Raw genomic sequence first — 57,671 nt, 5'->3', positions numbered from 1 at the left:
AAATTACAGTTAGAAAGCTGGCAGAAGTTTCAGAGATGAATCTCAAAACCGTAACGAAGTATTACCCTGAATTTAAAACTGGTATTGCTCAATTAAACGCTGGTTATAAAAAATAACAGTGAATTAGTTAGTGTCATTAAAAAATGACAAATTATTTTAGCAACATGATTTAACCATATAATGAAGCAAAAAGTGCCTTGAATATAGTTTTAAGGCACTATTAGTTTTTTCTTTCTAATCTGCAAATAACCACTATATCAGGATTTTGAAAGCTGAAAATAGATTAATACACTTGCAAAATAATAATAAAAACAACATGGAAACATTACAATTACCGCAACATAAAGTAGCAGCGTTTAAGGGGAATAGATTTGCCATTTATTTAGCTGGAAAAGTCGTAGATGATGCACAAGGTTATGGTTATAAAACTGCACCAGCCGCCTATAAAATTTTAAATTTTAGATTCAATGGAGGCAGAGAAAAACAAGCTTATTATAAAAAATCATTTATGGAGTGGAAAAAACATGATTTGCATAGACAACTAGTTACGGCTTACACTAAATACTTAAATAACTTCTTTTTTGATATGGTTAAAGATGGTGAGACTTCCTCGGATGTACTTCAGGAATTTGAAATAAAATACGGTGTAACTATTCCAAAAGATATTTTTAATTATATCATTAAGACCTGTTAAATGAAAGAACTTATACTAATGGTTTTCCAAGATGCTTTAACGTTACTGGAACAATGCGAAGAATATGAACTATGCGAGAAAGTAAACAATTACCTATTAGCCATTAAATAATGAAGAACATCAAAACTCTAAAACAACAGGGCGTTTCACTGATAGAACAGACCAGTACAATCCTAAGTGGTAAGTACAATTATATCATTCAACCAGATAACAATGTGTGCCAAGCCAAATTATTAAGCAATGATGAAACAATTTCAGTCATCCTTTTTGAAAAGAAAGATGGTACAGTTTCGCACTTCATTGAATGTAATTCACGGGAGCGAGAAGAAAAAGTAATAAAACTGGTGATGGATATTTATGACATCGTTAACCTGCTGAATTAAATTCCCGCCAACAACTGAGAAGGGGGGATTTTTAATGCCCTAGCAATGATAACAATCATTGAGACTGTAGTGTTAACTAACCCCCTTTCTATTTTACTTATGGTGGTGTATTCAACCTCACAAAGTTCAGCTAACTGAACCATAGTTAATCCTTTTTCAATACGTATTGCACGTATTGTTGCACCAAGTTTTTCTATAGCTTTTTGATCTTTAGGGTTATGGGAAGCCATCCCGACAAAGCTTAAGAAAAAACATTTTTTATTATATAGCACTTGTGCTATATTTGCAAATTATACTTAATAAAATGAAAAGAAAATTAACACCTCTATTTTGCGCTGGCATTTTTTTAATGGGATGCACACAACCGACACCAGAAAAACTTGCTGAAGATGTTTGCCAGTGTTACACTGAAATGAAAGCCATTGACAACACAACAGCCAAACTTGAAAAAGTGGATGAATGCTTTCAAGTCACTCAATCAAAGCTGGAGAAGATTGAAGATATGGCGAAGAGCAATGACTGGAGTGATGATAAGAAAGCAGCCGAGAGAACTAAATTTGAGTCAGCAGTAAATAAATGTAATAAATCTAACTAGACCCTCTCAATCATGAACACCATTTTCCCAGACGAAAAAGTCAACTCAACTACACTCTTTGAAGGAGAAAAATTCACCATAACAGATAGAAGGCTTCTTTACGAATCTAAAGAGGCAAATGCATTTATTGGTAATCATGAGTTAAGATCAGCAAGCCTCACAGAAATTGATGTTACTTACGAAAAGTTTAATCTGCCAGAGATCCCTGATATGATGAAGCTTAGTTATGTAGCTTCTTTTCTCGTTGTAGCTATTGTTCAAGCCTGTTTAGGAGAGGAAACAGGAGTAATATTCATTTCCTCTTTTATGTATGGTTTTCTTGGAATGATAGGACTTACTATACTACTTAAGGTAACACAAGCAATTATGCGTTATAATGTGAAACAGGTTAGGTTTAATATTGAAAAGACTGACAACTCAAGCTTCTTAATCCACCTGTATGGCATGGAAAGAAAAAATGATCTTATCACACTCTCTAACAAAATTAACGCAGCTATTTACAAAGGCTAAAAACAATGAAATATACGGTAACTAACATTAGTAAACGTTGGAAGATCAGCAAGACAAAGCTGCAGGTGTTATTGGATGATAATAATGTTGCACCTGTTGAAGAAAAGCCAGTTGAGATTAATTCAATGGTATATCTTCAAAGATTCACTGTTACTGCCAAGTACTATGAATCTGCAGTTGTTGAGGATTTAATGAAAGTTTTTCCGAAGCGTACCTAATCTATAACCCTTGGGAATATCTTTGTTGAGCATCAGCCAACAGTTTTTCAAGGTGGCTACCAAAGCCATGTGATTCAGGAAAGTTTATGTATCTACCTTCATATAAATCATAAGTTGCCACGTAAATGCCAGCAAAGGTTTCTGAATCATCTTTAGCTTTTTCCAATTCTGCTTCAGATTCAAATGTTCTATAGCTGAATGAATTTAAGTTTCTTTTGAATAATGCGTATCTATTAACCATGATCTAAATATATAAAATAAAAGTTGCTACCAACCCCCCTGCATTAAGTTGTTGGGGGTTTTCTGGTTTATTGTCATTTTTATGTCATAGTGAGATATTTTCAGTCACTTTGAAAAGTAGTAATCTATTTATAGGAAAGACACAACCAACAATGGAACACAAAGACAACTTTCAACATTTTGATAAACTTGGTACAGGGTTACTATTAAGCATGTTTAATCTGCACACATTCTATGATAACAAAGCTGATAGATATAGCTGGTTTGATGCTTCGGGAACTACAGTTTCAAATGGCATCAGTAAGGATGTAATCTTTGAAGTAAAGTGTAATAATAGCAGCATCACCAACTACGAATGCAGCATCATAACCAAAGCAGATTTTGATTCTTTACTTAGACTGTCACCAGCAGATGTTGAGCCAATGTATGTAACATTCACCAACAACATTACCTACGTTTTCAACTTGCGCAAAGTGTTAGCAGATCCATCAGTATGGTATGTAAGGGAAGTGACAAACAAAGCAGCTGAGATGCGTAATAATGAGGTTTACATTCAAGAAGACTGGGTTTACTTTAGAAGAAAAGAATGTAAAACGAAAGGTTACATGAGGGAAATTGCTAAGGGTTCAATGAACTATGGAATCAACATCAACGATGAATTAAGAAAAGCAAAATGGAAATATTAAATGCAATTATCATTATCCTTTCAATTGGTGCTTGGATAGTTTATAGCGAAGATTTTAAAAAAGATGACAGCAAGAAAAGTTAATGAATTGAATGGTGTGCTTGATATGATTTACACCAAGATGTTTGAAGCTGGCTTTCCTTCACAATATCTGAATCAGCTTTACCTAACAATTAACCTAATAAGTTTTACCAATGAAAGAGCTGCTTTTCTGCACTCATTCATCAAACTCAGGTCAATCAATGAGAAGGTTGAAAATTATGAAATATGTGCTTACATACATAAGTATGAAGAGCAATTAAAAGAGATTAAAAATTAAAGATTAATATAAAAATGGAAAATAAAACAACTACCCAAAAACCAACTGATTTTTTCTTAAATGCTGGTCAACGTATCAGTGAGATATTTGAGATATCATATTCATATGTTAACAACAAATTTCATTACAAAACCAACGTTGAAGATGAAGATATTACAAAAGATGAAATTATTCGTGAACGTATTAAAAAGCGTAAAACTGCTTTTATTATGCCTCTATTGGAAGAACTTGTAAAGGTTGATGAAGGTAATGCAAACCAAGAACTATTGTTTGAATATTTCAAAAGTAACTTGGTGAAAGCGCTTGGTCACTCAATTGAATACGGTGAAACACACATTAAAGTTGAGGTTATTTTAGATACCAACTACATTAAGTTAAGCTTAATGTAAAACTAAATATGAAAAATAATACATACATCATTGAGATTGAAAACAAATTCTTTCTTGTGATTAACGGCAACAAAACGGTGCTTGACCTATACCCACAACCAGCACATCAGGTTTCAATCACGAATAACACAGCCATTGATTTGGCTTATGAAGAACACTACAGTGTTCAATAAAATATTAAAAACAATGATTAATAAACTGTTTACAACCTCATTGAAATCATTAGGCATTGGTTTAGTTGTAGCTGCTTATGCTTACTTTAAAGCATGGAGAGAGGATAAAGCCAATGTTGATTAATTCAATCCTCTTAGCCTTTTCAATTAACTGGCTATTGATGAACCCCATTTACTTATGGTTGGTTCAAAAGCTACCAAGCAAGCCATTTAAATGTATTTATTGTCTTTCATTCCATTGTGGATGGTTGACAGCAGGAATACAACAAGATTACCATCTATTGGTATTAGCGGTCACAGCACCAGTTTTAGCGCTTGTGATTGATAAAGTGCTAAAGGCACTCCCGACACCATTAAAATAATTGCAAAAATATAATGGCTACGAAGGTTTAACCAAGGAGCAGATCAAAAACAAAGTCCTAACAGGATTTTACAACACGGGTAGGGTGAATGGCTACTACATGACGAAGTTTAGTAGTAGCAAAGAGAACCCACTTAAGTACTACATATCTGGTTGGCTAAGCAATAACAATACCATGTGTGTTCCCAACACCAAGGATCAGTACATTGAAGATTTTTATCAGATGCTTTTTCTCCACCTATTTAAAATTACGGATGAGAAATTTTGTGATGGTGGTTACAACAAAAAGGGTAAATGGGTGGTAGGTTTTTTTAAAGCTAATGGTGATCTAAATGTACGTAAGCTTTGTGCAACAGCATGTTTGATTATTCAACGTCAAGGATTTTACAAGGATAAAATCAAAGGGTACTCAAATCAAAGTTTAATAACAAGTCTAATGCATGCCTCTAGCTTCAATGCTTCTAATTCAGTGGTTAACCAGATAGAGAATTTTGATGAAGCAAACATAGATGAAAAGATACTGAGGGAAGAATTAAGCATTGATGACTTTGTTCACGATTTTTCATCAACACCAGATGAGATTACATCACAATTAAGTGATGAAGATTTTGACTTGTTCCAAAGATGTGTGGGGAAAAAGTTCAATACAAAATCACCAATAATGAGAAACCTGGCTTACAAGATAAAAGAAATAATGAAACGATGACAGAACAAGAATTATATGCGCAGATGAGGCCAATGGAAGCAGCATTTGAAAAATACAAGAACAAACAGTTATCAGCATTAAGTGCTGATGAAGTTGCCCACATGGGAATTATCTTCAATGGTGTCAGACTGGTTTACCCAACATCAGGATTACCAAGACTATTTACAAGTTCCTGCAGCAGTTGTGTTCTTTCAACGTTGGAAAAGTTTATTTCAATTTTTGATAGAATCAAAGGCTTGTATCAGGTTGAAGAAACACCGCTGGCAACAAAAGTGATAAAGAATAAAAGAGTAAAGAAAAATGGAAAGTGAGTTCAATTCAGAAGGTAATATTATCTTCGACGTTGATGTTGGTGAAGCTTAAACAAAATTATACCAATAACATTTACAATAGTTGAAAGTAGCCCTATCTTAGTTTTAGTGAAGCTGATGAGAGTTAGAGTATTCATTGTTTAATTATTTGTTTTAACACCCTTATGGCTGGATAACGTAAGGGTTTTATTATGTGGTGTAATTTTTCTTTTCTACGTATTCAACAATATCAAGTTCACTACTAATAGTGCCAATAGTTTTAATGCAGTCTTGGCATCGCCACATATAAACCCCAAATTCTTCACTTACACCTTCGCTAATCATTGGCAAGAGTGAGCATTCATCATCGGGGCATACGGGTGCAGCATTCTTGACTTCGTAACGTTTAATAAGTTGATTGTATTTCCATTCCCATCTCCAGGTGATATGTTCAAATTTGTCAGCGGTATACCTAAGTCTTTCATTGCTATTCTTTCGCTCTTTAAGATAACGCCATGTTAATGAGATGACTACAATAGCAATCAATACCATGTAAACTGGAATTTGAAGAGCAAGCACACCACCAATGTACTTTATACCTTTCATGGTAGTAGCAAGTATTGGCAGCTTAAAGATAACTTCTGTAAAAAACAGCAAAATTAGACCAGCTATAACTGAGTATGAGACGTTCTTAACCCATTCATGGTTAAAGAACTGTTTAATTGTGTGCATGGGCGTTTAAATAAAAATGTGAAGATAATACTATTGTTAGACATGGGGGTTCATCCATTGAGAAATCCACCTGTACCAACTGATTGTTCAAATACGGGTTAAAATTTGCTAATCTTCTGAATCTTTCCATTCTCATAGTACTCGTGTATTTCGGTTGGATTGTGTCGCATACTATAAACTAAGCCTGCTGCAATTAGAGCTAACGCAATTATTACGTGTTTCCATGTTTTTAGTTTGCCTATTGCCTGAATAATTCCTTTAATTTCTGACATGATATTGTATTCTAATCTAAATATTATGTAATGCCTTCGTATTTGCATTACTACGATCACTAAAACTTCTTTCTCATACTACAAATTTACCCATTATAACTGATGATATTTGATGGGGGTTCTTTGCTTAATCCGCACTTTTATCAACCCCATTTACTCTTTCACCAGCGAGAAAAAAGAAACTTTCCGACCAAGTATGACTAATTTTTATTGTAATTAAAAATAAAACTTTAATTATTTATAAACCTGTAAATCAGTTAATTGATTAAAGTATTTGCATTATTCAATTTTAAATTGAAGCGCCTATGAATCTTAGTTTTAGGGTGGTGGATCTCCAGAATGAAATCCACCTGACCCAAAGTGTTAAAACAATGACCTGAATGTTGTTTTCGTTTTCAATACCATTCCGTTAGGGAACAGTTTAGACACTTCTTTTTCTTTTGGTTCTTTCCTCATCAAGTAAAGCCAGATGAAAAAGAAAAGCACTAAGACTACAATAGTCTGCGGCCACGACGTGATTGAGCCCAACGCCTCAATGATTTTTTCAAGGTTTAAATTCATAATGTTCAAGATTTAGTAGTTACTGTTAATGATATAATACTAGATAATTATAGAATGTTGCAGTTTATTTTGAGAACTGGGTTCTATCAATAGTATTTTACCTAAAATTTGAGGTTTGTTACAAATTTTAATAATAAAGTTAAGTAGCAAAAGTGTGAACAGATGATTTATCTGTTTTAAGGAATATAACTAGCAGAATTATAACAGAAAATACATCCGTTATGTTAATAGTGATACAAATGTACATCTAAAACTTTAACAATTATTGAAGGGGTTCTATTTTCAGGCAATTTTCACAGTTTTATAGCCTTTGTATTAGACTATTATATATACTGCTACAAGTTGATCACTATGCCTTTCATCATATCAAGCACCATATAATATTTATACTAAAAAAGCACGAATTAGTATATGGCATTTAAAAAAGGTGGTGCAAAACCTGAAAACTCAGGTAGGCAAAAAGGTTCAAAAAACAAGCGTACAGTTGAAATGGATGAGATCATGAACAGATGTATGCTTGAGTTGTCTGGAACATTAGAGACAGATATTAGCACTGTTAATAGCAGCAGAAGATTGCTATTGTTAACAGACATTATCAACTACTTCAAACCCAAACTTTCTTCAACCAAGAATGAAAATGATAACAAACTTAGCGGTGGTTTTGATGTGAACATCAGCTTTGATTTGAATAACCTAAATGATGGAACTGATGATAAGTGAGAAAGATAGTAAAGGTTCGTTTACCGCAACCACACAGAGGTCAGCGAGAGGTTTTAAAGGCACTTGAAACTAAAAGATACATAACGCTTAACAATGGCAGAAGATGGGGTAAATCACTTCTTTGTCAGATAATAAGCGTGGTTTATATGTTCCAAGGTAAAAGTGTTGGTTACATAACGCCAACCTATAATTTGGGCAAGAAGTTCTTTGATGATATACTCAAATTCATTCCCGAACAAACGATAAAGAAAGCAAACATTAGTGACTTAACCATTGAATTATTGAATGGCGGTAAGCTTGAATTTTACACTGGTGAAAAGCTTGATAACGTACGTGGTTCAAAGTTCCACTTACTCATTGTAGATGAAGCAGCTTATATAAAGAACTTAAAGGATGGTTGGGAAGGTGCAATGAGTAATGCACTGATTGACTATGACCCTGAATCAAAAGCAATCTTTGTTTCAACGCCACGTGGTAAAGATTACTTCTATGCTTTAACAAGAACAGAACACCCCGACTGGCAACACTTTCATTTTAGTAGCTATGATAACCCACACCTATCAAAAGCAGCATTAGATGATAAGAAGTTAACCTTACCTGAAAGTATCTTCAATCAGGAAATACTTGCAATAGCAGGTGAGAATAGTTCTGCAGTGGTTGCTTTGAAATACATCACTGAAAACACCATCAAAGATCTGTCAACCAAGCCAACAGTGGTATATGGTATTGACGTTGCGAAGTACACAGATTGGACTGTAATAACTGGTTTAGATGAAAATGGTAACATGAGCTACTTTGACCGCTTTCAAACTCCAAATGAGATTACCAAGCAAAGAATCAAAACATTACCAGCAAGCACATTGAAAGTGATGGATAGTACGCATGGTTCACTTGGTGATGGTATATATGAATCATTAATCAATGATGGTGTGGCGAACTTACAAGGCTTTGAATTTACTGGTGCATCCAAACCAAAGCTGATAATGGAAATGGTACTGGCAATTGAAAAAGGTGAATTAAAATTCAATGAAAAAACTGCTGATGAATTATCAACTTTTGAATACACGTATAGTTCAACTGGTCATATAAAGTACAGTGCCATTAATGGGTGTCATGATGATTGCGTTGCTGCCATTGCAATAGCAAATAAATATAGAAAGCAGGTAGCAGTTAATGATACCTACCTATCAAGGATTGCTTTCTTCTAATCCAGAATATTTATCAATAAAAAGAAGATGAAGTATTTAAAAATGTTACCAAGCAATTGGTCACAAGTAACGGTAAAGGATTATTTAAGGTTTATTGAGCTATTGGAGTTTGAAGAAACAGATGGTATGCTGATAGTTGAAGCAGCTTTCTTTACGTTCACTGGTTTTAATCTAAGTGATGTTAATGTTAAGCCTGATGAAGTAGATGCAATTGTTAAAAGGTTAACATTCATTGGTGAGTTTCCCAAAGAACCTGAAACAGCTTTGAAGTTTAAGAGCATGAATGAATTAAGCTATCAGGAATATATCACCTTTCAAAAGCTCATTCAAGGTAATTATGTTGCGAACCTGCACCACATAGCAAAGATATTTGTTAAAGGTGAAATCAATGAAGATACCATATCAGTTAATGATGCAATGGCTTGTTTTTTTTTGCTCAATCAGAAAATGAACAAACGGTTGAAGTATTCAGCGCTTTCTTTGAACCTCAAACTAATGAAATGGAAGCTGGTAACCTACTTGCAGAAGATGCTGCAATGGTTCGGGATGAAAGACAAAACAAATGGGGTTGGCTTTTGATAGCTAAGAATGTTGCAGACTGGCAGAACACAAATATTAAAGATGTATTGAAATCAAACTGTTACGAGGTGTTGACTTATGCGACGCTGGTAAAAGATGAAGTTGATTTCATTCAATCACAACACACGAAGTAATGGCAGATAATTTAGCGGGTGCAAGCAGAGCATCACAGTTTCAAAATCAGATTGATCAGTTAGGATCATTGGGTACATCAGTTGATGAGTTTGAATTTAACCTTACAGCCCTTGAATCAATCGTCGGTAAGTTTATTGAAGAAACCAAAGAGCGTATTGAATCTGCAGATATGATTGTGACTGGTGCAATTGAAGATTTAAGAATGGCATTTGAAGGTGACCACATTTACATCTACGGTAACGAGCATTTAATTTACCAAGATAAGGGTGTAAGGGGTGCAGAATCATCAGCATTAGCACCAGATTCACCACATGCTTATTCTGATAAGATGCCACCAGTGGAGGTTTTCAGGGAATATATAAAACGTTCCAATATGAATCTTCGCAACAATGAATTTCTGTATGGTGAACCATCCAAATTTGAAGAACTAACAGATGACCAGCTCATTGATAAGGTTGCTTGGGGTATGGCTAAGAACATTCAGAAGAATGGTTTCAAACCACGTAACCTGTTTACTAAGTTCATTCCTGATTTGATAGATGAATTGAAGGTGGCAACTGCAAGCAATGTTAAAGCAACGTTGGTTTCACTCATAAGAAACAAGCATGGTCATGATGTAATGAATAAACCAAAATAGTTTACCTTTGGGTTTTAACGTAACTCAAATGAACAAAGAACACATTGAACATGCTTTGCATGTAATTAAAAACATCAAGGTTAACACCTCAAACTTCTATCAAATACAAGAATCAGCAGCAACTACACTTCATAATCAGCTTGATAACGTCCGTGAAGAAATATGTAGATGTATTTGTTTCAATTTGTATCAGGCGGCAATTGCATTAACCAACCATTTGTCAGAAGCTTTTTTAAGATTAAATATTGCTATAAAGGAAAGTGGTGCAACAGACTTCAATGATGAAGCACTTGAAAAAATACATGAAAAATTCACCGAACGTGATGGGCACGAATTAGGTAAGATGATTAATAGCGCAAAACGATTAGGTATTATCACAAAGGATCAAGCAAAGAAGTTAGGTGAATATAGGGAACAATGGAGAAATCCATTTAGTCATGGTTCGCCACACCAGTTATTGAAAGATGCTGGTGATATAACAATGGTTACAATTGATTTAAAAGCAGATGCACCATTTCCTGGGGTTGATATTAAAGAGGTTAAGATGCAAAGTCAATTCCATCTTCACGGACTGTTTCAAGGCGCAAAAGCATCAAATGATGCAATACCATATTTCAGGTATGTTGACGAACTAATAATTGCCTATTACGATAAGATAAACAATATTTAAATGATACCTATTCCAACCCTACCATCAGATTCATTGTATAAGTTTTTATTCATTGGTGGCTTGCTACTTTTTGGTTTGTCAATTTGGCTCATAGCTGATGAAAGAAAACGTGAGTTTGAAATGGAAGTTGAATATGATACGAAGCTATTACCTCAAGCCCAAAATGCAATCTATATGGATTCTTTATATGCGGAAAGGATTAGGAACTATTACAAGGGATTGGAAAAGGTGACCACCAAGGAGGATAAAAGATTTTATTGGCAGAGGATTGACGACCTTGATGATAAAGTTGGTCAGTTAGGAACCACAGTTGAGTATGCAAAACAACTTGAAAAACTTCATCAAAATTCACATTCCAATACAACATGGAATATGAACGTTCTGGTTGCTATAGGATCATTAGGTTTAATGGGTGCTTTATTAGGTTGGACTAGGTGGTCAAAACAACAGAACGTACAAGATGATTTTATACTTCAACAATTTGCCTTACAAAAACTTGAGGTTCAAATTAAAACGTTAGAGCTTCAACAAAATCTAGATAGACTTGAGATGTCAAATATGAATGAAGGTAGGGATGTAAGCAGCGATTTGAATTAGCAATAATATTTATGCTAAAAAGCATAAATGATAACCATAGTTAAAACACCATCAGAGTACACACCCGCTGGCAACCCAATAATATTTCAAATTACTAGTGATAATCCTAGCATCATTTACTTCAACGTTCAATTACTAGAAGTACCATCAGGTAATACCATTAACTTTTTTAACTTTCATGTCAGACCTGATTACTTGAATGGGGTTTCATTTAATCTATCAAGTATTCTTTCAAACCTCGTTGATACCAAAATAAATAATTCATCCCAAGCAATTGCAGCAGCTATTTCAGATGCTACGGTATCATATCGTTTGATTATAACGGAAAAGTTAAACAGCAATGGAAGTATCGTGAATGGTGATACTTATAACAACGGGAATGATAAGTTTACTATATGGGATGCAGAGTTATCAACGCCATTAATCACTAACTACAATCAAGATAATTGGGTTGCTAATTCCAATGGTAGAGCTAAATTTTTATCTCTTAAAGATAACGTTTCAAAGCAATCAAGTACATCAACTGAACACCTATATTTTTTAAATAAAAACAACCTAGCTAAGCAATGCAGGATTAGAACCTTCAATTCTGCGGGTGTGCAAAATCAACTCTATCTACCTGCTTTACCAGGTGGTGATATGCTTCGCCTTAACGTTGCACCAAAGGTTATAAATAAGTTGTTCAACACTGATTTTGCTTCAGTAGATCACTACAGAATTGATTTACTTGATGGTAATGGTAACGTAGTAAGCGAAGAAAAGGTTTATAAATATGTTAACAACAAATGCACATTACAGCCTATTAATATTCTTTTCACAAACTCATTAGGCGGGGTTGAAAGCTTTACTTTTTTCAATCCTATAGAAACTGTTAACGTCACCAAAACCAATCTTAAAACTCATGTATTGCAAATGAATAATGGTGTTTACGGTGATAGTAGAGATGGTATAATTAACCCAAGTCAAAGAACTATTAATGTAACCAGCACATCAAGCTTCAAAGTTTTTAGTGATGTATTAACCGACCATGAAACCATTATGCTTCAGGAATTAATAACCTCTAAGAATGTGTATATTGAATTAAGTGATAACCAAACCTTGATGCCAATTAGCATTATTAATAATAACTATCAAGTTCTATTGAGGCGTACCAATGGGTTTAAACTAAATAGATTAGAAATAACCTACACGACCTGATAATATTTATGGGTAAAAATGGTTAACAAACAAATTTATCTCTTATCAGAAAATGGTACGTATGGGAAACTAGAGCTTGAAGATTTCTCATTTGCTGAGACTTCATTTTCAATTGCAGACATTGCTGATATCACTACAAGAAAAGATACTACTACCAAGAACATTCAAATAAAAGGTACTAAAGCAAACAACAGATTGCTTGGTAGTTTATTTAATCTGAATAGAACGCACAATGGTAATTACGGTGAATCTTTGATGTTCAATTACAACATGAACAAGGAATGTGATTGCTTGTACTATGAGAATGATTCTCTTATCAGTAAAGGCTTTTTCAAGATAATTGATGTGACAGTAGATTCATCTGGTAACGTTGTTTACAGTGCGGTAATTACTGGCTATACAGTTAATTTCTTCGGTAAAATAAAGGATCTGTTATTGTCGGATTTAGATTTTTCTGAGTACAACCATACGTATTCAATGAACAATATTCTTGATAGTTGGACTAACACAAGTGGGTACATCTATGGTGTTGCTGACTACGGTCAATCCGTTTTTGGAGATGAAGAAACTGTCAATAAGATTGATTATAAAGACTTCAGACCATCATTTTTTGTTAAAGAATATTTCAATAAGATATTTCAACAACCTGTATTGAGTAGTTACACTTATGCAATTGAAGGTAATGAAGATTTTAAGGATAAGTTTAACCATCTGGTTGTACCAAATAACGCAGATGTGCTAACTAACTCATTAAGTGGTGGAGTGGTTCTTTATGGTACAAAAGACAATGTTCAAAATTATTTCGGCGGTGACAATCAAAAGGGCAATCAGGGTAATGGTGTGAATACCTACAAAACGCAAATTGCATGGGCAAATTTTACTGATGATAAAGGTTTCTTCATGCCTAATAGCCAACCATATTTTGACTACACCAATAACATTTTTACCTGTACCAAGAGCGTAAACACCACGCTTGAAGTAAACATAAATGTAATTTACAACACTAATTTTTTGATTAACGCTCCACAGCAATATTTAAACTATGATTCTAAGATTCTTATTTTAATACGTGCAAGTGGTAGCCAAGCGTGGAATGTAGCATCACAGTCACAAGTAACACGTATTAATTTAAATGGTACAAACAACACTACTACCAAATTATTAAAGTTCAAAAGTGCATTAAACGTTACCGCAGGAAGTCAAGTTTCGGTATGTGTTTATAATGATAACTATTCTTACCCAAATGGTACACCACCAGTATCACCTGCTATGGGCGTGTTCGTTTATTCCACTCAAAATTCTTTTATTCAATTTGGTGACAGCATCAGTACTACAAAATATGAACTGGAGTTAAATGATATGATTGATTTCAAAAAACAGACATCATTCAACACTTACAAACAAGGTGATTTTGTGAAGAGCATTTTGAACATGTTTAACCTTTATATATACTCAAATATTGAAAATCCTAAACATATTGTGTTCACTCCATACAATGATTTCTATGATGATTTTACACCATTAAAACTAGTTGGAGCTGCAAATAATTGGAGTGATAAAATTGATTTTGCTAAGTTGAAAATCAATAGTTTTCAACAGATTTTCAAATCATATAAATTTCAATTCAAAGAAGATACTGATTACTTGAATGCAGCATACAAAGAAAAGTATGGTTTGGCTTATGGTAATTACACATATAATAACACAACTTCAATAACAACTGATTCTGCTATACAGGTAATCTTTTCACCTACACCCGTAGCTACGTTTGGCAATAGGAACTATCCAATGTTTTTTGCTTATGACTCAACCAGTAACAAGGTTGCGAAGCAAACAAACATTAGGCTAATGTTCCATACTGGCACAAAGAGTTGTGATGACTATGAGATTGGAAATTGGTTTAAGAATGCTGAAACTGGTGAATATCAATTTCAAACTTACAACATGGTTTCAGGTTTTTACCCTGAACTCCATACAATTTATAATGGTTTAGATCTGAACTTTGGTGAACCCAATGAGATTTATTATCAAGATATTCAAAGTTCAAATACTGTATTCCAAGACTTTTACCAAAACCAAATTGAAGAGTATAATGATGGGAACACTGCAACAATTGAAGTATCTGGTTACCTGAATGAAATTGATATCTCAAATTTGAATTTCAAGAAGCCAGTCTTCATTGATGCACCGAATGGATCAGGATATTACAAACTACTAAGTGTTGACTACGGTAACAATGCACAACCAACCGACATTATCCTTCAGAAAATCTACATGAAGGATAATTAAGATAAGGGCAATCATGAGTGGTTGCCTTTTTTAATGCAATAATATTTATCTCCAAAAAGTAATGGCAGATAATAACAATCAAAATGAAAGAATAATATTAGATGTACAGGTTAATTCAGGTGATGCAGTTGCAGGTTACGCTCAAATCAACGATGCAATTGATGATGTAAACAAGAACAATTCAAAAATAACCAATAGTGTAAAATCCTTCAAGCAACAACTAAAAGAAGCTAAAGATGCAGCCCTTGCACTTGCACAAGCTGGTCAAGAAAATTCAGCTGCTTATGCAGCAGCAGCACAAAGGATTGCCGAATTAAGAGACCAACAAGATGTATTGAACAGGGCAGTTACAGCATTTGACCCAGGTAAACTGGCAGGGTTTTCTAAGATTGCAGGTTTAGCAGCATCAAGTGTTGCAGGTTTGCAGGGGGGTATGGTTTTACTTGGAGCTTCAACTGATACGGCTTCTGAATCAGTTGCAAAATTACAATCTATTGCCGCATTATTAACATTGAAAGATAATTTTGATGATGCTTTAGAATATATTAAACCACTCTTAGCAGGGTTGAAAGGTACAGCAGTGGCAACCGAAGCGGTTGCAGCAGCCACCGAAGTATCAACTGCAGCGACCGAAGCGCAAACAATAGCAACAGAGGGTGCAACCGTAGCTACCAATGGAATGGGTTTAGCTTTTAAAGCATTAGGTATTGGTTTAGTGGTTGCAGCAATTGCATACTTAGTTGCCAATTTCAAAGACATTAAGAAAGCGGTACTTGAATTTATCCCTGATTTAAAAGGTGCTGGTGATACTTTCAATAATGTGAAGAACATCATCATTGGTGTTGGTTCAGTTATCGTTAACTACCTGATTGCACCTATCAAGTCAGCCATCAAATTATTGAAAGGTGATTTCAAAGGAGCTATTCAGGAAATGAAAAATGGCTTAGATGTAGTTAACAATTTCAAAAAAGGAGTTGCTAAGGGTGAAGCCAATGATGCCGAAGCAGCGAGGAAAGAACTACTTGAAAAACAAATCAAAGCTACTGATGATCAAATTGAAGTTCTTAAAGCAAGGGGTAAAGCAACTGAAAAACTTGAAAGGGAACAATTCAAAAGAAAGCTTGAACTGGCAAAAGAAGATGAAGATGAGACCAAGAAGATAGTTCAATCAAAAGCGGTGTTTGAAGCTGGTGTTCAAAAGAAATCAGAAGATGAAGCGAAGGCAGCGAGGGATAAAAGAATCCAAGCAGCCAAAGCAGCAAGTGATAAGTTACTTGCGTTAGCCAAAGCAGAAGCAGGTGAATTGAAGAAATACAATGATGAAGCTTCAAAGATTATCAATAAATCAACTAAAACAGAGCGTGAAAAGGAACTTGCAGATATTGATAGCAAGTATAAGCAACAAATTGAACTGGCTAAGAAACTTCATAAGTCAACAGCCGACATTGAAGAGGCTAAAGGAGCAGAAAAAGCAGCCATTTCAAAGAAGTATGATGACATTGTCAGCGCTTATACCGCTGCTTCAACGGATAAAACCCTTAATGAGTTTCAAAAAAGACGGGATGAAATCAATAAACAAGCAGATGAACTGCTTAAAAACGCTACTCCTGAACAAATAACAGCCATAAATGCAACAAGAAATGGACTTCAACAGCAAAATACAGGCTTAGAATTTGCCACAAATGGTTCAAAAACAGCTGGAAATGACCTAAAAGATGCTGAACTAACTAATGCACCTGATGAAAAAGACAGTGCAGAAGTTGCAGCAGCGAAGATTGCAGCCATTTCACAGGCAAAGCTTGATGCTGAAAACGCTGCTTTTGCCCTTAAAATGGTTCAACTACGTGGTCAGCAATCAGAAATTGAGGCTGCTACTAAGGAGCATGAAATAAATAAAACTGCTATTGAGAAAGATGCAACTGAAAAGAAAATTGCATTGGCAAAAGCGGAGAAAGAAGCAAAGCTTGCCAACATGGAAACAGTCAGTGGTGCAGTTGGTGCAATAGGTGCTTTAATAGGTGAACAAACAGTTGCTGGTAAGATTGCAGCGATAGCAACCGCAACCATTGACACCTATGTGGGCGCAAACAAAGCACTGGCGCAAGGAGGCTTGTGGGGTTTTGTTGGGGCTGCTGGTGTGATTGCATCAGGTTTGGCAAACATCAAGAAAATCTTATCAGTAAAGGTTGAAGGTGCAAAAGGTAGTGCAGGATCTGCACCAAGCATAACACCACCTTCAATTAATGCTACAGTTTTAAAACAAGCTGAATCAGGTTCAGGAGAAATTACCAATGCTATCAATAATCAAAAGACTGATACAACGGTGAAGGCTTATATAGTAAGTAAGGATTTGGAAACACAAACCCAGAAAGATTCATTCTTCAAAACAGTATCAACATTTTAACTTTTGGGGGTTGCAGTAATGCAACCCTTTTTCTTTGGGTACATAATATTTATTGGAAAATTCCAATGACCAAAAAATTACCCTTAATTGAGCTGCAAATTAATCCTGATGATGATTCTTTTGTAAGTGCTATTTCACTTGTGAATGCACCAGCAGTTGAATCAAGCTTCATAGCCTTTTCATCAAACACAAAAAACTATCAGTTTGCTGATGATGAGAAACGTGAGTTGATAGGTATTGCAATGAAAGCAAACACCGCCATCTATCGCAACGATCCACAAATTGGTGAATACACAGTTGCTTTTTCTGCTGATACTATTAGACTTATAGCACAAACATTCTTTCAAAAGAACCTTTCCAAATCAATGAACCTTGAACATTCAACAACCAATGCTGAATCATTCATCTTTCAATCCTACATCGTTGATTCAAGTAAGGGAATGTTTGCGCCAAAAGGTATTGATGATGCTGGGGATGGTGACTGGATAGTGGGAACTAAGGTTACGTCAGATAAAGTTTGGGATGATGTAAAGAGCGGAAAGTTTACAGGGTACAGCGTTGAAGGTTTCTTCATACCGAAAGACCTGAATGAATTTATTGATGTACAGATGAAGAAAGCTGATGCAGATATGTTGGAGTTCGCCAAAGAATTTGAAGCAGAACTTGATGCAATCATTGCAAAATATGGGCTTTAATATCAATTCCAAGGCACAATAATATTTATTGGAAAATATTTTAAAATATGTTCAAAAACATCTTAGACAAATTTAACAAGGTAATGAATTTCAAATCTGAAACTTTCGTTACTCAAAAAATCAAGGATAGCGAACAATCACTTGAATATTCAGAATTAGTAGTTGATGCAGAAGTTTTCATTTCAACAGCCAGTGGTTCAGAAGTAGCACCTAATGGTGATTACATCTTAGCTGATGGTAGTGAAATCAAAGTTGCAGATGGTAAGATTTCAGAAGTTGTGAAACAAGCAGCCGAAGAAATTGATGTAGAACCAGCACAAGAATTAGCAACTGAAGAAGAAGATAAAAAAGAAGAAGATGCACCAGTTGCTGATGAATCAAAAGAAGCTGAATTACAAGCTAAAATTGATGAATTAACAGCTGAGTTGGAAAAGTTAAAAGCAGGTTTTTCTGCTTTTCCAACCAAGGCTGATTTAGAAAAGTTTCAAAGTGATTTAACCGCAGAGTTGAAAAAATTAGAAAATATACCTGCTGAATTTAGCAAGGTAGATAACCGTGTTGAACTACAGGATTCAACAGAGGATAGGTTTAAAGTCCTTGCAAGGGCTTTAAGCAAGTAGTACAAAACAAAAAATGGCATTTAACATTTCAGGTTTACCAGCATACACAGACCAAAGTTCACGTGAGTTCATGGTAAAATCAATCTTAGGAGCAAAAACCTTAGATATTCTTGCATCAGCAGGTTCATTTGACCCAACTTTAAAGGGTAATAAAGCTATTCAATTAGCAGATTCAGACGTTTATTTCCAAAAAAATACTGGTTGCGCACGTAACCCACTTGGTTCTTTAATTCTATCGCAAGTAACTATCTCAGCAGTTGACATTAAAATTGATTCTGATTGGTGCGTTCGCGACTTAGAAACCATTTACGCAGTAGAAGATATGAAAGCTAAGATGAAAGGTCAAAATTATGATGACGTTTTATTCCTAGATACAATTGGTGAAATGCACGCTTCAAAAACAGCAAAAGGTTTAGAAGATTTAGCATGGCAAGGTGATGTTTCAGTAACTGGTATTACCAACTTGAACATGGCAGATGGTTACATCAAAAGAATCAAAAATTCAGGTTCATATATCAACCTTTCAGGTGCAACTGGTGCAACAGTTTCTGCAAAATTAAAAGCAGTTTACAATGCAATGCCAGTAGCGGTGAGAAAAGCAGAAGATTTCAGAATCTTCATTTCTGATGAAATGCATGATATGTACGTTCAAGAAAACCAAGATAAAAACTGGTTTAAAGAAGAAGATACAATGAAAGTTGTAGGTACTAATGCGAAATTAGAAGTTGTTTCAGGTTTGAATGATACAGGTGTAGTTATAGCAACTCGTTTAAGAAACTTAAAGGCTGGTGGAGAGTTAGAAGGTACGACTTTTGAAAAATACTTTTCACACGAAACCAAGAAAGTTTACTTAGATAGTGCTTTTTCAATTGGTTTTCAAATCGTTTACCCACAAGAAATTGGCTTGGTAAAATACTAATATCCGTAAGGAATAACTAAGGGTAATCATTCGGTTACCCTTATTCAAAAAATACATTTAAATAACATGGCTTGTAACCCATTAGAAGCTTTTACTAATGCCAATTGTGGTGCAGTAAAGGCTGGTGTTAAAGACAATTACATCATAGCTTATGCTGACTTAGTTACCGTTGTTGGTTCAACTGAGGTTTTTTCAACAAGTGTTAACGGTATAGTTAACGCAATTGGTGTTGGAAGCGGTAAGCATTTTGTAAAAGTTAAGAACACGAAAAAAACAGGTGCTTTCAAAGAGACTTCTGCATTAGCGGATAATGGTGTTGAAACCAATACAATTGAATACACTTTATCAATTGATTCATTTTCAGCAGAAAACAAAAAATTCACAGAATCCTTATCAGGTCGTGAAGTAGTTGTTTTGGCTAAATTGAAATCAGGTAAGTATGCTGCTTTAGGTTTAGAGGGTGGATTTTATCTATCAGGATCTGAACTTACTGTTGACGAAGCTACCAATTCACGTGCTTTAACCTTCACTGGTGAAGCAGTTGGATTTGTGCCAGAAGTTGATGCAACATTAATTGCCTCTTTAACCGCTTAAAAAAAAATAATACTCTTCATTTTTTAGCCTTTGCAGTTCTTGCAAGGGCTTTTTTGTACGCCATAATATTTATAGCAAAAGTTAAAAAATGATTCTAATAGATAAGTCAAGAGCAACACAAACAATAGTTTTCTACACATCAAGGTTTACGGATGATGCTGCTTTTCAATTAGAAATAAAATCAGATTCAACAAGTGCAATTCACACTTTCCAACTAATCAACAACCTTTCAAGTGATTTTAACCGCTCATTTATATATGAGTTGGCAACATCTTCATTTGAAGAAGTTGAAGCTGGATTGTACAACTATAGCATAACTGCAGATCAGGTTTCAACCAGCGGTAAACTGATGATTCTTGATGTTGCTAATGATGATGTGGTGAAAGCCTTTGAAACTGATACAGAGAATTACAAAGTTTTCAATGGATAATAACAACAAAGATTTAGGGCTTAGTTTCCTAAATTTTGCAAAAGAGATAACACCTATTTTCTTGGAGGTCGTTACAAAAGATTCAAGCAAACCAACAAAGTGGGGGCAAGACAATTTGTACCCCAATTTCTTGTTGAAGCTGGCTAATAAGAGTGCAATACACAAGGGGATTCTATCATCTAAAAGTGATTACATCTTTGGTGATGGTTTGGTTGATTCCAATGGTAAAGACATATCAACAATCAGAGTTAACCCACTTGATACACTTGGTGACCTGGTTCAAAAGCTAATACGTGACTATGTAATATTTAACACGTATGCAGTTGAAGTAGTGTATAATGTTTTGGGGCAACCATTTCAATACTACCACGTGCCAATGCACAAAATCAGACCAAACAAGGATAAATCAAAGTTTTTTGTTAGTGATGATTGGATGTTAAACAGTAGGAATCTATTGAGCTATGATAGGTTTATTCCAAATGTGAATGAAGATGGTAGAAGCAAAGTATTCTACTATTCAAATTACACACCTTCGGTGAACAACATCTTTGCAGAAGTTGATTATTCAGGTGCAATTGAAAGTATTGTAAGTGATATGCTCATCAATGAATTTTTTCAAAACAATATTCAGGCTGGTTTCAGTGCTGGTCATATCATTTCAACCTTTAGTGGTGGCGTGGTAAGTGAAGAGGTAATGAGAATTGCAACCAAAAAGTTTGAAAACAGCTTATCAGGGGTTAACGGCACAAAGTTCATCTTGGAAATGTTAAACCCTGAATCAAAACCAATGAGTGTTCAAACCATTAATACTGATGATTATGCAGGTAAGTTGATTGAGGTTATTAAAAAAACTGAAAGAAACATTCTTGCAGCACATCAAGGTACATCATCATTGCTTTTTGGTATTGAAAAGGAGGGGTCACTTGGAAACAGTTCAGAGCTTGAAAATGCTTACCAAATCTTCAAAAACAATTATGTAAAGAATGCACGTAATGAAATTACATCAGGCTTAAACAGGTTGTTTAGTGATTTCAATCAAGTGCCAACGTTGGTGTTCAAGGATAAGGAAAAGCTATTTGCACCAGTTGTTGCTGATGCTACTAAAGAAAAGATTTTCACTATAAATGAGCTAAGAAAAGAAGCAGGGTTACCACCAATTGCTGATGGTGATAAATTACTTGGTTCGGCTGCACCCGCACCATCACAATTTTCAACAGATAAATCAAATCTGGTTAAAACTGAATTAACTGCTGATGATTTTGAGAAAATAAAAGACAAAGGTGCAAGCAAGCATGACTTCATTATTCTCAATGAATATTCAGTTGATAACTTTTCATCAATGAAAGCTATTGAACTTCAATTTGATAATGATGAAGATGTTGCTAATTACATAATTGAAAATGATTTGGGTGATAATTCACCAGCAGAAATCAAAGCTATCATCAAGAAAGAATTGGGGATTGAAATCACCAAAGAATCAGTTGATACATTGATTAATGGCTTAAAGTCAGCTAATGTATTGGATGAAAAGAATAAGGTTGTTAAACCGAAGGAAAAAGAGCCTGAACGCAAAGTTGAAGTGATGTATAGCTATGAGAAAAGACCTGATATAAAGGGTGACAAAATCATTCCAACATCAAGGGCTTTTTGTACCAAATTATGCGAAACTGAAAAACTGTTTTCACGTGAGGATATCCAGACCATGAGTCAAATTTTCGGTTATGATGTTTTCAAATATTCAGGTGGTTTTTACACTAATAGTGATACTGGCAAAACAACAAATTACTGCAGACACTACTTCAAAAGGGTGCAAGTAATAAGAAAGGAAAATAAAAATGGGTAATATATTATTTGTATCTATTGAAAAGATAAAAGAGAAATCAATTTTTGGGTTGAACACTGATGATAAGATAATCACTGGTGCATTGGTTGAAGTGCAGGATATAGAGCTCGAGCCATTGATTGGTGAAACTTACTTTGAGACCTTGAAAACTCAGATTGATACTGGTGAAGTAACTGATGAAAATAAAAAGGTTTTAACTGAGGTGATACAGCCTTATTTGGTGTATGGTACATTGGTTTATTCAATTGTTCCATTGCACTTTAAGATTAACAATAAAGGGGTTAATAAGTCAACTGATAGTAACCTTTCAATTGCTGATTCAAAAGATTTAGAAGCGTTTAAAAGCTATTACAAAGAGAAGTTTGAAAGCTATAAAAGAAAGCTGATAGCCTACTTTACCAAAGATGAGTCAGCCGAAACGGTAACATCATCATCAGAAGATACCACATCATCAGTACTTAACTTTTACTTACCTGATGTTGCAGATTATTCGCAGGAATATTACGAAAGCAGAGCCTTTAAAACAGGTATTTACAGGAAACATTAATGGTCAATTTATTAACCTACTTAGATTTTATAAAAAAGTTTTTCAATGATCATTTACAGGTAAACACTGTTTTGGTTGGTGATAAAAAAGATATAACAGGCAAAACCAATATTCTTTATCCGCTGGCTAATATTGAATATTTGGATAAAGCAATAAAGGATAGCCAAGATGTTTACAGATATGAAATTATCATTGCTTCACTTTCCAACGAGGAAATTGAATTAAGCGTAATCAATGATTGTAATATGATTGGTGATGACATGGTTGCCTACTTTGAAAACACAGATAGATTTGAAGATTTAGAAATTTTCAATAATGTTACATTGAAGCCCTTTACTGATTCATTCGGTGATAGGGTTGCAGGGGTAACTTTTGTGGTAAGTATGACAGGCTTTAGAGAAGCTTGTGATGCTACCATCCCAATTAAGAAAGAAAATGACTTGTAATCCATTAATACCTTTCACTAAAACACTTTGCGGTGCAAACAAAGCAGGCGTGCAACAACATAAGCTCTTTATCATTAGGTATCAGGATTTGTTGCCATTGTATGAGGATTCAGTTTATGATTTGGATGATCAAGGTGTGATCAACGTACTAAAACCTAAATATAGACGACACTTTACCAAGATTGAATCTACTAGAAAAGCAATAAGCTTTGTTGAGACTCAAACCATCAGTGATTCTGGGGTGGAAACAATTGAAAATACCTTTCAATTGGGTATAAACAATTTCACCGCTCAAAATAAAAACTTCACAGCATCCCTAAGTGGTGAACCAGTGGTGATCATATTCAAGTTAAATATGGGGCAATGGGTAGGGGTTGGTTTAGATGGTGAATTTGAACTTGAAAGTTCAATTTTAACTATAGATGAGACAACAAATAACAGAGTTTTAACCTTTAAAAGTGAGGTTCCAAACATGATATTTGAAATAGATGCAGCAATCATTGCTGACTTAATTACCGCTCCAGTTGTGGAAACCCAAGATGGTTTCAACTATCATCTGGACTTCAGCTTTACCGACTAAAGAAATGGCGAAAATACAATATAAAACAAAGAAAAATAGGGTTAATACTCCAGCTACACCAGAAGAGATATTCAGCTTTACTGATGCCAATGAGATCAAGGATTCGGTTAACGCCTTATATCAAATCATTGATGAAGATTTCACTTACGTAACTGCCGAAAACAACACATTATCAATTTAAAAAATGAAAAAAGTAATATTAAAAAAGGATCTCTTACTAGATATCAGAGATAAAAAAGCTGGTAAAAAAGGTGTCTTGCTTGTAAAGCAAGACAGTGTAGGTGGTCACATTATCACTTTGGCAGGTAATAACGTTGGAGATGTAACTATTGATTTAACACCAAACGTTACAACTGAGTTATCATACGTAATTGATGATGAAAAGGTATACTGGCAGTGCAATGTTCTTAACCCTGCATTACCTGACGTTGCACCACTTTCAATTGATGATTTGCAAATTGAATATGTGAATACCACAGATGTTAAAATCAAATGGAGCGCTCCAGTTGCTGATGTTAACAGACCAAACTTGAAAGCTACTGCTTACTACTTAGTTTGTTCAGAAGTAATGCTTACTTCCAACTTGCCTACAAGTCAAATGTTGCAGATGCCTAACACTAGATTGAAGATTAAACCAAAAGCATCTGGTGTGGAAGAAGTTTATCTGATGAAAAATCTTCTCCCAAGCAAGAGGTATTTCATCAATATTATTAGTGAGAATTTAGTGCAGGGGAAAGTTTTGAAATCCTTACCTTCAAATATTGAAGCATTTTTCACCCCTCACGATACTATGGAAACAAACGCAATTCCCTCACTTATACCCTTATATGATACATCTGATAAGGCATACTCTTTCTTTCCAATGCCTTTCACTGCAAAGCCAGCTGATGCATTGAATGAGAATAATTTTTACTTAGATGGTAGAGGCTTAGCCCTGCAAGAGGGTGTGAGTAACAGAGATGGTGAGCCAGATGGAATACCAGAGAATTATTCTTTCATAACGCCTTGGTCAACCAATACTGGTGATGCTCCACCGCCATATGTACCAGAAAATTATGGTTTTATTTCTGGTAGCTGGGGTAATCCATATAATAAAGGATGGTATAATTTTGATTCACCAGAAGTAATTTTTGATTTAAATGGTAGTTGGAATATCACTTCAATTTGGGTATATATTAATACCAATATGGTTCAATCATTAGGTTATGACTTAGCACAGGATTCAAGAAAAATGGATTTCAAAGTATCATCTAATGGTACAGAATGGGATATAATTGGAACAATTGAGACTAGCTACGGTGAGCAAGGCTGGTTGAAAATTGATATTAATCCATCATTAGCTGTCAATGCTAAGTATTTCACTATAGGTATTAAATCATACCATTTAGGTTCAATAGCTATTTATGGCGTTAGATCTCAAGCACAAGAAATTAAAGGATTGAAATTGAAACGCCAAACACCCCTACGTGATATGAAAGCCAGAATTGGTGTGAATGGATTTTTAGGTGAAAAGAATGTTGATATTATGGCTAGTTTATCATCTGTTACTAGATGGTATAACAACGCTAACTGGAATATTGAATATCCAAGCTGGCAACAACGCAATGATGATGTGCAAGGGATTAACGCTAATGATTTAGTTTTCAAATATGAAGAAAGTGTTGATGGTTGGCCAATGTTAGATTACCTAAAAAACTTTAAAGATGCTGGCGTTACCAATTTATTTACACTTAATAACTGGTCAGCTTACAATACATATAAAAACTACATTCCAACGGTTGCAGAAGCATTGGAGGCAAGACCTTTAGATCCAGAAATTGAAAGGGATAATTTAACGGTTTCAACAATACCATCTAATTATAAATTCATTGCCAGAACTTGGTATAATATTGCGGGAAAGTTAGGTAACAACCAAGATGTTGATAAGACCTTTATGCAACTGAAGCCAACCGAAAGCCAAGAAGTTGGTTTGAATCTGGTTAACTATGGTGAAATCAATAATGAACGTGATAGTATCTGGGCGCAAACTAGATGGACGAATGCTGAAGAAAGTGCTGCAATACATTCTGCATGTTATGATGGTCACATGGGGCAAATGGGAGCGGGTTATGGTGTGAAAGCAGCTGATCCATCATTCCAAGTTTTAAATGCCGCAACAGTAGCACCAGAAACTGCATATTTTTGGAAAATGATGAAGTGGTGGGATTTACACAGAGGGGTTGGAAATTACCCACTAGATGTAATCAGTTACCATCATTATGTTGCATTCAGCGATTTACCTTCAACCTATGGTAGTGCAAACACCTGGGCAATAAGACCAGAGAGAGATTCTCAATTTGATTCACATAAGGGTAAGTTGTGGGATTTTCCACACTTCAGAGATACCTACATGCCAACCAAAGAGATGTGGTTGACTGAGACTGGATATAGTGAGCATTATGGTGGTTCTTGTTCTCCAAACTACCCAACGCAAGTTGAAAGAAGCTGGTACAAGGCTTGTTGGACACTAAGACTACTTATCATGAATATGTATGTCGGTGCTGATGTTATCAACCTGTTTTGGTATTCAAATCAGGATGGTGCAAGATTAGTGGATTTAGATCCAACCGTAAAAAATAAAGCTGCTTTCTTAACGCATGGTTTAACCGAAGGTGACACCAGTGCAAATGACTGGAACAGGCATTATCTCACTACAGGTTACTATTTAGCCAGCTTTAGAAATGAAGTGAATGGTTATTTCCTTAGACATGCTGTGAAGCTTGGTTTGGAGGATTGGACAATGGAAAATATCATTCCAACAGTTGACCCTACTTTATATGCTTTTGCAGCGGAAAAAGATGATGATGAAAAAGGTATTTTCATCTGGTATTCAGATATGTTAATGGATAAAAAAACCGTAAGAGTAATACTTGATGAGTCTGAAACTATGGTTGAGGTTATCACCTTTGAAGGTGCAGATGTTAGAAAAGACTTAAAAGGTTTATCAACAAATGTACCTGCACAAGCAAGCGGGAATGTAAGATTCATTGATATTGAAGTGGGTGAATGTCCTTTGTTTGTTAAAACAAAAAACATAGGGGTTGAAAAGCTTAAGCCATTGGAAGAGATCAAAATTCAATCAGTTAGCCAGTCAGCAATCAAATTAGCTTGGAGAGATAACAACGTTGGAAATACCCACAAGACTAAGATTTTTGTAAGTGACAAAGCTAATGAAGGTTACACAATTGCCAACAACACCGTTTTAACCAATGGAGAATATACAGTATCTGGTTTGTTGCCGAATACCAATTATTTTTTTAGAATCCAGTTAGAAGATGGTGCAAGCCAAAGTGAAATGACTGTTACTTATGGTGCATCTACTTTAGGTGTGGTTACAGTTCCAACCAATTTTCATTCAACTAATGCCAGTACTTCTACAGTTGATTTAGCTTGGGAGTATGCGGATGAAGCAAAGATTGATAATTTCATTATTTATAGAGCTTTGAGTTTAAATGGTACGTTCACCAGAATTGCTACTATTGCAAAGACTGACAGAGTATATACAGATAGCCAGCTTTTTGCTGCCACTAATTATTACTATAAAATAGTAGCTGCATTAGGATCTAATATCTTATCTCAACCAGCAATTACTAATGCTTCAACTGATACACAAGGTTCTAATGAAGCGCCAACCATACTTAGTGCTAAGACCAATTTCATTGGTGATATTTTTTATGTGAGGATGTCGCAACCTGTAAAGAATGTTGCAAACAATGAATCCGCATTCTTGATAACTGATGCTGGTAATGTTGTAAATGTTGTTGAAACTAGATTAGCTATTGGTGATGATACATTAGTTGAAGTTGTTATTGATAGGATATCACAATCAGCTATACCAGTATTAAATTATGATGGTGTTGAAGGCACGATTTGTGATAAAGACACTGAATTAAAAACAGTATCAGTGAATGATTTAGCTGTTACTAATAACGCTAACAGCCCTTCACTTTTATCAAAGAAAGTTAGATTGAACTTTGTAAATGCGGGTGTAGGCTCAGTTGAAATTGAAACAACGCATAGTAGCAATCAAGTATGGAATGACATAGTAATTCCAGCAAAAGACAATGAAACTAACCAATTCCAAGGTGCATTGGTTGATGTAAATGGTAATGCCACTAATTGGAGATTTTTATTGCCAGTATCTGATTGGCCAGTGTTTTTCAACAAGTGGGATAGTGAAGGTTTTCCAACTTTGAGCCATCCAACTGTATCACCAATTAATCTTGATTTGTTCCCATATGAAACAAGAAGGTCGGGTGCGTACATTGCTGATTGGGCATCAAAAATTGCTTTCAATTTATCAGGTCTTGATACCTCTAAGCAGTACAACATGTGGTTCAGCGTTGTGCCAATTGAATGGGAAGGTGAACCATCAAGCAACTTTAATATTGAGTCAGCTAATGGTACGAAATCCGCAACATGGAGCATCAACAAGACTGACTTCAATGTTGGATTGATTAGAGAAATGTCACCAAACGTTGGAACATTCCAGAATTTAAAACCAACTGCGTTTGAAAAAACAAGTTCTGGTTTTGCTTCAACTGCAACACCAGTAAACATCTTAGCAACTGATATAAATTTGGTGCTGACTAATTTAATTTCTGCGTACAGGTTAGCGGTAACAGGTATGGTGATTGAAGAGGTAATACCGTTGGAAATCTAATTAAATTCAATACAGCCCTGCTATTAGATTAGTAGGGCTTTTTTGTTTGCCAGCCTAAAAAGTTATTAACACCCAGTGGTAACAGAGTAAAAACCCATAAAATGGGTAGAAATATTTTGAATCAGGGGTGGGGTGTGGTTATTTTGTAAAGCACTGTTTTTCAATGCTTTGATGGTTTTTTAAACACGTCCTTGTGTTACATTGAATAGGTATTCAATGTAGCGATTCTTGTGGGCATTTTCAAAATTTATTAACCACAAAAAATTAAAATTTATTTTAATAATTCAAATAAATTGTTTTGGTAAAAAACTGAATGTGAATAAAATGCTGACAAAACGTATTATTGGAAAGGTATATTTGTTTAACAAAAAAAGGTCAGTGTTGACGCACCGACCTCATTATTTAAACTTTTAATTTAAGAGTAGTATGAAGATCACCCTTAACTTGACATTAGGTATTGAACTACCTGATGTACTGTACCACAAACTTAACGTTTGTGAAGAACAAAACAAAGAAGAATCTGCATTAACAACAAGTGCAACATCTTCAAGACCACCTTTATCAGCAACTATACTAAGAGTAGTTGCAATATTAGGTAGTGTGTTAACACCATTAGGTTACTTACTACCTTATATAACGTAGTAAGTAACTTACCGAGTACCACGAGCCCTATCATCAACTGATAGGGCTTTTTTATGTCCCCATAATATTTATCTGAAAGAATTTAGATGAATTTAGATGCAAAAGGGAAAGAATTTCTACATAATGAAGAGAGGTTGAGATTAAAAGCTTATCAGGATCAAATAGGTAAGTGGACAATTGCATTTGGCAATACGTATATGTTGGATGGTTCACCTGTAAAAGAAGGTGATGAACTAACAATGGCGCAAGCAAATCAATTGTTTGCAGTGAAAATAAAGGATTACGAAGCAACCGTAAATAAAGGTGTTAAGGTTGCTTTAACTCAAAATCAATTTAATGCTTTGGTATCGCTATGCTATAACATAGGAACTTCGGCATTCTCAAATTCAACCTTACTCAAGAAGGTGAACGCTAAAGCACCAGCCGAAGAAATTGAAGCACAATTCAACCTTTGGAAAAAAGGAGGCGGTAAAGTTTTACCTGTTTTGGTTGCACGAAGAAAGCGTGAATTTAAACTTTTTCAAACTATAAAATAATTAATGGCTGCTATAAAACTGGATGAAAAGAACGTTAAACTTCTTTCAAAATTTCCTTGGCAATGGGTAATGATTGCTACTATACTGGCAATTATAACCTTATTCGGTGTGGTTATGAAAAACCATGCAGATGAGAGGAAAATGCAAGCCGAAAGAATTGAATACTTGCGTAACTATATCAAAGATAGAGAGACCGACAAAGCAACATGGTTGAAGGAACAATCAAATAAATCAGATGCTGAGATAAAGAGACAGCAAGTTTTGATTGATTCCCTTCAACGCTTAATACTTAACAGAACTGATAAAAACTATCAGGAATTAAAAGATATACTTGATATCAGGGGTAAGGATGCTACCATTTCAATCAGACCAAAACCAAGAAGATAATGAAGAAATTAATATATATAACAGCCCTGTTTATTTTATTCGGAGCTTGTAAAACCAATAAAAGTATAATCAAGGCAGAATCAAAATTGAATATTGAAAAGAACGTTGAAAGTAGTCAAGGTTTCAATAATAAATTTAATAATGTTAGTTTAGGTAAATCATTGATTACTGAATCTTCAACGGTTGAAGAGATGACCATCAAGAAACCATCAGCTTTAATTGAATTAACAGCCAATTTTAAGATTGATTCAACTGCAACATTGCGTGGTGATACAGCCCTTAAATTAGTTGATGTAAGCGACAAAAATATCAGTGTAACCATTTATCAAAATGGGAAGAATGGACAGCTTACAGCGAAGATAAAGAGCAAAAACGGTACAGAAGATGTACCTTTTAGTGAGATTAAGATTAGGAAAGCCACAACAAGCAAAACAGCAAATGTTGATACTACTAAAACAGTCACATCTGAAACATCAGGTTCGGCAACTTTAAAAGATAGATCAAAGGTTGTACAGGCAGAATCAAAAGTTGAAAAGTATACCCAGAAAGTAAATTATCTAGCTTTAGTTGGGATTATTATCATGATAGCATTAGGTATTTATTTTTTTAACTCAAAATAGTATATTGCAATATGGAAAAATTCGAAGATATACATGAGAAAGCGAGTTGGTTTAGGGGGGAGTTTTTAAACCGAATGAGTTGGATGGAAAAGTCTTTGGATACATACATTGCAAAACACTTTTCGGGTGATGATGTGCAGAAAGAAAAAGATATTCACTTATTGTTTTTAGGAGACAATAGGGTCACTATGGAAAATAAAAAACAAATTTTTCATTTTTTAGCCGAAAAATATGATAATGAATGGTATGAATTCTATAACTCTGAAATATTTGATAATGCTTCAAAAAGTAAATCTATAGATTTGAACAAAGACATAACAGAGTTGATAAAGATTCGAAATGTGCTAGCCCATAGAATAGTTGAGACTAATCCTGTTGAAGATAAAAGAGAGGGATATGTTGGATTTTCCACTTATAAAAACACAAAAGAAGTAACTTACATAAGCGATGAACAATTTATTAAAATGGTTAATGCCATGTATTCAATAACTTCTTATATAGACAAAAGAGTATTAAAATGGTAGTTGCCAGCGCTCGCTACTTTATTCAGTTTGCAACTATACTAATTTCGGTCATCGCACCGCGATACTGATTTGATTGAATTTGCCAGAGGGATAAGAAATAATATAAACGAATTTGTGACCTTTGATAAGCCTGTGCTTATGGTTCTATCTAAAGAGGGTAGTTCTCAACTGGAAGAAATCTATGTGAATTAATTTTTTATTAAAGATTACATCTTCATTGCTTATTTATATACTTTAGGGGTGTAGAAAATTCAAGGTTTTTTGTAGAAAATTTGTAGAAAATCCAAATAAAAACCCCTTTCAGATTCACTCAAGAGGGGTATATTTTTTCTACAAAAATGTAAAAACCCACTTTAAATATATTTCAAAATAGATGGCGAATAATTACAGAATTTATATTAACGATAACACTTTGTTTATATCAGAAGTTTTACCTGAGCAGAAGGAAAAGATTCAACAACTTGAATTTCAAGATTTTGATTTACAAACATTTTATAAAAAATTAAAGAACGGGTCTAAGAAAAGCTATCTTTTTTTAACTAAAAATCCAGAGGAAACATTTAATAAGCTCAAAAAGAATTGTGAGATCATTAAGGCTGCGGGAGGTTTAGTAGAGAGTGCAAATGGAAATTACCTTTTTATTTTTAGAAATAAGAAATGGGATTTGCCAAAAGGTAAGCTTGAATTGGGCGAAAAAATGAAAGAAACCGCTGTTCGTGAAGTGGAGGAGGAATGTGGAATAAAGGTTTTAAAGCGTGAAAAGAAGCTCTGTAAAACTTACCATGTTTATCAGAATGGATCAAAAATGGTAATTAAAAAAACCAATTGGTATAAAATGACAGTGAAGGGCGAGCCAAAGCTGGTTCCGCAAAAGGAGGAGGGGATTGATGAGGCGGTTTGGCTGGATAAGAATCATCTTGCGCCTGTGGTAAAAAATACGTTTCCATCGATTATGGATGTAATGAGGGCTGGGGGGATATTGTAATGTTGGCTTTTTATACTTCTAACTCCATCTTTGCGAGGAACTTTCTGGTCTTAGCATCGCGCTAAGACTTTCAATTCTGATATAAGTAAGTTTATTATAAGATCATTTTTATAATGGTAAATAGAGTTTTCTTGTCTTAAACGGACGGGTTCTCTTCTTTGGGCAATCAAAGAAGAGAAGTTGCCGGCTCGCTATTTTTCTATCCAGGTCAGGCTTTAGGCTTAGAAGTGCCATCCGGGGAATTGACCATGCCGGTCTACGAGCAGAAAGAAGAAGCGGGAGTTTGACCTCGTTAAGTTTTTAGAGCGATGGCAGTTAACATGCCTCTAATTTTCAAAATCCTATTCGTTGGCAGTTTTTCCAAAGTTGCATTGCGATTTCTTGAAACAGGTCTTGCTGTGCTCAACATCGTTAATATACCTCTTTGGAACTTTATGGATAATGGCTTGGTGCTGACTAGTCAGCGTGAGAAATATGGTTTCAGTTCTTTTATTTAAGCTATTTTAAAATAGCTAAATGAGTAGAATTAGTTATGACAGGAAGTGTAAAAGGATAGCTTAAAAAGCTTATTTGCCTGTGCTTTCATAGGCAAATTTATTTACTAGATTGGTGAACGATTTTCTAACACGTTACAAGATCTCTAAAGTAAATTTAAACCCTTAATCTAAGGCTGATACAAAAATCCTAAAGCCTCTTTTGGTACAAACGGACTTACATCGCCGTGGTTTCTTAAAATGTCCCGGACGATGGTAGAACTAATGGCAGAATATTCTGGTTTACTCAAAAGCAGAATCGTTTCTACTTCTGGCATCATCGTTTGATTGATTTGTGCAATGGCCCTTTCGTATTCAAAATCAGAAGCTGAGCGAATTCCCCGAACCATATAAGTAGCATTTATCTTCCGACAAAAATCGACTGTTAAGCCCTCATAGGTTTGAATTTCGATGTTTTTATAGCCTTGAAAAACGGTCTCCAAGATTTGTAAACGCTGTTCTGCAGTAAGAAAGTTTTGCTTGGAGCTATTCAACCCAATGCCAATAACAATCTTATCAAAAAGGGGAGTAGCACGTTGCAGAATATTCACATGTGCAATTGTTATCGGGTCAAATGAACCTGGAAATAGCGCTATCTTCATGTTTCAAATATAGATTTTTAAGTGGAAAGGAAGAAGCTTAAATCTTTTAAAACTTTGTGCCCTCTACAGAAAACTTATGCACTTTTTGGTTAATCTAAAGCAACATATTCGAAAAAACTAAATGAAGAATTTCCATATTTCCTGGTTTCTGTATAGCCGGGCTGGCTGTTCAATTTCATGTGACTTTGATGTTCCACAACCAGCAATCCATCGGGTTTAAGCAATTGTTGTTCCCTAACCAGAATAGGCAATTGTGGAATGTTAGGCATGTTATAAGGCGGATCAGCAAAAATTAAATCGTAAGCGCCAGTTATTTGCTTAAGCAATTTAAAAACATCGCCTTTACGCACTTCCACTTGTTCAAATTCAAATTTTTGAGCGGTGTTTTTAACCCAGTTTACACAACCGTAATCCAGATCTACCGCCAAAACTTTTTCTGCATTGCGGGAAGCAAATTCAAAAGTCAGGTTTCCCGTACCACAAAATAAATCCAATACTGTGCAGCTTTCGAAATCAAATTTATTATTTAAAATATTGAAAAGCGCCTCTTTAGCCATGTCCGTAGTTGGGCGGACTGGTAAATTTGCAGGTGGCTGCAAGCGAATTCCTTTTAATTTACCTCCAATTATTCGCATAAACTTAAAGCAAGTAGTCCGCTGAAATAGTGTTTAGGCATGTCGGCCAGTAATTCACTATTTTGTTTTTCAGTAGGGAGAAAGAAATATAGGTTATTGAAATACTTTAATAAGGTGTTATAGTACTCATCATCTTCATTGATAATGCCCTGAAGATAAACCGGAACTGCCTCTGTTAGTGCCAGCTGTTCCATAATTAATAACAAAAAGTAATTAAATTCTTCGGCATTTTCTGCTTCATAATGATTTTGAAAATTGATTTTCTGCTCTTTTATAAAAAGTACGTTAAAAGAGGATGCTGTAAAATCAATTAATAAAGCGTCGCCAGATAAGTGATCACATAATGCAATGAGCGGAGATGACTGCGGATAAAATACCGTATTTTCAGGAAGCTTTTCCTTTACCTTTTCATTTAAAGAAAAAATGGTATTGAAGCCTAAGCGATTGTGATTTTTAGTATAAACCTTTCCGTCTGATCCTAAAAATTTAGAATAAATAGAAAGATCGTCTTCATTAAACCATTCATCTGGAATGAAAATAAAATTTGAGGTATGTATAGCAGCTTTCACTGCGCCATATGACTGCAATAAGTAACGGTCAGATTCAAAAGCAAACTGTAAATATTGATTAAGATCTGTACAACCTTGTTTGTCGAAAATTACTTTAATCTGCTCTGATTGCTGATCAACCACGGCATAAGAGAAACTATCATTTGTTATTTTTAATAATAACTGGCAGTTCACTGATGCATCAGCTGTAAATCCCGGGTCGACCAATAAGAGACTGTTATTACTCATTGAAGCAAAAATAGAGTTTTTTAGAGATTAACCGCAAAGGGTACAAAGTTTTTTCGCAAAGGCCGCTAAGTCGGAGCGGATTTGATAAATTATAATGATAAGCACACACATAGATTTTAGCTAGGGAAACAGGGATTAACACGAAGGGTTTATTTGTTAGGCGTTCGTAGAGCTATGAGAATTATTAAGATTTTGCCACGGAAACACAGATTGACACGGAGGAGTTTATTTATTTGGCGTTCTAGAGTTGTGAGAATTGTAAGATTTTGCCACGGAAACACAGATTAACACGGAAGGGTTTGTTTATTGGGCGTTCTTAGGGCTATGAGAATTGTTAAGATGTTGCCACGGAAATACAGATTAACACGGAAGGGTTTTTGTTGGGCGTTTATAGAACTATGAGAATTATTAAGATTTTGACACGGAAACACAGATTGACACGGAAGGGGTTATTTGTTGGGCGTTTATAGGGCTATGAGAATCGTTAAGATTTAGCAAGCAAAACATTCGATTAAAACGGGAAGAGTATATTGATTGTTCGAGAAGGGAAGAATTCATTAGATGGTTTTTCTTTTCCGTGCTTTTGTGTTTCCGTGGCAAATTTTAGCTTTTAATTGTTGGGTTTTTCTTTTCCATGCCTTTTGTGTTTCCGTGGCAATTTTTAGTTTTAAATAATTTGTTGGTTTTTTCTTTTCCGTGCTTTTGTGTTTCCGTGGCAATTTTTAGCTTTTAATTGTTGGATTTTTCTTTTCCGTGCCTTTCGTGTTTCCGTGGCAAATTTTAGCTTTAAATAAATTATAGGGTTTTTCTTTCCGTGCCTTTTGTGTTTCCGTGGCAAATTTTAGCTTTTAAATAATTTGTTGTGTTTTTCTTTTCTGTGCCTTTTGTGTTTCCGTGGCGAATTTTAGCTTTTAATTGTTTGGTTTTTCTTTTCCATGTCTTTCGTGCTTCCGTAGCAAATTTTTGCTTTTAATTGTTGTGTTTTTCTTTTGCGTGCCTTTCGTGCTTCCGTGGCAATTTTTAGTTTTAAATAATTTGTTGGTTTTCCTTGTCCATGTTTCCGAGCAAACTATTTACTTCTGGTAACCTTTCTGCAGTTAACCACACTAAATCTTTTTACCAAAATCAAACCTTTTGCTTATCTGAAAATCGAAATATTCAGCTTAAATTCGGAACATGAGTTACAAGCCTACTTATAAAGCTGCAAACACAGTTGCCGCTAAAATTGAGCAACATTTTGTTAAGCTTCATGCGAATGCAGCAGCGCAGGGTGAGGTAGATTTGGCTACACAGCCAGATAAGCACACCATAGAGGCAATTATAGACGTTGCTTTCTGGAGTAGCTTGCGTAAAGAAGAAGGACACTCACCACGTATCTCAATTGCTTTTTTGCCACCTTCGCAAACATCTAAACCATTAAAGTTTGCCAAGCCTTTGCCTTTAAATGCAAATACACTGACTAAAATAGCCCCTGGTATAGAGCGTTCAGGGATTCATTTGGGGGTGTGGGAAGAAAATGGGGAGCTTTATATTTGGGGTACTACGCTAAATATTCCAAATTTTTGCTTTGTTGTGGATGTTTCAGAACCAGGCTTGATCGTAATTAAACACCGCCGGATTTATGGCATTGGAAAATATACTAATGTGGCCGTTTTAAAGGGAGAGCAAATCAGAATTGTAGATGATACCTCGTGTTCAAACCGTGATTGTCCACCGATTTTGAAAGCATTACTAGATTTAACTGTGCTTGCCAGTTGGAACGATCCGATTAATATCTTAATTCAATTTTCGGTTTCCATGCGTGGTCATGGGCGTGGTGGTGCTTTGCTGATTGTGCCTAAGGATAATACCAAATGGGAAGAATCTATTATTCATCCGATCCAATATTTAATTGAACCGCCTTTTAGTGGCTTATCAAATTTAGCCAAGCAAAGTGGTAACCAAACAGAGATTTTTTCGCAAGGTGCGCTAAGACGTGAAGTAGAGCATTTAGCAGGTTTAACAGCTGTTGATGGTGCAACTATTATTAATGATCAGTTTGATCTAATTGCTTTCGGTGCAAAAATTGGGCGTGCGAAAGGCAAGCCAACGGTAGAGCAAATTGCCTTTTCAGAGCCAATTGTAGGTGGTGAAGATAAGCTTTTATATCCCGGACAGTTGGGTGGAACAAGGCATTTCTCAGTAGCACAGTTTGTAAACGATCAACCAGAGGCTATAGGATTGGTGGCATCTCAGGATGGACACTTTACTATTTTCAGTTGGAGTAAACAGCAAAAAATGGTGATGGCACATCGGATTGAAACGTTGTTATTGTAATCTGAAAAGCGTCACTGCGAAGATTGAAGCAATCTTAAGTATAATGTATTAATTGTATCATCCCGCTACGGCTTTTGATTGTCCTGGCCAGACGGGCTTTTCTCTTTTCGACAAAAAAACAAACGAAAGTTCTAGGCTGAAAATTTCTTTTTAAAGTTAGTGATTTGGTTTTGATAAGCTATCCCGAAAAACTTGCTAGGCTAGATTTAGGTAGAACGCACAAAGGGTGGTAAGGTTTTGTTGAACGGAAATCTACGATGTTTACGCGTTTTGCAGGAGGTTTCTTTAAAAAGAGCTGGTATATTTGCATTCTAAACCGTATTGAAGCGGCATACCCTGATTTTTATCTGGGATATAGCGGAAAGACGGACTATAGCATCCCATTAGCAATACCATTGCTTTCCAAAATATTAAAGCAAATGCTTTTTCAAAACAATTTAACAATATAACGATTCAACAATAATGTACCCAGATAAAAGTCAACTGATTGCCCAAGCTTATGAACACCTGCCAACCCGGGAGCAATTGCTTTTTTGCGAACGGATGTCGAAGTTTTTGCAGGAAGATGATGAGTATCGCTGTTTTGTTTTAAAGGGTTACGCCGGAACGGGTAAAACAACGTCCGTTGCTGCTTTGGTGAAGGTTTTAACAAAATTTAATCTAAAAAGTGAATTGTTGGCGCCTACTGGTCGTGCGGCGAAAGTGATGGGCCAGTATGCGAATCGCAAAGCATTAACCATTCATAAACGAATTTATAGGAAACGCTCTGCGGCATCACCGGAAATGCAATTCCAAATTGCGCCAAACCTTTCTGAAAATACGCTTTTTATTATTGATGAAGCATCGATGATTGCGGATGAGTTTAATGAAACTGGTTCTTCCATTTTAAGAGATCTGCTGGAATTTATTTACAATACCAAAAATTGTTTTTTGCTTTTTGTAGGCGATACTGCTCAGCTTCCACCTGTAGGTAGTTTAGAAAGTCCGGCACTGAACGAGCAATATTTGAAGGATAAATTTGCATTGACTATCACTTCAGTGGAATTAAAAGAGGTTGTCCGGCAGGAGAAAAAATCTGGTATTTTAGCCAATGCAACCATGTTGAGGAATCAGATTGCTAAAAATCCAGAAAACCCCTTGCCCAAGTTTCTCACCAAAAATTATAAGGATATTTACAACATGGCTGGTGCCAAGTTGGTTGAGGGACTGGAATATGCTTACCGGAAATTTGGAATGGAAAATACCTTAGTGATATGCCGATCGAACAAATCTGCAAATATTTACAATCAGCAAATCAGGGCAAGGTTACTCTATCGTGAAGAGGAATTAACTGGTGGCGATCAGATTATGGTGGTGCGTAATAACTATTTTTGGTTGCCTGAAAATGAAGAAACTGCCTTTATTGCAAATGGCGATATGGCGAAGGTGATCCGCGTTCGCGGAGAAGAGGAACGTTATGGTTTCCGCTTTGCTGATGCTACTTTAGAATTTATGGATTTCCCGGCTGCGGGACAAATTAGTTGTAAGGTGATGCTGGATACCTTAAATCTGGAATCTGCAAACTTACCTTACGAACAAAATAAAAAGCTTTTTGAAGGTCTGAATGAAGATTATGCCCATATTGCGAATAAACGTCAGCGGATGCTGGCCATTAAGGCTGATCCGTTTTACAATGCTTTGCAGATCAAATTCGCTTATGCAGTAACTTGTCATAAGGCGCAGGGCGGGCAATGGGATGCCGTTTTTGCTGATCAGGGATACCTAACAGAAGAGATGATTGATCTAGATTTTCTTCGCTGGTTATACACTGCAGTTACCAGGGCAAAAAAAGAGCTGTATCTGGTTAACTTTGCACAACAACTTTTCGCCAAGACAGCACAGGAAGAATATTTTTAGGTGGCATATTGATTGTTTTTAACTATCTAGCTTAAATTACTTACTAGTTTTTGCTTGTAGATTTTTGGTGATTATTTTTAACTATATAGAAAATAAAAGGGCCAGGGCCAGTGTGAGAATCTGTAACAAGGCATGAACAATCGAACTTTTATGACTCTATTTCTATACGGTTAAATTTTATATTTTCTCACCATATAGACATATAGAACATTGAAGTGCCAGTGTAAGAATCTGTAACAAGGCATAAACCATCGAGCCTATATGACTCTATTTCTATAAGGTTAAATTTCATATTTTTCTCACCATATAGACATATAGAACATTGAAGCGCCAGGGTAAGAATCTGGAACGAAGCATAAACCATCGAGCTTATATGACTCTATTTCTATATGGTTAAATTTTATATTTTTCTCACCATATAGACATATAGAACATTGAAGCGCCAGGGTAAGAATCTGGAATGAAGCATAAACCATCGAGCTTATATGACTCTATTTCTACATGGTTAAATTTTATATTTTTCACCATATAGACATATAGAACATTGAAGCGCCATGGCAAGAATCTGGAAAGAAGCATAAACAATCGAGCTTATATGACTCTATTTCTATATGGTTAAATTTTATGTTTTTTCACCATATAGACCTATAGAACATTGAAGTGCCAGTGTAAAAATCTGGAAAAGGCATAAACAATCGAGCTTATATGACTCTATTTTTATATGAGTAAATTTTATATTTTTTCACCATATAGACGTATAAAACATTGAAGTGCCAGTGTAAGAATCTGTAACAAGGCATAAACCATCGATCTTATATGACTCTATTTCTATATGGTTAATTTTATATTTTTTCATCATATAGACCTATAGAACACTGAAGTGCCAGTATAATAAACTGGAATGAAGCATACACAATCGAGCTTATATGACTCTATTTCTATATGGTTAAATTTTAGATTTTTTCACCATATAGACATATAGAACATTGAAGTGCAAGTTTAAGAATCTGGCAAGAAGCATACACAATCAAGCTTATATGACTCTATTTCTATATGGTTAATTTTTATATTTTTCTCACCATATAGACATATAGAATATTGAGGGTGCAAGTGTAAGAATCTGGAAAGAAGTATAAACAATCGAGCTTATATGACTCTATTGCTATATGGTTAAATTTTGATGGTTGTATTTCAATAATCAAGCTTAAATTCCTACCTTGAGTAGTTAACCAAATTGCCTTATGAAATTTGCATTTAGCCTCAAAAACAAACTTAAGGTTGCATTCCTACTTTTTTGCATCATGTGTTGCTCTTTACTGATTCGTATTCTTGAAGATAAAAGTGTAGCAAGTATTAATCAATCATTTATTTCAATGTATAACGATCGTTTAGTGCCTGCAACAGATTTATACTCTATTGCTGAAAGCCTCTATCAAAAAAACACCATTCTTCAGGATGCATTGGTTGATCAGCAAAAAAATCCTGTAAATAATATCTTGAAAATGAGTGTACATAATCGCAGAATTGATTCTGTAATCAATAAATATGGATTAACGCTTCTGGTAAAACAGGAGCAGACTTTTCTGAATGAATTAAAGAAATCATTACGTCTTCAACAGCAAATGGAAATGCAGGTATTGAATTTAAATGGGGCGGAACGAAATAGAATTTACGAATCTACTGGTCGAAAAATTAATAATCATACGTTGGCAAAACTTTCTGCCTTAATTAAAATTCAATCGAAAGTTGGAAATGAATTAATTAAAGATTCTAAAATTTTTGTGTCTGGTACAAAGATTTATTCCACTTTACAGGGTGTTTTAGCTGTGCTTATCGGAGTGATGATTGTGTCTATAATCTCCGCCTCTAATATGGTGAAAATTCAGAGTGATAAGTTTAATTTAAATTGATCTTTTTGCTAATGAAGCACGGAACTTGCAGAAAGTCTAATTCCGTGCTTTCCGAGTTTCCGTGGCAATTTATTGGACAGTATGCCAATTGATTTTGCTGTGGAAGGACTGAACCCACAGAAAACATAATTCCGTGCTTTCCGCGTTTCCGTGGCAATTTATTGGGTAGTATACTAATTGATTTTTACCTTGTACGCACTGAATTCTTAGAAAACTTAATTCCGTGCTTTCCATGTTTGTGTGGCGATTAATTTGCCATTAGGCTAATAAATTTACCGTGGACGCACTGAACTCTAAGAAAACCTAATTCCGTGCTTTCCGAGTTTCCGTGGCAATTTATTGGGCAGTATACTAATTGATTTTTACCTTGGACGCACTGAATTCTTAGAAAACCTAATTCCGTGCTTTCCGCGTTTTCGTGGCGATTTATTTGGCAGTATGCCAATTGATTTTGCCGTGGACGCAACTGAACTCTCAGAAAACCTAATTCCGTGCTTTCCGAGTTTCCGTGGCAATTTATTGGCCAGTATACTAATTGATCTTTTTGCTAGTGAAGCACGGAACTTGCAGAAAGAATAATTCCGTGCTTTCCCGCGTTTCCGTGGCAATTTATTTGTTAGTATGCTAAATTATTTTTTGCTAGTGAAACACTGAATTCTTTGAAAACTTAATTCCGTGCTTTCCGCGTTTCCGTGGCAATTTATTTGGCTGTACTCATTATTTTTGCCGTGGAAGCACTGAACTCATAGCAAACCTAAATCCGTGCTTCCGTGGCAATTATTTGGTGATAAATTAACTATTCTGCATCCTCATCAGTTAACAAACGAATCGAATCATCAGAGAGTACAATTAAACGTTCTTTGTAAAGCGAACCAATAGTTTTCTTAAATGCACTTTTACTAATCTGAAAACGATGATAGATTTCCTCGGGCGTACTTTTATCTCCAAGTTCGATAACGCCACCATCTTTTTTCAATGCAGCCAAAATCATGTCTTTAGAATCTAAAATATGACCGTATCCACTAGGTTGCAAAGTCAGGTCGATTTTGCCCTCCACACGGATTTTTTTTATCCAGCCTTTACGCTGTTCGCCTACCTGAATATTATCAAAAACTTCATTATGGTAAAGCAAACCGATATAAGTATTATTAATGATGGCGTTGAACCCAAGATCAGTTTCCTCGGTAATAAGCAGGCTTACTTCATCACCTTCCTCAAACTCAAAATTTTCCTCTTCCACAAAATCGTAAAGCTTAGAGGAGGCTAGTAAGCGATCGCTATTCTCATCTAAATATAAATAAACCACGTATTTATAGCCTTTTTGCATCGGCCTTTTTTGTTCTTTGGTGGGTACATAAACATCTTTATCGATTCCTAAGTCCATAAAAATGCCATCGTCGCCATCCGAAACTACTTTTAAGAAAGCGAAATCACCTACTTCGGCATAGGCTTTTTGAGTGGTACCAGTAAGGCGGCCATCTTTTTGGATGTAAACAAAAACGCTAACATTATCGCCAATTTCTAAACCTTTGGGCACATATTGGTATGGTAAGATCACTAATTTGTCGCCATCAGTTAAGTTTAAGCCTGCTTCTGTTTTACTTAAAACTCTTAATTCATTGTATTTTCCTATTTCAATCATAATATGGGTCAACCATTTTCTTCAATGGTGCTGTGCAAAGGTAGCAATCTTTGCAGGCAACCTCCGATTTAAATTTTTTATCTATTTTAGCCACTTATCAAAAAGCTCCCAAATATGAACAAGCAGATTCCAAATTTCTTTTTAAGCGACGAGTATTTTATTGATGAAAAGGTAAACTTCCTCAAATTTGCCAATGAATATAAGGTTTATAATGATCAGGGTATCCAGATTGGAATTATTAAACAACGCATAAGCGGTTGGCAAAAAGCGTTGACCTTATTGGTTGATAAGCGGATGATGCCCTTTAAATTAGAAATTACTGATGTTAACAATGAATTGCAGGCGACCATTAGCAGAGGATGGACCTTCTGGATGTCGAAAATTATCGTTACAGACCCGGTAGGAGTAGAGGTAGGAATTATCAAACAAAAATTTAAATTGTTTAAACCAACTTTTGCCATTTCTACGCCGAGTACTGGTGACGAAATTGCAAAAATTACCGGCGATTGGAAAGCCTGGAATTTCAATATTACGAATAACGCTGGTGCTGAAATCGGTAAAATTAGTAAGAAATGGGCTGGCGCTTTAAAAGAAGTATTTACCACTGCCGATAAGTACAATGTATCAATAGATCCAAGTTATGCAGAAAGTAATCATAAAGTAGCGATAGTGGCAACCGCAATCACTATCGATATGGTATTAAAAGAAAGTAAATAATTTTTTTTAGTCAGGGTGAACGGTTAATCAATAACAGAGGTTTTCTGTAACGTGATTTGACCATTCACTCTGCTAATTTAATACTATTCTTGCGGGTGATATCAAATAATTGGGTTAGATTTGATCTCATACCATTCCAATTCACCTTATGGCAAAACCTAAAGAGGCTAAGAAACCGAGTGTTTTTAGTTTACTTGCATCATATAAAGGCTTAATATTCCTGCTGGTATTATTTGCACTTTTGAGTAATGGCATTAACCTATTATTGCCAAAAATAATTGCTAACGGCATTGATTCCTATACGAATAAAACCTTTGATCTTCATTCAACTTTGTACCAATTTGCGCTGGCAATCATATTGGTTTTTATCTTCACCTATCTGCAAAGCATTGTTCAAACTTACGCTTCTGAACGAGTTGCAAGAGATTTAAGAACCAAACTTTCCAGTCAGATTTCCAGGCAGAGTCACGCTTATATTATTGAAGCTAATCCATCAAAACTACTTACTAATTTAACTTCAGATGCAGATTCTATTAAAATGTTTGTATCGCAGGCGATTGTTTCCCTTGCATCATCGCTTTTTCTAATTGTAGGCGCAAGCATTTTACTTTTAATGATTAACTGGAAACTTGCCCTTTGCGTAATTGCAATTGTACCGATTATCGGTATCGCATTTTTCATGGTGCTGAAAAAAGTGAAGATTCTTTTTGTCAAAAGCAGGGAAGTAATTGACTGGTTAAATAAGGTAATTAGCGAAAGTATTTTAGGTTCTGCTTTAATCAGGGTAATTAATTCGCAGCAGCTAGAATACCAAAAATTTTTAGATGCCAATGCTAAAGCGAGAGACCTGGGCTTATCTATCCTTCGCTTATTTGCTGGTTTAATCCCGATTATTGTTTTTGTTTCTAACCTTTCAGGATTGACAATTCTGGTGCTTGGAGGACATTTTGTGATTACGGATGCCATGACTTTGGGGGAGTTTGCTGCATTTAACAGTTATTTATCACTGATCATTTTCCCTATTCTGGTTATTGGATTTATGAGCAATGTGATTGCCCAGGCATCTGCATCTTATCAAAGAATTGAAAGCGTATTAAATGCGCCAGAAATTAAACACCCAGGAACAATCACAGGTGCTTTAATTGGAGAAGTAAATTCAAAAAATATATCGCTGAATTTCGGACAGAAACCGATTTTGAAAGACATTTCATTCTCCGCAAAAGCAGGTTCAAGAACGGCTATCATCGGACCAACAGCTGCGGGAAAAACACAATTACTCTATATCCTGACAGGCTTGATTGAACCAAATACCGGCGAAATTCTTTTTGATCATCAAGGCATCAAAAGCTATAATCAGGAGAGTTTTCACCAGCAGGTGGGCTTCGTATTTCAAGATAGTATCATTTTCAACATGAGCATTCGTGAAAACATTGCCTTTAGTGATACCGTAACGGATGAATCACTTGAAAAAGCGATTCAGACAGCAGAGTTGAAAGATTTTGTTGATGCGTTACCTGCCAAGTTAAATACCATTGTATCTGAGCGTGGAAATAGCCTTTCTGGTGGACAAAAACAACGAATTATGCTGGCAAGGGCGCTAGCTGTAAATCCGAAGATTTTGATACTAGACGATTTCACTGCCCGGGTAGACACCAATACAGAAAAGCGGATTTTAGCAAATATTCAACAAAACTATCCGGGTTTAACCCTGATATCGGTCACTCAGAAAATTGCATCGGTAGAAAATTACGATAAAGTTATCTTGATGATGCAGGGTGAGGTTATCGCCTCGGGAACCCATCAGGAATTAATCCAGAGCAGTCCTGAATATGTTCAGATTTACAACTCACAACAGAGCACAAGCAACTATGAATTACAATCTTAACCAGCTTACCGAAAAGCAGGAAAAGCAATCTACCTATCAGGCGCTTAAAAGATTGCTAAAATTCATTTCTTCCGAGCGAAAAAACCTGATCCTTGCATTGATTGCTATTTTGGTAAATTCTGGCCTACTGCTTCTAGGGCCGCTTTTAGTTGGTCATACCATTGATAAATATATCAGAACCAAGCAATTTCACGGCGTATTGGTATTTGGAGGGATATTATTGGTAATTTATATGATTGCCATGATTACCGGATATATTCAAACTAAATTAATGGGTGGCGTTGGTCAGCGGATGCTGTATACCTTAAGAAATGCTATCTTCAATAAACTCCAGGAATTACCTGTTTCATTCTTTAATCAAAATAAAGCGGGAGATTTAATTTCAAGGGTAAATAATGATACAGATAAACTTAATCAGTTTTTCTCTCAATCGTTAATGCAATTTGTGAGTAGCATTATCACCATGATTGGCGCCGGAATTTTTTTGTTATCAATTAATTTTGAGCTGGGTGCTGCGGCACTTTCTCCAGCAGTTGTAATCGTGATTTTTACTATGGCTTTATCTCCATGGGTGAAAAGCAAAAATGCCAAAAATTTACAAAGCGTTGGCGGGATGAGTGCCGAAATTCAGGAAAGCCTTAACAATTTTAAAGTTATTATTGCCTTTAATCGTCGGGATTACTTTAGAAAACGTTTCGATGATGCGAATAAAGAGAATTATAAAACTGCAATTGGTGCAGGATTAGCTAATAATATTTTCGTGCCGGTTTACGGCTTACTTTCCAGTGCTGCGCAATTAATTGTATTGCTTTTCGGAATTTATTTAATTTCTGTTGGAAACTTCACGTTAGGTCTATTGGTAAGTTACATTTCTTATTGTATCAATTTTTATAATCCGTTAAGACAATTGGCAGCCCTTTGGACCAGTTTTCAAGTGGCAATGGCGAGTTGGGATAGGATTTCACAAATCTTGTTGTTGGAAACAAATCTGGCGCTGGTGGAGAATGACCAGACAGTCACTTCAGATGCTTTGCTGGAATTTAAAGACGTTCATTTTTCTTATGATGATTCGAAGGAAATTCTTCATCATATTAACCTGAGGTTTGAAAAAGGTAAAACTTATGCTTTAATTGGCCCGACAGGTGGGGGGAAAACCACCACGGCCTCTTTAATTTCCCGTTTATACGATGCTACAAAAGGCACTGTATTATTAAATGGAAAGGATATCCGCTCATTTAGCGCAGCAGAACGAACGCAGAAAATAGGATTTATTCTTCAGGAGCCATTTTTATTTACGGGATCTGTTAAGGATAATATTCTTTATGGAAACAGCCAATATAAAGATGTGAGCGATGAAGCGTTAACTAAAATAATAGAAGATGCAAATTTAAATGCGTTGCTGGCTATTTTTGATGAAGGACTTCACACTCAAATCACTTCAGGTTCTGATAGCATAAGTTTAGGGCAAAAACAGCTGATTGCATTTATGCGTGCGGTGTTGCGAAACCCGGAGTTACTGATATTGGATGAGGCTACTGCAAATATTGATACCATTACCGAGCAGTTGCTCAGTAGCATCCTGAATAAATTATCAAAAGAAACAACACTTGTAATCATCGCACACCGATTAAATACTATTGAAAACGCTGATGAAATTTATTTTGTAAATGAGGGAGAAGTACAGCAGGCGGGAACGCTTACTGATGCGCTAACCATGTTGTCTAACGGGAAAAGAGTCAGTTAAATTTCCTTTTTGTACCTGCCATTTTGAAAATAATTTTAATATTCTTCTTGTCCCTGCCGGACGGGCCTATGTTCTTTTGATAGCAAAAGAAACAAAACTGACGAAGCGCAATTTTTGCGGAAGTAAGTCGGGTGGCTTAGACATTGCCAACCCGAAAAAATGACTATCTCGGTCTGGGACTAAAACGAAGAAGTTATGATTTGACCCTCTACGATAGCTATAGCGATCGCCATTCCTGTTATTTAAGCAATCGGGTCAATGGTAGCCTGTCGAAACACCCTTAAGGATATTATCTTAAAAGTCCGTCGGCAGGCTCAGAATAACTGTTAGAATTTAAATCATAACCTTTCTGTTAAAACATCTATTTAATTGCGGCCTGAAATGGCATTCTTGCTTGAATTCCTGAGCTTGCAATCACTTTTTTCATTTGCTGGTAAAGCATGTAGTTATCACCCAATTCTTGTTTGGTATAATAGGTTTTGATTTTGTCTGTACCCTCATCCATAAAAGATTTCAAAGGATCAATTACATCTGGATATTCCAGCACTTTGAAATCTTTGATTTTCGCTTTCCTTGCTGCCGCATTAATCGCGTCGTTAAAACTTCCGATTCTATCAGCTAAACCAATTTGAACAGCATCGGTACCAATCCACACATGGCCACCGCCAATGCTGTCGATATAAGCCTTACTTTTCTTTCTGCCATCAGCAACACGACTCACAAAACCACTGTAAATCCGGTTTAGCTCGTTTTGAATGATAAATCTTTCCCCTTCAGTCATAGGGCGGTTAGTTGCCATAATATCTGCATATTGGCCGGTTTTTACACCATCAAAAGTGATTCCCAGTTTGTTCGTCATTAAATTTTGGAAATTCGGGATTAACCCAAAAACACCAATAGAACCTGTAATGGTATTGGGTTGAACGAAGATACTATCCGCTGCACAACCAATATAATAACCTCCAGATGCGGCAACATCACCAAAAGAAGCAATAACCGGTTTCTCTTTTTTAGCGAGCACAACTTCTCTCCAGATCACATCCGAAGCTAGCGCACTTCCACCTGGTGAGTTTACACGAATTACAATCGCTTTAATGTCATCGTCTAACCTGGCTTTTCTGATTGCCCTTGAAATCCTTTCAGAACCAATTTGGTTATCATTTCCTTCGCCACCGCTAATTTCGCCATTGGCATAAATTACGGCAATTTTATTTTTGCTATCGCTGGTTGTGGTATTGTTTTTAGCATAATCATTTATATCTACCGACCGGATATTTTCGCTTTTAGTTCTTCCTGAAATGCCTTTCAGTTCTTCTAAAATCTGGTCCTTGTATTTCAAGCCATCAACCATCTTAAAGTTTAAAGCATCCTGAGGTTGCCGAATCCGGTATTGATCGGCAATATTGTACAAAGTATCCTTTTTAATATCTCTGCTTTTGGCAATGTCAGATAAAAATGTGTTGTATAAGCCACCAACATAGGCCGTAACCTGCTTGCGGTTATAATCGCTCATTTTGTCCAAAACAAAAGGCTCAACAGCACTTTTGTAATTTCCTACGCGAATTACCTGCATCTCTACGCCAACTTTTTCTAACGTTCCTTTGAAAAAAGTAAGTTCAGAACTAAAACCTTTAAACTCTAAAGCACCTTCCGGATTGAGATAAATTTTATCAGCAACAGAAGCCAGGTAATAAGCACTTTGTGTATAAACTTCACTGTACGAAATGATTTTTTTATGTGATTTTTTAAAATCAATTAATGCATTTCTAACCTCACGCATGGTGGCATAGCCAGCATTTGGACTGCTCACATTCAGGTAAATACATTTTATATTATCGTCTGTTTTGGCTCTTTTAATTGATCTCAAAAGATCGTTTAATCCGATACCGTTTTTCTCATCACTTCCAACAATAGGAAGATTGCCAAAAGGATTTTTAGGTGTCCGTTCTGTTATTGGCTGATCTAAATTTAAAAATAAAACGGAGTTATTATCTACGGAGATCGTTTTATTATCATCAAGAGAAGAAATCGCACCAACTACGATTACAAAAACGATGATAAATATAACAACCAAAGAAAGGAAGAAACCCAGCATGGAGGCAAATAGATACTTAAAAAAATCTTTCATTTAAATGTTAGTTTTGTGCTGTAAAGATATAAAAATACATGATGCTTAATAAGGCTTTAGAGTACACGATGGTTTATTTGTTACTTGGTGGAAATTTAGGAAACAGAGAAGAAAATTTAGGCCAGGCAGTTTCGCTAATTGGCAGTGATATCGGCGATTTGGAAGCCATATCTTCTATTTACGAAACGGCTGCCTGGGGTAAAAAAGACCAGCCTGCATTTTTGAATCAGGCCGTGGCTGTGAAGACCAGTTTAACCGCCGTAGAAGTATTGCAAAAAGCCTTAAATATTGAGCAAACGCTTGGCCGGGTGCGCAAAGAAAAATGGGGGGAGCGACTAATTGATATCGACCTGATTTTTTTTGGAAATGAAGTTATCAATATCGAAAATTTACTTCATGTACCTCACCCACAAATGCAGTTCCGCAAATTTGTAATGGCACCAATGGCAGAAATTGCACCTCAATTGATACATCCGGTTTTGGATAAATCTGTTTTGGATATCTATAGAAATATTACAGATCACTTAGCTGTTAGAAAGTTGTAAATAACTAGCTTTGTTTTATGCAAGATATAAATGATAATCATCCCCTAGATTTATCATATCTCATCGGAATGGTTGGTCATAATGCGGATTTTGTGATCGAGATTTTCGATACTTTTATAGAATACACTCCCGTTTACTTAGCAGAGCTTGAAGCAGCTTTAGCCCTCGGAAATTGGGATGAGGTAGGCAATTGTGCTCATAAAATGAAACCGACCTTCAGTTATATTGGTCGGGATGATGTGAAGGACTTAGTTCAGGCCATTGAATACAATGCCCGGAATCAAGTTACTGATCAGATCAAGTCTGATCTAGAACACTTAAAACTCGTGTCACTTCAGGTATATGCACAACTTGAATTAGAAAAGGAAAATATCAGATTGTGGTCATAGCGATTTGACACCAGAAGAGTGGTAGCAGCCAGTAGTCTTATTTTTTCAGAGCAAGACTGCCCAAGTTAACATTAGAGAAGGCTAGAGCTAATTCAGTCTGAATAGCAGTTTTATTTTAAATCTGATGAGGTGTTAGTTGCTATCTCTCTGAAATGCAGAAAAGATAAAGCGATATATAAAACCAGCACGAAAGGAATCGCTGCAAATTGCAGTACCGCTATTAAAGCCGCCGATAGAATCAGAAAGATAAATTTGATTCTATTTTTTGCCCAGCTGAAATTACTAAACTTCAATGAGAAAATTTTGATTTCGCTAATGAGCAAAAAACTGGTAATCGCAGTGGTGGCTAATAACAAAATCGTTGAGCCAATCACATTAGGATAATCGGTAGCGATATATGGTAAGGAGCAGATAAAAAGTGTATTCATTGGTGTATTCAGCCCAATAAAATCTTCTGACTGGCGCTCATCATTGTTGAATTTTGCCAAACGCAGTGCGGAGAAAATGGTGATGATAAAACCTAAATAGGGAAGATATTCAGACGAATAATCGCTAGCTTTTAACAAATGAAACATAATCACACCGGGTAGAAATCCAAAGCTGACCATATCTGCTAAAGAATCTAAATCTTTGCCAATAGCAGATTTTACATGCAATAAGCGGGCTATCATTCCATCAAAAAAGTCGAAAATTCCAGATAGAATTACAAAGTAAGCGGCAATTTGTAGATCACCCTTAAATGCAAAAACGATTCCAACGCAACCAGATAGCAGGTTTGCGCAGGTAATCGCATTAGGTATATGCCTTTTCATTAAAGTTATAAGTTATAGGTTTTAAGTTTTAAGTGGCCCGTTACTTAAAACTTACCACTTAAAACTTATAACTCACTAGCTGTTCATCGAAATTAAAAATTCTTCGTTACTTTTTGTTCCTTTAATTTGAGCCTGAACAAATTCCATTGCTTCCTGACTGTTCATATCTGCAAGGTGGTTACGTAGAATCCAAACACGTTGTAGAACATCTCTATCCAATAATAAGTCATCACGACGGGTACTCGATGCGGTGATATCAATTGCAGGGAAGATTCGTTTATTTGATAATTTACGATCTAATTGTAACTCCATGTTACCTGTTCCTTTAAATTCTTCAAAGATCACTTCATCCATTTTAGAACCTGTATCAGTTAATGCAGTCGCTAAAATAGTTAATGAACCACCATTCTCGATGTTACGTGCCGCACCAAAGAAACGCTTTGGTTTATGTAATGCATTAGCATCTACACCACCTGATAAAATTTTACCTGATGCCGGAGCAGTAGTGTTGTAAGCCCTGGCCAGGCGTGTAATCGAATCTAATAAGATTACTACATCATGGCCGCTTTCTACCAAACGTTTAGATTTCTCTAAAACAATATTGGCAATTTTTACATGACGCTCAGCTGGCTCATCAAAGGTAGAAGCAATTACTTCAGCTCGCACACTACGCGCCATATCAGTAACCTCTTCCGGACGTTCGTCGATTAAAAGAATAATTAAATAAACTTCAGGGTGGTTTTTAGCGATAGCATTTGCTACTTCTTTCAGCAAATTAGTTTTACCGGTTTTAGGTTGGGCTACAATCAAACCACGTTGTCCTTTACCAATCGGTGTAAATAAATCCATAATACGGGTAGAGTAATTACTGTTGTCCGTAAATAAATTTAATTTTTCTGTTGGAAATAGTGGTGTCAAATAATCGAAAGGTACACGATCCCGCACCTCGGCAGGAATTCTGCCATTAATAGTTTCAACACGAACCAAAGGGAAATATTTTTCACCTTCTTTTGGAGGGCGGATACTACCTTTAACCGTATCTCCGGTTTTAAGTCCGAAAAGTTTTATTTGCGACTGTGATACATAAATATCATCAGGAGATGTTAAATAATTATAATCTGCAGAACGTAAGAAACCGTATCCATCAGGCATAATTTCTAAAACGCCTTCGTTGGTGATTACGTTATCGAAGTCTAAATTAGAATAGCTGTTTTCATTTTTGTGGTGATTGCCACCTCCAGGTTGCTTTTGCTGGCGGTTATCATCGCGTTGCGGTTTTTCTTGTTTCTCGCGTGGCTCTTGCTTTTGTTTCTGCACTGGTGCAGGCAGTATTTCAGCACTTTCTTCTATCAGAGCAGAAATAGGCTTAACACTTTCTTCAGCTTCAGCCACCCTTTCAGGTTGTCTCTCAGGTTGTCTATCTGATTGCCTTTCCGGCTGCTGCTGGTGTTGGGGTTCATCAAATAAAGTAACCGAATCTCTTCTTCTTTCGATTGGAGCAGCAGGTTCATCTTTACTTAATCTCGCTCTCTTTTTTACAGGCTTATCAGCAGTAACATTAGCTGCGGCAACTTTTGGTGCTTTTTCTGCCTTTGGTGCTTTAGCTTTTGAAACCGGTGCAGCTGCAACTTTTTCTTCTACTGCTTCTGGTTCACTGTAAGGATCTGCACCTGTTTGTGCAGCATTTATGATTTCTTGTTGGTGTAGAAGTACTTCAACAAGGTCGATTTTCCTCAAGGAATCGGCACTTTCTATGCCATAGGTTTTTGCTAGCTCACGTAATTCTGGAGTGAGCTTATCATTTAATTCTGTTTTGCTAAACATTCTGAATATATATGTTTCAAGAAATTTTTTATTTTTTTTATAACAGATGTGTCTGCTATAAAACTGTCAGGGCTTAAAATTATTGTTAGTTTAAAAGCCAGACGGTTTCATTGTTTATAAATTCTTAAGGCTATAAAACCAAAAATGAGTGATTATTTGGGATACTCAAAATGGTTTTATAATTGTTTACGTACTGAATAAAAACGATAAATCGCTTTCGAAAAATGGTAACTAAAAACAAGTTTTGATAGATTTTTCTGGGATATTCAGATAAACGGTTGAGAAATTATGTTGCAATTGTATGTATTTGAAACGTAATCCGCAAGAAAAAGTTTAAAATGTTTATAAAAATAATAAATGTGAAGACATTTTACTGCTACAAAAATTGTAAAAAACATCATATTTGCAGCCATTAACCCCCTGATATGACTAAGCAACAACTTTTCGAGCAAATCCAAAAAAAACGTTCTTTTTTATGTGTTGGACTGGATTCCTCTCTTGACAAAATTCCGCAACACATGTTAAGGTACGAAAATCCAATTCTGGAATTTAACAAGCAGATTATCGACGCAACAAAAGATTTATGTGTGGCTTATAAACCAAACACTGCTTTTTACGAGTGCTACGGAAAAAAAGGTTGGGAAACACTAATTGAAACATGGAAATATATACCACAGGATATTTTCAGTATTGCAGATGCCAAACGGGGCGATATTGGAAATACCTCGGCCATGTATGCTGAAACTTTTTTTAATGAAAAATCTTCGGGGATGAGTTTTGATTCGGTAACCGTTGCGCCTTATATGGGGAGTGATTCGGTTACACCATTTCTAACCTTTAAAGATAAGTGGGTAATTTTACTGGCCTTAACATCGAACTCTGGTCATGCAGATTTTCAGTTGCAGAATATAGGTGGTGATAAACTTTTTGAGAAAGTATTAAAAACTTCTCAGGAATGGGCAACCGATGAACAAATGATGTACGTTGTTGGTGCAACTCGTGGCTCTGCCTTTGCGGATGTACGTAAACTGGCACCAGATCATTTTCTTTTAGTACCAGGTGTTGGCGCACAAGGCGGAGATTTAAAGGAAGTTTGTAAATATGGTCTAAACTCTCAGTGTGGCTTATTAATCAATTCTTCCCGTGGAATCATCTATGCAGGGCAAGGCGAAGATTTTGCAGAAAGGGCTAGGGAAGAGGCTTTGAAATTGCAGAAAGAAATGGAACAGATTTTAGTTGAGGCAGATTTGGTTTAGCCACAGATTCGCAGATTTTTCTAATTCAGATTTTTATTAACCACGGAAACATGGAATACACGGAAACTTAGATTTACTTCCGTGTTCTCTGCATTTCCGTGTCAAACCGCTAGCTAACCATGAAATCGAAAATAGATTTGAAACTAGTGCTCGCTCTAACTGGAGTAGCATTGATCTGGGGTACAACTTATTTAGGGATTCGCGTTGCTGTGTCATCAATTCCAGCCTGGTATGTAACGGCCATTCGCCAAACCATCGCTTCCTTAATAATTTTGATTATTCTGATTAAGCAGAAAGAATTGAAATGGATCGGATGGTCGAATTTAAAAAGGCAGATCCTGCTTTCTATTTTGATGGTGGTGATTGCAAACGGTATGACAACAGTTGCAGAGAAAACTATTCCAAGTGGATTAACCTCCTTAATCAATGCTACTTCACCGTTGTTGGTTTTTCTGGGCTGCGTATTCTTGGGAATTCAAAAAGCCAGCTTAAAAGGTTTTATTGGTGTGTTTATTGGCTTCTTAGGAATTGTCTTTATTTTTAGAGATGGTATCAGTGATTTGTTAGAGCCAGGTTATCGCAATGGCATATTATCGTTGGTAATCGCCGTTTCAGGCTGGACTATCGGAACCATTTACTCAAAAAAACATAGTGGAAAACCTCAATATATATTTCTGAATTTATTCTATCAGTTTGTTTTTTCTGCGGTTGTTCAGTTGGGTTTAGCGCTTATCTTTTCTGGCAAAGCTGATATTAGTGCATGGAAAACAGAAAGCATTTTTGCTGCGGTTTATCTTGCGATTTTTGGCTCGGTATTGGGCTATTTCTGTTATCATTATGCCCTTAAAAAGGTTTCTGCGTCTGAAGTTTCTATTTTGACATATTTCAATACAATTATTGCCATTTTTTTGGGATGGTTAATCTTAAATGAGCATGTTGATTTAGATTTAATTGTGGCAACAGTATTGATTATTGCGGGCGTGTTCATCACCAATTATAAAAGGAAAGCAGAAGAAAAAGTAATTATTGGAAACAAATAAAAGCGAATGATTTAAAACTTTTGGGAATATTTATTACCTTTCATGTATGAATTTTCCAGAAGATTTTCTTCATTATGTTTGGCAGTTCAGATCTTTCGACTATAAGGATCTAGCTGTAGTAGGTGGAGAAAATCTAAAAATTATTCATCAAGGTTTTTTAAATAAGAACGCAGGTCCCGACTTTAGCAATGCGAAAATAAAAATAGGCGAAACGGTTTGGGCTGGAAATGTTGAGATTCATCTCAAATCGTCTGATTGGCTAAAGCATAACCATCAGGTAGATCAATCGTATGACAATGTGATTTTGCATGTGGTTTATGAAAACGATGTTGAAATTAAGCGTACTGATGGATCTATTTTGCCCGTTTTAATATTGAAAGGTAGAATTTCAGGCGAATTGATGGACAGGTATGCGAATTTATTTTTAACCTTAAATGATTTTCCATGTGCTCCACAGATTCAAACTGTAGATTCACTTATTGTAGACTCCTTTCTTTCCAGAACATTAATTGAGAGATTTGAGCAAAAAACACAAACCGTACTAGAAACATTAATTCAATCAAAAGGAAATTGGGATGAGACTTTTTATCGTTTCCTTGCTCGTAACTTTGGATTTAAAGTAAATGCCTTGCCTTTTGAGCTTGTAGCAAAAGCGGTTCCTCAACAAATCTTTAGTAAGCATAAAAACAATCCTCAACAAATTGAAGCTCTGGTTTTCGGTGCTGCCGGGTTTCTGAATGATCAGTTTGAGGAAAAATACCCTGAATTGCTAAAAAAAGAATTTCAGTTTCTTCAAAAGAAGTATAATATCAAACCAGTAGAAGTAACTAACTGGAAATTTATGAGGATGCGGCCACAAAATTTTCCTACTATTCGTTTAGCACAATTTGCCGCACTGATTACAAAGTCTAACCATCTGTTTTCAAAGGTTATAGAAATACAGGATTTGGCAGAATTACGAAGCTTGTTTGAAAATTTGCCCGTTAACAGTTACTGGCAATCACACTACCATTTTAAGAAAACGGCTGATGGCGTTGGCTTACAGATTGGCAAAAGCTCTATTGATAATATTCTGCTTAATACGATTGCCCTTTTTTTGTTTGCCTATGGAAAACATACTGGAACACAATTTTATATCAGCAGAGCCATTCGCCTTCTGGAAAGTTTGGCAGCTGAAAAAAATGCAATTACAAACAAATTTATTGAAGCAGGAGTTAAAATCGAGAATGCCTTTGCCTCGCAGGCAATTCTTCAATTAAAAAGGCAATACTGTGATCAAAAAAAATGCTTATCATGCGGCATTGGTATCAAGATATTAAAACAAGCGAAATAACGCTAACCCTGGCAGGTTTCATCGAGATAATCTATTAAATAAGAAACGATCTTCCTTATTCAGTATTAGGAATTTTCAACCGATGTTTTCGGTCTTGTTAAAAATACATTTTAGGATATAAATATTGCATATTCATAAAAGGTATAATTACCCTTTTATAAAATTGCGTAGTTTTCGCAATGCTTAATGCTTTATCTTCGTGATAGTTAGAATTGAATCAACGGGACGATTTAGATTTATAACTCATACATGTACTTGTATGATTTAGATTAATAATTAGCGATCTGGATGGGTCTCTAGTTATAAATTAAAGCCTTGCAACATGTAAGGCTTTAATTGTTTATACGCCGTATTCATTAGCTTTATCGTGCGTAATGATCATAAAATAAAAGATCTTACAAGTAATTGCTATATTGTTGAAAGTAAATGATAAAGAAACTATAATACTATAGTTATTCAAATCAGGGTATAAGTACTTGTTTGATCATTTTTAAAAATAAAATTTAAAATTATCGCCTCAAACATTATCATATAAATAAGGTTTTAATATTATGGAATTTCCACACGAACTTAAAGAGCATTATCCAGATAAAATTATTGAAGTAAGAGGGAATGCTGACGCGCTAACCGTTATATTAATGGCCAACGTTGATATTGAAAAATTTAAGAATGAATTGAAAAAAAAATATGCTCATCTGGATGAGCAACAAATTCTTTTTATCAAACATGAAGATAAGCAGGATTTTGAAAAGCTTATCTTAGACTAGTATTTTTAAATTAGTCATTAGATGATATTTAATGTGTTTACTTAAATATTATGACTAAATTAGTATTAAAAGTGGCGTATTTATTTCGATTTATTTATTTCGTTTAATGATTTAGATTTAAAATGAGCTAGAAATGTTTCAGAGAATCATCACCTATTTTGAGCAGCGAAGTTTTGGTGTTTCCACTTACTTGGCGAGTAAGCTGAACATGAGCACAGCGAAGGTTCGTTTGTTTTTTATATATTCCTCTTTTTTAGCGGTAGGCT

General features: G+C 35.5%; 61 protein-coding genes (2 of these 61 cut by a window edge). 50 read left to right on the top strand and 11 right to left on the bottom strand.

Annotated features, from left to right (window positions below; genetic code table 11):
• From SOM16_RS16760 to SOM16_RS16750, 3 genes are all read left to right on the top strand, one after another.
• Positions 1–116: the 3' end of a hypothetical protein gene (locus SOM16_RS16760; RefSeq protein ID WP_320465149.1), read on the top strand. It extends 1,060 nt beyond the left edge of the window; only the last 116 of its 1,176 coding nucleotides appear in the window; its start codon lies off the left edge, out of view; its stop codon occupies positions 114–116.
• Between the two features lie 200 nt (positions 117–316).
• Entirely contained in the window at positions 317–694 is a 378-nt protein-coding gene (locus SOM16_RS16755) for a hypothetical protein (RefSeq protein WP_320465148.1), read from the top strand.
• 110 nt (positions 695–804) lie between these two features.
• A complete protein-coding gene (locus SOM16_RS16750) occupies positions 805–1,077 on the top strand; it encodes a hypothetical protein (protein ID WP_320465147.1) in 273 nt (90 codons plus the stop codon).
• On the opposite strand, the gene SOM16_RS16745 is transcribed toward SOM16_RS16750, so the two are convergent.
• Positions 1,074–1,307, bottom strand: a complete 234-nt coding sequence (locus tag SOM16_RS16745; RefSeq protein WP_320465146.1) for a helix-turn-helix transcriptional regulator — start codon at positions 1,305–1,307, stop codon at positions 1,074–1,076. The two genes, SOM16_RS16750 and SOM16_RS16745, sit on opposite strands and share 4 nt — an antisense overlap.
• Before the next feature lie 74 nt (positions 1,308–1,381).
• Here SOM16_RS16745 and SOM16_RS16740 point away from each other — a divergent pair, with 74 nt between their 5' ends.
• The 3 genes from SOM16_RS16740 to SOM16_RS16730 are packed head-to-tail and all read left to right on the top strand — an operon-like array spanning position 1,382 to position 2,400.
• Positions 1,382–1,672: a hypothetical protein gene (locus tag SOM16_RS16740; RefSeq protein ID WP_320465145.1), complete on the top strand. Its 291-nt coding sequence runs from the start codon at positions 1,382–1,384 to the stop codon at positions 1,670–1,672.
• 12 nt (positions 1,673–1,684) lie between these two features.
• The gene (locus SOM16_RS16735; protein WP_320465144.1) at positions 1,685–2,182 is read left to right on the top strand and encodes a hypothetical protein; all 498 of its coding nucleotides are present in this window, start codon (positions 1,685–1,687) and stop codon (positions 2,180–2,182) included.
• A gap of 5 nt (positions 2,183–2,187) precedes the next feature.
• A complete protein-coding gene (locus SOM16_RS16730) occupies positions 2,188–2,400 on the top strand; it encodes a hypothetical protein (RefSeq protein WP_320465143.1) in 213 nt (70 codons plus the stop codon).
• A gap of 1 nt (position 2,401) precedes the next feature.
• Here SOM16_RS16730 and SOM16_RS16725 read toward each other — a convergent pair whose 3' ends face one another.
• Positions 2,402–2,641, bottom strand: a complete 240-nt coding sequence (locus SOM16_RS16725) for a hypothetical protein (protein WP_320465142.1) — start codon at positions 2,639–2,641, stop codon at positions 2,402–2,404.
• A 151-nt stretch (positions 2,642–2,792) separates the two neighbouring features.
• On the opposite strand from SOM16_RS16725, the gene SOM16_RS16720 reads away from it, so the two are divergent.
• The 6 genes from SOM16_RS16720 to SOM16_RS16695 all read left to right on the top strand — a co-directional run bounded on the left by SOM16_RS16720 (position 2,793) and on the right by SOM16_RS16695 (position 5,584).
• Positions 2,793–3,326, top strand: coding sequence for a hypothetical protein (locus SOM16_RS16720; RefSeq protein WP_320465141.1), 534 nt, complete (start codon positions 2,793–2,795; stop codon positions 3,324–3,326).
• 63 nt (positions 3,327–3,389) lie between these two features.
• A complete protein-coding gene (locus tag SOM16_RS16715; protein ID WP_320465140.1) occupies positions 3,390–3,644 on the top strand; it encodes a hypothetical protein in 255 nt (84 codons plus the stop codon).
• A gap of 14 nt (positions 3,645–3,658) precedes the next feature.
• Positions 3,659–4,033 carry a hypothetical protein gene (locus SOM16_RS16710; RefSeq protein WP_320465139.1) on the top strand — a complete coding sequence of 125 codons (375 nt, stop codon included), beginning with the start codon at positions 3,659–3,661 and terminating at the stop codon, positions 4,031–4,033.
• Positions 4,034–4,041: 8 nt separating this feature from the next.
• On the top strand, positions 4,042–4,206 hold the full coding sequence (locus SOM16_RS16705) for a hypothetical protein (RefSeq protein WP_320465138.1): 165 nt from the start codon (positions 4,042–4,044) through the stop codon (positions 4,204–4,206).
• 362 nt (positions 4,207–4,568) lie between these two features.
• Entirely contained in the window at positions 4,569–5,273 is a 705-nt protein-coding gene (locus tag SOM16_RS16700; RefSeq protein ID WP_320465137.1) for a hypothetical protein, read from the top strand.
• Positions 5,270–5,584 carry a hypothetical protein gene (locus SOM16_RS16695; RefSeq protein WP_320465136.1) on the top strand — a complete coding sequence of 105 codons (315 nt, stop codon included), beginning with the start codon at positions 5,270–5,272 and terminating at the stop codon, positions 5,582–5,584. Before SOM16_RS16700 ends, SOM16_RS16695 begins: the two co-directional genes overlap by 4 nt.
• Positions 5,585–5,773: 189 nt before the next feature.
• Here the strand turns inward: SOM16_RS16695 and SOM16_RS16690 are convergent, their stop codons facing one another.
• The gene (locus tag SOM16_RS16690; RefSeq protein WP_320465135.1) at positions 5,774–6,295 is read right to left on the bottom strand and encodes a hypothetical protein; all 522 of its coding nucleotides are present in this window, start codon (positions 6,293–6,295) and stop codon (positions 5,774–5,776) included.
• Positions 6,296–6,930: 635 nt separating this feature from the next.
• Positions 6,931–7,128 carry a hypothetical protein gene (locus SOM16_RS16685; protein WP_320465134.1) on the bottom strand — a complete coding sequence of 66 codons (198 nt, stop codon included), beginning with the start codon at positions 7,126–7,128 and terminating at the stop codon, positions 6,931–6,933.
• A 411-nt stretch (positions 7,129–7,539) separates the two neighbouring features.
• Here SOM16_RS16685 and SOM16_RS16680 point away from each other — a divergent pair, with 411 nt between their 5' ends.
• The 25 genes from SOM16_RS16680 (at position 7,540) to SOM16_RS16560 (ending at position 32,634) form a co-directional block, all read left to right on the top strand.
• Positions 7,540–7,848 (top strand): hypothetical protein, encoded by a 309-nt coding sequence (locus SOM16_RS16680; protein WP_320465133.1) that lies wholly within the window; start codon positions 7,540–7,542, stop codon positions 7,846–7,848.
• Positions 7,845–9,056: a terminase large subunit domain-containing protein gene (locus SOM16_RS16675; RefSeq protein ID WP_320465132.1), complete on the top strand. Its 1,212-nt coding sequence runs from the start codon at positions 7,845–7,847 to the stop codon at positions 9,054–9,056. The genes SOM16_RS16680 and SOM16_RS16675 overlap by 4 nt, the downstream gene beginning before the upstream one ends.
• Positions 9,057–9,083: 27 nt before the next feature.
• Positions 9,084–9,635, top strand: a complete 552-nt coding sequence (locus SOM16_RS16670; RefSeq protein WP_320465131.1) for a hypothetical protein — start codon at positions 9,084–9,086, stop codon at positions 9,633–9,635.
• A 133-nt stretch (positions 9,636–9,768) separates the two neighbouring features.
• Positions 9,769–10,407, top strand: coding sequence for a hypothetical protein (locus tag SOM16_RS16665; protein ID WP_320465130.1), 639 nt, complete (start codon positions 9,769–9,771; stop codon positions 10,405–10,407).
• A gap of 28 nt (positions 10,408–10,435) precedes the next feature.
• Positions 10,436–11,077, top strand: coding sequence for a hypothetical protein (locus SOM16_RS16660; RefSeq protein ID WP_320465129.1), 642 nt, complete (start codon positions 10,436–10,438; stop codon positions 11,075–11,077).
• The gene (locus SOM16_RS16655; protein WP_320465128.1) at positions 11,078–11,674 is read left to right on the top strand and encodes a hypothetical protein; all 597 of its coding nucleotides are present in this window, start codon (positions 11,078–11,080) and stop codon (positions 11,672–11,674) included. It abuts the gene before it with no gap.
• A gap of 27 nt (positions 11,675–11,701) precedes the next feature.
• On the top strand, positions 11,702–12,871 hold the full coding sequence (locus tag SOM16_RS16650) for a hypothetical protein (RefSeq protein WP_320465127.1): 1,170 nt from the start codon (positions 11,702–11,704) through the stop codon (positions 12,869–12,871).
• 18 nt (positions 12,872–12,889) lie between these two features.
• Positions 12,890–15,160, top strand: a complete 2,271-nt coding sequence (locus SOM16_RS16645; protein WP_320465126.1) for a hypothetical protein — start codon at positions 12,890–12,892, stop codon at positions 15,158–15,160.
• Positions 15,161–15,221: 61 nt separating this feature from the next.
• The gene (locus SOM16_RS16640; protein ID WP_320465125.1) at positions 15,222–17,564 is read left to right on the top strand and encodes a hypothetical protein; all 2,343 of its coding nucleotides are present in this window, start codon (positions 15,222–15,224) and stop codon (positions 17,562–17,564) included.
• A 65-nt stretch (positions 17,565–17,629) separates the two neighbouring features.
• Positions 17,630–18,259 (top strand): XkdF-like putative serine protease domain-containing protein, encoded by a 630-nt coding sequence (locus SOM16_RS16635; RefSeq protein ID WP_320465124.1) that lies wholly within the window; start codon positions 17,630–17,632, stop codon positions 18,257–18,259.
• 47 nt (positions 18,260–18,306) lie between these two features.
• Entirely contained in the window at positions 18,307–18,879 is a 573-nt protein-coding gene (locus SOM16_RS16630; RefSeq protein ID WP_320465123.1) for a hypothetical protein, read from the top strand.
• A gap of 13 nt (positions 18,880–18,892) precedes the next feature.
• The gene (locus SOM16_RS16625) at positions 18,893–19,798 is read left to right on the top strand and encodes a hypothetical protein (RefSeq protein WP_320465122.1); all 906 of its coding nucleotides are present in this window, start codon (positions 18,893–18,895) and stop codon (positions 19,796–19,798) included.
• 66 nt (positions 19,799–19,864) lie between these two features.
• On the top strand, positions 19,865–20,392 hold the full coding sequence (locus SOM16_RS16620) for a hypothetical protein (RefSeq protein WP_320465121.1): 528 nt from the start codon (positions 19,865–19,867) through the stop codon (positions 20,390–20,392).
• Between the two features lie 88 nt (positions 20,393–20,480).
• A complete protein-coding gene (locus SOM16_RS16615; protein WP_320465120.1) occupies positions 20,481–20,822 on the top strand; it encodes a hypothetical protein in 342 nt (113 codons plus the stop codon).
• Positions 20,815–22,665, top strand: a complete 1,851-nt coding sequence (locus SOM16_RS16610; RefSeq protein ID WP_320465119.1) for a hypothetical protein — start codon at positions 20,815–20,817, stop codon at positions 22,663–22,665. The genes SOM16_RS16615 and SOM16_RS16610 overlap by 8 nt, the downstream gene beginning before the upstream one ends.
• On the top strand, positions 22,658–23,212 hold the full coding sequence (locus SOM16_RS16605; RefSeq protein ID WP_320465118.1) for a hypothetical protein: 555 nt from the start codon (positions 22,658–22,660) through the stop codon (positions 23,210–23,212). The genes SOM16_RS16610 and SOM16_RS16605 overlap by 8 nt, the downstream gene beginning before the upstream one ends.
• Entirely contained in the window at positions 23,212–23,658 is a 447-nt protein-coding gene (locus SOM16_RS16600) for a hypothetical protein (RefSeq protein ID WP_320465117.1), read from the top strand. The genes SOM16_RS16605 and SOM16_RS16600 overlap by 1 nt, the downstream gene beginning before the upstream one ends.
• Complete coding sequence (locus SOM16_RS16595) at positions 23,648–24,238, top strand: hypothetical protein (protein WP_320465116.1); 591 nt, start codon at positions 23,648–23,650, stop codon at positions 24,236–24,238. Before SOM16_RS16600 ends, SOM16_RS16595 begins: the two co-directional genes overlap by 11 nt.
• Positions 24,239–24,242: 4 nt before the next feature.
• Positions 24,243–24,419, top strand: a complete 177-nt coding sequence (locus SOM16_RS16590) for a hypothetical protein (protein WP_320465115.1) — start codon at positions 24,243–24,245, stop codon at positions 24,417–24,419.
• Positions 24,420–24,422: 3 nt separating this feature from the next.
• Entirely contained in the window at positions 24,423–28,940 is a 4,518-nt protein-coding gene (locus SOM16_RS16585) for a fibronectin type III domain-containing protein (protein ID WP_320465114.1), read from the top strand.
• A gap of 728 nt (positions 28,941–29,668) precedes the next feature.
• Positions 29,669–30,118, top strand: coding sequence for a lysozyme (locus SOM16_RS16580; RefSeq protein WP_320465113.1), 450 nt, complete (start codon positions 29,669–29,671; stop codon positions 30,116–30,118).
• A gap of 3 nt (positions 30,119–30,121) precedes the next feature.
• Entirely contained in the window at positions 30,122–30,505 is a 384-nt protein-coding gene (locus tag SOM16_RS16575) for a hypothetical protein (protein ID WP_320465112.1), read from the top strand.
• Positions 30,505–31,125: a hypothetical protein gene (locus SOM16_RS16570; RefSeq protein ID WP_320465111.1), complete on the top strand. Its 621-nt coding sequence runs from the start codon at positions 30,505–30,507 to the stop codon at positions 31,123–31,125. The genes SOM16_RS16575 and SOM16_RS16570 overlap by 1 nt, the downstream gene beginning before the upstream one ends.
• Before the next feature lie 11 nt (positions 31,126–31,136).
• A complete protein-coding gene (locus SOM16_RS16565; RefSeq protein ID WP_320465110.1) occupies positions 31,137–31,649 on the top strand; it encodes a hypothetical protein in 513 nt (170 codons plus the stop codon).
• A gap of 373 nt (positions 31,650–32,022) precedes the next feature.
• Positions 32,023–32,634: an NUDIX hydrolase gene (locus tag SOM16_RS16560; RefSeq protein ID WP_320465109.1), complete on the top strand. Its 612-nt coding sequence runs from the start codon at positions 32,023–32,025 to the stop codon at positions 32,632–32,634.
• Positions 32,635–33,298: 664 nt separating this feature from the next.
• On the opposite strand, the gene coaD is transcribed toward SOM16_RS16560, so the two are convergent.
• From coaD to SOM16_RS16545, 3 genes are all read right to left on the bottom strand, one after another.
• Positions 33,299–33,769 carry a pantetheine-phosphate adenylyltransferase gene (gene coaD / locus SOM16_RS16555; RefSeq protein ID WP_320465108.1) on the bottom strand — a complete coding sequence of 157 codons (471 nt, stop codon included), beginning with the start codon at positions 33,767–33,769 and terminating at the stop codon, positions 33,299–33,301.
• Between the two features lie 89 nt (positions 33,770–33,858).
• On the bottom strand, positions 33,859–34,404 hold the full coding sequence (gene rsmD, locus SOM16_RS16550; protein WP_320465107.1) for a 16S rRNA (guanine(966)-N(2))-methyltransferase RsmD: 546 nt from the start codon (positions 34,402–34,404) through the stop codon (positions 33,859–33,861).
• Positions 34,395–35,201 (bottom strand): DUF3822 family protein, encoded by an 807-nt coding sequence (locus SOM16_RS16545; protein WP_320465106.1) that lies wholly within the window; start codon positions 35,199–35,201, stop codon positions 34,395–34,397. Before SOM16_RS16545 ends, rsmD begins: the two co-directional genes overlap by 10 nt.
• Positions 35,202–36,377: 1,176 nt before the next feature.
• Here SOM16_RS16545 and SOM16_RS16540 point away from each other — a divergent pair.
• The 3 genes from SOM16_RS16540 (at position 36,378) to SOM16_RS16530 (ending at position 41,323) form a co-directional block, all read left to right on the top strand.
• Entirely contained in the window at positions 36,378–37,517 is a 1,140-nt protein-coding gene (locus SOM16_RS16540) for a putative sensor domain DACNV-containing protein (protein ID WP_320465105.1), read from the top strand.
• A 462-nt stretch (positions 37,518–37,979) separates the two neighbouring features.
• Positions 37,980–39,413, top strand: a complete 1,434-nt coding sequence (locus tag SOM16_RS16535; protein ID WP_320465104.1) for an ATP-dependent DNA helicase — start codon at positions 37,980–37,982, stop codon at positions 39,411–39,413.
• 1,241 nt (positions 39,414–40,654) lie between these two features.
• On the top strand, positions 40,655–41,323 hold the full coding sequence (locus tag SOM16_RS16530) for an MCP four helix bundle domain-containing protein (protein WP_320465103.1): 669 nt from the start codon (positions 40,655–40,657) through the stop codon (positions 41,321–41,323).
• Positions 41,324–42,119: 796 nt separating this feature from the next.
• Here the strand turns inward: SOM16_RS16530 and SOM16_RS16525 are convergent.
• The gene (locus tag SOM16_RS16525) at positions 42,120–42,965 is read right to left on the bottom strand and encodes a CvfB family protein (protein WP_320465102.1); all 846 of its coding nucleotides are present in this window, start codon (positions 42,963–42,965) and stop codon (positions 42,120–42,122) included.
• Positions 42,966–43,079: 114 nt separating this feature from the next.
• Here SOM16_RS16525 and SOM16_RS16520 point away from each other — a divergent pair, with 114 nt between their 5' ends.
• The 3 genes from SOM16_RS16520 to SOM16_RS16510 all read left to right on the top strand — a co-directional run bounded on the left by SOM16_RS16520 (position 43,080) and on the right by SOM16_RS16510 (position 47,311).
• Positions 43,080–43,682 carry an LURP-one-related/scramblase family protein gene (locus SOM16_RS16520; RefSeq protein ID WP_320465101.1) on the top strand — a complete coding sequence of 201 codons (603 nt, stop codon included), beginning with the start codon at positions 43,080–43,082 and terminating at the stop codon, positions 43,680–43,682.
• A 148-nt stretch (positions 43,683–43,830) separates the two neighbouring features.
• Positions 43,831–45,567, top strand: coding sequence for an ABC transporter ATP-binding protein (locus SOM16_RS16515; RefSeq protein WP_320465100.1), 1,737 nt, complete (start codon positions 43,831–43,833; stop codon positions 45,565–45,567).
• Positions 45,551–47,311 carry an ABC transporter ATP-binding protein gene (locus SOM16_RS16510; protein ID WP_320465099.1) on the top strand — a complete coding sequence of 587 codons (1,761 nt, stop codon included), beginning with the start codon at positions 45,551–45,553 and terminating at the stop codon, positions 47,309–47,311. The genes SOM16_RS16515 and SOM16_RS16510 overlap by 17 nt, the downstream gene beginning before the upstream one ends.
• A 361-nt stretch (positions 47,312–47,672) precedes the next feature.
• On the opposite strand, the gene sppA is transcribed toward SOM16_RS16510, so the two are convergent.
• Entirely contained in the window at positions 47,673–49,439 is a 1,767-nt protein-coding gene (gene sppA, locus SOM16_RS16505) for a signal peptide peptidase SppA (RefSeq protein WP_320465098.1), read from the bottom strand.
• A 38-nt stretch (positions 49,440–49,477) separates the two neighbouring features.
• Here sppA and folK point away from each other — a divergent pair, with 38 nt between their 5' ends.
• Positions 49,478–49,984, top strand: coding sequence for a 2-amino-4-hydroxy-6-hydroxymethyldihydropteridine diphosphokinase (folK, locus tag SOM16_RS16500; RefSeq protein WP_320465097.1), 507 nt, complete (start codon positions 49,478–49,480; stop codon positions 49,982–49,984).
• Positions 49,985–50,001: 17 nt separating this feature from the next.
• On the top strand, positions 50,002–50,373 hold the full coding sequence (locus tag SOM16_RS16495; protein WP_320465096.1) for an Hpt domain-containing protein: 372 nt from the start codon (positions 50,002–50,004) through the stop codon (positions 50,371–50,373).
• A gap of 110 nt (positions 50,374–50,483) precedes the next feature.
• On the opposite strand, the gene pssA is transcribed toward SOM16_RS16495, so the two are convergent.
• Together pssA and rho are read right to left on the bottom strand one after the other, a co-directional pair.
• Positions 50,484–51,185: a CDP-diacylglycerol--serine O-phosphatidyltransferase gene (gene pssA / locus SOM16_RS16490; protein ID WP_320465095.1), complete on the bottom strand. Its 702-nt coding sequence runs from the start codon at positions 51,183–51,185 to the stop codon at positions 50,484–50,486.
• A gap of 75 nt (positions 51,186–51,260) precedes the next feature.
• Positions 51,261–53,009 (bottom strand): transcription termination factor Rho, encoded by a 1,749-nt coding sequence (rho, locus tag SOM16_RS16485; RefSeq protein ID WP_320465094.1) that lies wholly within the window; start codon positions 53,007–53,009, stop codon positions 51,261–51,263.
• A 425-nt stretch (positions 53,010–53,434) separates the two neighbouring features.
• Here rho and pyrF point away from each other — a divergent pair, with 425 nt between their 5' ends.
• From pyrF to SOM16_RS16460, 5 genes are all read left to right on the top strand, one after another.
• Positions 53,435–54,265, top strand: coding sequence for an orotidine-5'-phosphate decarboxylase (gene pyrF / locus SOM16_RS16480; RefSeq protein WP_320465093.1), 831 nt, complete (start codon positions 53,435–53,437; stop codon positions 54,263–54,265).
• Between the two features lie 119 nt (positions 54,266–54,384).
• On the top strand, positions 54,385–55,305 hold the full coding sequence (locus tag SOM16_RS16475; RefSeq protein ID WP_320465092.1) for a DMT family transporter: 921 nt from the start codon (positions 54,385–54,387) through the stop codon (positions 55,303–55,305).
• 46 nt (positions 55,306–55,351) lie between these two features.
• Entirely contained in the window at positions 55,352–56,638 is a 1,287-nt protein-coding gene (locus tag SOM16_RS16470; RefSeq protein ID WP_320465091.1) for a DUF2851 family protein, read from the top strand.
• A gap of 551 nt (positions 56,639–57,189) precedes the next feature.
• A complete protein-coding gene (locus tag SOM16_RS16465; protein ID WP_320465090.1) occupies positions 57,190–57,405 on the top strand; it encodes a hypothetical protein in 216 nt (71 codons plus the stop codon).
• Between the two features lie 133 nt (positions 57,406–57,538).
• Positions 57,539–57,671, top strand: the 5' portion of a protein-coding gene (locus SOM16_RS16460; RefSeq protein ID WP_320465089.1) for a PspC domain-containing protein. The gene runs 86 nt beyond the window's last position; only the first 133 of its 219 coding nucleotides appear in the window; the start codon lies at positions 57,539–57,541; its stop codon lies off the right edge, out of view.

This window comes from Pedobacter sp. CFBP9032 (assembly GCF_034045265.1).
In the GTDB taxonomy this organism is placed as follows: Bacteria; Bacteroidota; Bacteroidia; order Sphingobacteriales; family Sphingobacteriaceae; genus Pedobacter.
Note: the sequence above shows the minus strand (reverse complement) of the source record. Positions and strands in the feature narration are given on the sequence as shown.

Coding starts and splice junctions, on each gene's coding strand:
- SOM16_RS16755 (WP_320465148.1), top strand. CDS start 317: ATGGAAACATTACAATTACCGCAACATAAAGTAGCAGCGTTTAAGGGG.
- SOM16_RS16750 (WP_320465147.1), top strand. CDS start 805: ATGAAGAACATCAAAACTCTAAAACAACAGGGCGTTTCACTGATAGAA.
- SOM16_RS16745 (WP_320465146.1), bottom strand. CDS start 1,307: ATGGCTTCCCATAACCCTAAAGATCAAAAAGCTATAGAAAAACTTGGT.
- SOM16_RS16740 (WP_320465145.1), top strand. CDS start 1,382: ATGAAAAGAAAATTAACACCTCTATTTTGCGCTGGCATTTTTTTAATG.
- SOM16_RS16735 (WP_320465144.1), top strand. CDS start 1,685: ATGAACACCATTTTCCCAGACGAAAAAGTCAACTCAACTACACTCTTT.
- SOM16_RS16730 (WP_320465143.1), top strand. CDS start 2,188: ATGAAATATACGGTAACTAACATTAGTAAACGTTGGAAGATCAGCAAG.
- SOM16_RS16725 (WP_320465142.1), bottom strand. CDS start 2,641: ATGGTTAATAGATACGCATTATTCAAAAGAAACTTAAATTCATTCAGC.
- SOM16_RS16720 (WP_320465141.1), top strand. CDS start 2,793: ATGGAACACAAAGACAACTTTCAACATTTTGATAAACTTGGTACAGGG.
- SOM16_RS16715 (WP_320465140.1), top strand. CDS start 3,390: ATGACAGCAAGAAAAGTTAATGAATTGAATGGTGTGCTTGATATGATT.
- SOM16_RS16710 (WP_320465139.1), top strand. CDS start 3,659: ATGGAAAATAAAACAACTACCCAAAAACCAACTGATTTTTTCTTAAAT.
- SOM16_RS16705 (WP_320465138.1), top strand. CDS start 4,042: ATGAAAAATAATACATACATCATTGAGATTGAAAACAAATTCTTTCTT.
- SOM16_RS16695 (WP_320465136.1), top strand. CDS start 5,270: ATGACAGAACAAGAATTATATGCGCAGATGAGGCCAATGGAAGCAGCA.
- SOM16_RS16690 (WP_320465135.1), bottom strand. CDS start 6,295: ATGCACACAATTAAACAGTTCTTTAACCATGAATGGGTTAAGAACGTC.
- SOM16_RS16685 (WP_320465134.1), bottom strand. CDS start 7,128: ATGAATTTAAACCTTGAAAAAATCATTGAGGCGTTGGGCTCAATCACG.
- SOM16_RS16680 (WP_320465133.1), top strand. CDS start 7,540: ATGGCATTTAAAAAAGGTGGTGCAAAACCTGAAAACTCAGGTAGGCAA.
- SOM16_RS16670 (WP_320465131.1), top strand. CDS start 9,084: ATGAAGTATTTAAAAATGTTACCAAGCAATTGGTCACAAGTAACGGTA.
- SOM16_RS16665 (WP_320465130.1), top strand. CDS start 9,769: ATGGCAGATAATTTAGCGGGTGCAAGCAGAGCATCACAGTTTCAAAAT.
- SOM16_RS16660 (WP_320465129.1), top strand. CDS start 10,436: ATGAACAAAGAACACATTGAACATGCTTTGCATGTAATTAAAAACATC.
- SOM16_RS16655 (WP_320465128.1), top strand. CDS start 11,078: ATGATACCTATTCCAACCCTACCATCAGATTCATTGTATAAGTTTTTA.
- SOM16_RS16650 (WP_320465127.1), top strand. CDS start 11,702: ATGATAACCATAGTTAAAACACCATCAGAGTACACACCCGCTGGCAAC.
- SOM16_RS16645 (WP_320465126.1), top strand. CDS start 12,890: ATGGTTAACAAACAAATTTATCTCTTATCAGAAAATGGTACGTATGGG.
- SOM16_RS16640 (WP_320465125.1), top strand. CDS start 15,222: ATGGCAGATAATAACAATCAAAATGAAAGAATAATATTAGATGTACAG.
- SOM16_RS16635 (WP_320465124.1), top strand. CDS start 17,630: ATGACCAAAAAATTACCCTTAATTGAGCTGCAAATTAATCCTGATGAT.
- SOM16_RS16630 (WP_320465123.1), top strand. CDS start 18,307: ATGTTCAAAAACATCTTAGACAAATTTAACAAGGTAATGAATTTCAAA.
- SOM16_RS16625 (WP_320465122.1), top strand. CDS start 18,893: ATGGCATTTAACATTTCAGGTTTACCAGCATACACAGACCAAAGTTCA.
- SOM16_RS16620 (WP_320465121.1), top strand. CDS start 19,865: ATGGCTTGTAACCCATTAGAAGCTTTTACTAATGCCAATTGTGGTGCA.
- SOM16_RS16615 (WP_320465120.1), top strand. CDS start 20,481: ATGATTCTAATAGATAAGTCAAGAGCAACACAAACAATAGTTTTCTAC.
- SOM16_RS16610 (WP_320465119.1), top strand. CDS start 20,815: ATGGATAATAACAACAAAGATTTAGGGCTTAGTTTCCTAAATTTTGCA.
- SOM16_RS16605 (WP_320465118.1), top strand. CDS start 22,658: ATGGGTAATATATTATTTGTATCTATTGAAAAGATAAAAGAGAAATCA.
- SOM16_RS16600 (WP_320465117.1), top strand. CDS start 23,212: ATGGTCAATTTATTAACCTACTTAGATTTTATAAAAAAGTTTTTCAAT.
- SOM16_RS16595 (WP_320465116.1), top strand. CDS start 23,648: ATGACTTGTAATCCATTAATACCTTTCACTAAAACACTTTGCGGTGCA.
- SOM16_RS16590 (WP_320465115.1), top strand. CDS start 24,243: ATGGCGAAAATACAATATAAAACAAAGAAAAATAGGGTTAATACTCCA.
- SOM16_RS16585 (WP_320465114.1), top strand. CDS start 24,423: ATGAAAAAAGTAATATTAAAAAAGGATCTCTTACTAGATATCAGAGAT.
- SOM16_RS16580 (WP_320465113.1), top strand. CDS start 29,669: ATGAATTTAGATGCAAAAGGGAAAGAATTTCTACATAATGAAGAGAGG.
- SOM16_RS16575 (WP_320465112.1), top strand. CDS start 30,122: ATGGCTGCTATAAAACTGGATGAAAAGAACGTTAAACTTCTTTCAAAA.
- SOM16_RS16570 (WP_320465111.1), top strand. CDS start 30,505: ATGAAGAAATTAATATATATAACAGCCCTGTTTATTTTATTCGGAGCT.
- SOM16_RS16565 (WP_320465110.1), top strand. CDS start 31,137: ATGGAAAAATTCGAAGATATACATGAGAAAGCGAGTTGGTTTAGGGGG.
- SOM16_RS16560 (WP_320465109.1), top strand. CDS start 32,023: ATGGCGAATAATTACAGAATTTATATTAACGATAACACTTTGTTTATA.
- coaD (WP_320465108.1), bottom strand. CDS start 33,769: ATGAAGATAGCGCTATTTCCAGGTTCATTTGACCCGATAACAATTGCA.
- rsmD (WP_320465107.1), bottom strand. CDS start 34,404: ATGCGAATAATTGGAGGTAAATTAAAAGGAATTCGCTTGCAGCCACCT.
- SOM16_RS16545 (WP_320465106.1), bottom strand. CDS start 35,201: ATGAGTAATAACAGTCTCTTATTGGTCGACCCGGGATTTACAGCTGAT.
- SOM16_RS16540 (WP_320465105.1), top strand. CDS start 36,378: ATGAGTTACAAGCCTACTTATAAAGCTGCAAACACAGTTGCCGCTAAA.
- SOM16_RS16535 (WP_320465104.1), top strand. CDS start 37,980: ATGTACCCAGATAAAAGTCAACTGATTGCCCAAGCTTATGAACACCTG.
- SOM16_RS16530 (WP_320465103.1), top strand. CDS start 40,655: ATGAAATTTGCATTTAGCCTCAAAAACAAACTTAAGGTTGCATTCCTA.
- SOM16_RS16525 (WP_320465102.1), bottom strand. CDS start 42,965: ATGATTGAAATAGGAAAATACAATGAATTAAGAGTTTTAAGTAAAACA.
- SOM16_RS16520 (WP_320465101.1), top strand. CDS start 43,080: ATGAACAAGCAGATTCCAAATTTCTTTTTAAGCGACGAGTATTTTATT.
- SOM16_RS16515 (WP_320465100.1), top strand. CDS start 43,831: ATGGCAAAACCTAAAGAGGCTAAGAAACCGAGTGTTTTTAGTTTACTT.
- SOM16_RS16510 (WP_320465099.1), top strand. CDS start 45,551: ATGAATTACAATCTTAACCAGCTTACCGAAAAGCAGGAAAAGCAATCT.
- sppA (WP_320465098.1), bottom strand. CDS start 49,439: ATGAAAGATTTTTTTAAGTATCTATTTGCCTCCATGCTGGGTTTCTTC.
- folK (WP_320465097.1), top strand. CDS start 49,478: ATGATGCTTAATAAGGCTTTAGAGTACACGATGGTTTATTTGTTACTT.
- SOM16_RS16495 (WP_320465096.1), top strand. CDS start 50,002: ATGCAAGATATAAATGATAATCATCCCCTAGATTTATCATATCTCATC.
- pssA (WP_320465095.1), bottom strand. CDS start 51,185: ATGAAAAGGCATATACCTAATGCGATTACCTGCGCAAACCTGCTATCT.
- rho (WP_320465094.1), bottom strand. CDS start 53,009: ATGTTTAGCAAAACAGAATTAAATGATAAGCTCACTCCAGAATTACGT.
- pyrF (WP_320465093.1), top strand. CDS start 53,435: ATGACTAAGCAACAACTTTTCGAGCAAATCCAAAAAAAACGTTCTTTT.
- SOM16_RS16475 (WP_320465092.1), top strand. CDS start 54,385: ATGAAATCGAAAATAGATTTGAAACTAGTGCTCGCTCTAACTGGAGTA.
- SOM16_RS16470 (WP_320465091.1), top strand. CDS start 55,352: ATGAATTTTCCAGAAGATTTTCTTCATTATGTTTGGCAGTTCAGATCT.
- SOM16_RS16465 (WP_320465090.1), top strand. CDS start 57,190: ATGGAATTTCCACACGAACTTAAAGAGCATTATCCAGATAAAATTATT.